This is a genomic window from Flavobacterium sp. KACC 22763 (assembly GCF_028736155.1).
In the GTDB taxonomy this organism is placed as follows: domain Bacteria; phylum Bacteroidota; class Bacteroidia; order Flavobacteriales; family Flavobacteriaceae; genus Flavobacterium.
The window spans coordinates 5,248,105-5,305,775 of sequence record NZ_CP117879.1 but is presented as its reverse complement, the minus strand read 5'-3'; the positions used below and the strand labels follow the sequence as shown (position 1 = coordinate 5,305,775).

Here is a 57,671-nt window from a genome sequence, read left to right as displayed (position 1 = left end):
ATTGAAAGATTATGCCTTGCTGCAAGGGTCGCATTATAATGTGGCTGTTCTTTAATAGGCTGTATGCCCAGCCCTCCACCAATATGAATAACTCGTCCCCAACCTAATGTTTTCATTTGTGGCACTATACGCTGAATCATTCTTACATATGAAACGACATTGTTGTTATAAATTTCAGACCAATCATCCGTTGTCGCCTCACCCCAAGATTTATGCGATGTTGCGCCGGCGTTATTAATTAAAATATCAATTTGACCATTTTTAAGCGCTGCAGAAGCAACTTCATCAGCTCCTTTATCGGTACTAAGATCTCCTAAAGCTATTTCTGCCTTTCCGCCATTGCTGATAATTTCCTGACACACAATATTGGCACGATCTTCATTCCTACCATGAACTATAACGGTCGCTCCTTCATTTGCCAGCATTTTAACTATTGATTCTCCAAGTCCCGAACTCGAACCCGTTACAAGCGCTCTTTTTCCTTTTAATTTTAAATCCATTTTATGTGTAAATTAGTTGTTGTTATTCTTATGCAAAGGCGACATTCCAAATTCTTTTTTATAGGCATAAGAGAAATGAGACATATTAGCAAAGCCGATTTCTAAGTAGATGTCGCTTGGACGCTGCTTGCAGTTTTCTATTAGATATTTTGCTTCAGAAAGCCGTTTTTTAGTCAGCCATCTGCTTGGAGTAATCTTAAACAATTTCGCAAAATCCCTTTTGAAACCTGACAAACTGCGTCCAGTAAGGAAAGCAAATTTTTCTAACGGAACATTGTATCTATAATGACCATTCATAAACCCTTCCAAATCCAATTTTCCAGGCTCTTTAAATTCAAACAGCATTTGCTTAATTTCAGGATCGATATCTGCAAGTATTAAAACCAGTTCCTTAATTTTAATCTGTAAAACTTCATTATCAATATCTTTTCTTTGTCCATATTCATGTAATAGAGCGACAGATTTTTTCAAGATGTTATTTGCCTTTATAATCTTCACCCCTTCACCATGAAACCTTTCTGATTTGAATCCAAATTCTTTTGAAATTTCTTTAAGAGTACTTTGGTCAAAATGAACCGCTATAGATTTAAATCCGCCAGATTCTGTGTGTTTAATTGATTTTGTTAATTGATTTCTTCTAAAGAAACGATAATCACCAGCAGTAAAAGTATATTTCTTATGTCCTATCCAGACATCGTGTCTGCCACTTATGATATAACTAAAGATGTGATCGGACACAAAAGCTTCGTTTTCAACATTCTCTCCCGAATAGAAATTTTGTATGAGCTTTGGCTCTGAAAGAATTTGATCTTTTTTTGATTTCATTTTCCCTTCATTTTTATCTGATACAAATTTCCCAAATATTTTAATCCGCAAGTTTGTTCAAACGTCCAAATTCATTTATTATCTCTAAAAAAACAGTTCTTAGTAAACTATTTAGCTTTCAAATGCATCCAGCTACTAAACAGAAAAGCTTCAGATTTCTCTGAAGCTTTTTTATAAATATACTTTTTCGAAATAAAACCCGTTATTTCTTTACAATAATTTAATGTCACGTTTTCTCAATAACCGATTTTATATTACTAAATGTTTTATTAAATTCGCAATTCCGTAATGAAATCATTTGTTTTCATTCTAAAATTGTGATTTTCACATAAATACCACAAAAAAGAAACTTTATAATTCTTAAAAACAAATTATATTATAACTACAATTCAACACAATGCTTAAAAAACACAACCCCAAATTTTTATTTTTTACCCTTTTAACATTATTTTTTTCTGTTACTTCATTCTCGCAAAAAAATATTTACGCTGGAATTGAAATTGGCCGAAGAGCAATCAAAGTTTCCGTTATTGATGTAAGCAACATTAGAAAAGCTGATTACAAAATCCTTTCTTTCTGGACTGAGAGAATTCCTTTTGCTGACCATATTGACTCAAAAGGTGAACTTACTCAAGAAGACATCACAAAAACTAGCTTGACGGTTACAAACCAATTGCAAAAAATTAAAGCTGAGAATAAAATTCTTGAAGAAAATATCTTTGTTGTAGCGGCTCCTGTTTTTGCATCTGCTCGCAACATCGATGTTCTAAAAAACAAAATTGCTATCTTAACTGGTAAACAGTTAGAAATATTAGAAGTTAACGAAGAAGCAAAAACACTTGTGAAAGGTGCAATACCGCCTGTAGATTTTGCTACTGCTTTTCTTCTTGACATTGGTGCTCAAACTACAAAGGGAGGTTATATCGACGAACTTAAAGATGGTAAATTAGAGTTTGTTCCTTTAGAACTTAGTTTTGGAACAATGACGCTTACGGATGCTGTTGAAAAAACAGTGGTAAATAAAAGTCAGGTAAATGATATGTCTACTTATCAGGAAAAGTCTTTTGATTATAATGTAATTCTACGTAAAAAAACTAAAGAGTTATTTGATGCTAATCCTCCTTTAGCAAAAAAGAATAAACTATACTTATCTGGTGGTGCTGTTTGGGCATTTTCGACTCTTTTTTATGATGAAAATGCTAATAAAGAACATTATGTAGCTTTAACTCTTCAAGATGTTATCGATTATGATGCGATTCTTAAAAATAACTTTGGCAAGTTTACCAACCTTGCAAAAACAAACAAAGAAGTTGCTAGAGTCTTAAGCACTTACGATCAAAAATATTTAATTTCGGCAAATAATATTCTTGTAACTTGTCTTGAAAGTATTCCAGATTTGGCAACAAAGAAAGTTTACTTTGTAAAAGAAGGACAGGTAATCTGGTTAATCTCCTACATCGCAGATCGTTCGAAAAAAATAAATACTAATTTCTAGAAGTATTTTAAAAATCATATGAAGCCTCAGAGAAATCTGGGGCTTTTTTATTTCACCTCAGCATAAGATTCTTTAATCTGCATTTCATTAATTATATCCAAAAGCTCCATTTCATCGGTTGGAAATAAATGAAGTGCTTGTTCTAAAACCAATCCAACTTTCAATTTTATACCATTTTCAACAATCCAAGCATCAGAAATACACTCTAAATAATTGGTTATCTAATACGATAACAATTCTTAATATTCCGCTAGGAATATCTCGTCGGTAGAAAAAAAAATAATGTTGCATTACAATGTGTCCCGTAGGGACACCTGATTTGCGAAACATTTAACCAATCAAACGTTCCTACGGAACGTGTATTCGGGATTCAAATTTCATTTCTACCGACGAGACATTCCTACGGAATGAACATAATTTAATGTCGCTCCTCTGGAGCTTTTTGATCATGGGATTTAGATTTTCTACAAATATTTTGCTCCGCTGGAGCATACAAATCAGATTCTATTCCTATGAAATATTTAAAACATAATATTAAACACCAAAAATGCGTAAACCCAAAAGGACTTACGCATTTTTTTTGATGAAACATTATAAAAAACGCCGTTTATCTTCTTCTTCCGCCGCCTCCGCCGAAGCCTCCGCCTCCACTAAAGCCACCTCCACCACGAGAACCGCCTCCCATTTGCCCAGCGCTTGGTCTTGATGAAGAACTTCCTCCTCTATTAAAATTAGAGTTTGAAGAACTTCCTCTATTAAGATTTGAAGTCCCCGCACTTGGCGACGAACTCTGACGGGTTCTTCCAGATGCACTAGTATTTCCTGCACGATTGGAATTTCCTGCTGATGGTCGTGTGCTTGCTGAAGGACGCGAATTACCTCGATTGGTATTGTATCTGTTATTGGTAGAATTGTCTCGTACGGTATTAGATCTTGATCTATTATTATTGTAATTATTAAAATTGTTTCTATTATTAATATATACATTGTTTCCGCCATGATAATGCCCTCCATGATAACCATGATGATGGTAATAATGGTTGTGGCGATAAATTCCGACCGCCATTACGGTAAAAGCGGCGAAATAAGGCGGATAAAATCCGTAATAATAAGGTGGATAATACGGCACATAAGCTGGTGAATATACATATTGTACAATTGGCACCGTTTCTACCACAACTGCTGTTACAGCTGGCGAACTTTGTACAGGATCGTCTCCTGCATAGGCAGGATTTGCTGTTTTTGCTGGTGAGGATTTGCTTACTGGTTCAATGACATAATCTTTTCCGTACAGCAGTTCATCGCCGACAATCTGCATTTTTACCTTTCCGTTTTTATCTTTATCGACCAAAATAACAGCAACGTCTTGGTTTTCTTTCTTGTTTACAGCAACTTGAAGAATAAAAGTAAACGAATTTCCATTTTTCTTTGTGACTACTTTTATAAAGTCTACTTTTTTATCCAAATCCAAATCCAGATTATTGATTCCTGTTTTCTCCAGATTCAGATTTTTTTCAAATTCCTCAATGGTTTTTGATTTCTGAAACAGAGACATTACAGCATACAAATCAAGATTATCGCCAGGAAGCCCAAGTTCTGGTCCATCGTTATCAGATTGGCAAAAAATCAACTGGGTTGACAAGATTAATGCAACTGTCAAATATTTTGTAAATTTCTTTATCATAGTAAGAGTATAAAATATTAATAAGTAGAGTAGAAAATCTTTTTATATTTTCTACTCTATACCCAGAAATTGTCTAATGCATTTTGGTTTTATCCAATTCTCCAATAAAAGGAATAGAGTTCTGAATTTCAGATCGTATGGTTACTTGCAAATACTGCTCAAGCTGTACAAACTTTGCGGCATTGATTCCGCCAATGGCTTTTACCAGTTTAGAATGCGTTTTGGCAAGGAGTTTTTCAGATTCTTGATTGTATTTTAGATTTGCCGATGTTAATTCTGTCGCTTTAGCATCGCTCAGTGTGGCATAATTCTTTGCATAATCTTCAAGAATTTGAATCTTCTGCTGACTCAAAGCTTTGCGTTCCGATTCGTAATTATCATAAATCGGTTGAAATGCTGTAGCCTGCACATCTGTTAATCCTAAATATTCTTTAACTACATCTGCCTTAGATTTTCCATAAAGATCTTGGATTAACTTTATCTCATCTACAGAACTTTGAGCAGTGGCATTCAATCCAAAAGCCAATAACAGTACAAATAGTATCTTTTTCATAATCTTTATTTATAAATTACTCTACCAATCCATCAGAAGCACTCATGTCTCTTACACATACATATTTGCCATCTCTTTTTTCAAAAAAGCTCATATAGTTTCCTGTATTAATTGGTGTTTTGGTAGAATCTGTTACTTTATAATATCCTACTTCCACAACCATATTTCCATCATGAGAAACAAAAACTTCTTTGGTTTCAAATGATATCGTATTGGTGTTATCAGTTAAATCAGATTTCAAAAATTCATATCTCGCTTCTTTACCAATAATCGGTGGTCTGTTCTGATAAAAAGTTATCGCATCGTCTGCATAATACCCTATCTCTTTTAGCTGACCAGCATTGTATGTTGCGGCATATTCATTTTCTTTTGCTTGAATTTGCTTCTTAACTTCCTTTAAGTCAATTACAGTATTTTCGTCCTTTTTTGTATTGCAGGAAATCAATAAAGCACAGAATCCTGCAAGAACCCCTCTTGTAATTATTTTACTTTTCATATATATTTAATTTTCAAGTTGATATTACATTATTCCCTTTTACTAGCAGGCCAAAAAGTAGCTGTTGACTTTAGCAAAGATTTTATCAGCATCAATAATAGTATTAGGATCATAAATTTAGATTTGCTTAAACAACAAGATTAATACTCTTCGAATATCTTTTGGAGTTCTGCTAAACTTCTCTGTTTCAGCAATGCCACTGACAATAAGATTCTAGATTTTTGCGGATTCAAAGCGTATGAAGCAATAAGTCCAAGTTCATCATCATTGCATTCTACATTACGGCTTACAAGTCCAGTTGCAACGCGCGTGCTTCGAACTACGATAATTCCTTTTTTGCTCGCCCTTGCACAAGCGTCTAGAGAAGCTTTGTTCATGTTTCCGTTTCCTACTCCAGCAATTACAATTCCTTTGGCGCCGCGTTCTATTGAAGCATCAATTAAATCTGGTTTCATATCTGCATCGGCATAAATAATATCTACGCGAGGAAAAGTGCTAACGCCTTTCACATCAAATTCTGAGTTTTTTCCAAATTTTTGACTTGGATAATTAAAGAAATCGTTTGTTCCGTAAGAAGTAATACCAATAAGTCCACGAAGCGGAGACATAAAAGTTTGAACGGCCGTGGTACTTACTTTTGTTAAAGATTGAGCCGAATGAATCCAGTCATTCATTACCAAAAGCACTCCGCGTCCTTTTGCTTTAGGATCACCAGCTACTGCAATAGCATTATAAAGATTTAAAGGTCCGTCTGCACTAATTGCTGTTGATGGACGCATTGATCCTACAAGCACTACTGGTTTATCTGTTTTTGTAGTGAGATTTAAAAAAAAGGCCGTTTCTTCCATCGTATCAGTTCCGTGCGTAATTACAAAACCGTCTACATCATTACTATTGGCTAATTCATTAATTCGATTGGCTACTTTCAGCATAATTTCAAATGACATATCCTGAGATCCAACATTCGCAATTTGCTCGCCTTTTATATCGGCCACTTTTAAAGCATCTGGAATTGCATTTACCATTGCATCAATGGTAACCTGACCCGAAGTATATCCTGATTGTACTCCTGTTTTAGCAGAACCTGCAATTGTTCCTCCTGTTGCCAAGATTAAAACCTTAGGCTTAGCCTGTCCGAACATGCTGATGTTTAATGACAGTATCAGCAGTAAAATTATTTTTTTGCAAAAGTTGATATTTAATTTCATGTTTTTTCTGTTTAAAGTTGAGGTTATTTTTGGCCTGTTAAAGTTGCTGGATCAAGCAGTTTTTTAATTTGATCTTCTGTCAGCAATTTCTTTTCGCGTATAAGTTCCAGAATACCTTTATTGGTTGCCAATGCTTCTTTGGCTAGTTCAGTTGTTTTTTCGTAACCCAAAACAGGATTCAGAGCAGTTACAACACCAACACTTCGATCCATATAATGCGCCAAAACGTCTTTGTTTACCGTAATGCCATCGATACAATTTTTTCTAAACAATGGCATTGCTTTAAAAAACAGCCCTTGAGATTCCATCATGGCAATGGCTTGAACAGGCTCAAAAGCATTTAACTGCAATAAACCAGATTGCGCGGCAATTGTTACCGTGAGATCATTCCCCATTACTTTAAAACACAATTGGTTCATAAGTTCTGGCATAACCGGATTTACTTTTCCTGGCATAATTGAAGATCCCGGCTGAAGTGCAGGCAAATTGATCTCGAAAAAACCTGTACGTGGCCCAGAAGCTAAAATGATCAAATCGCTACTTATTTTTGCCAGCGCAACCGCCATACTTTTAAGCGTAGAAGAATACATTACAAATCCTTGCTGGCTTGTTGTAGCCGCAATAAGATCTTTGCTCATTACAATTGGTTTTCCTGTAATTTTTGCCAAATGTGCAGCTACTTTTTCTGCATAACCAGGAGAAGCTGTAATTCCTGTCCCGATCGCAGTAGCTCCCATATTTTGTTCGCATAGATAAACTTCAGATTTTTTCAAAGCACTAATCTCTGCATCAAGCTGGTTACCGAAAGCATGAAATTCCTGACCTACCGTCATTGGTACAGCATCCTGTCCTTCGGTTCTTCCCATTTTTAAAACATCTTTAAATTCATCACCTTTTTTATGGAAAGCTTTAGCCAAAAGATCTGCTTCTTTAAGCAGTTTGTCATTATGAAGCAGTAATGCCACTTTTATAGCTGTTGGATACACATCGTTGGTTGATTGCCCCATATTAAGATCATCGTGAGGTTCAATGTATTGATATTCTCCTTTTTTATGTCCGCTCAGTTCCAGTGCAATATTGGCCAAAACTTCATTCACATTCATATTTGCAGAAGTACCAGCACCTCCTTGGTACAAATCAACCAAAAATTGATCATGATATTTACCATCAATTACTGCCTGACAAGCTTTTTCTATGGCAGCCAGCCTATCTTTTTTAAGTCGGCCGACATCAGCATTGGCACGTGCCGCAGCTAGTTTAACCATTGCAAAAGCTTTTACATAGTCAGGATAAGATTGCGTAGTCAAGCTACTTATCTGAAAATTTTCTAACGCACGTGCGGTCTGCACACCGTAATAAGCATTTGCCGGGATTTGTTTTTCTCCTAGAAGATCTTTTTCTGTTCGGGTCTGAGCATTAAGACTGCCTAATGACAGTCCGAACAATAGCAGGTATTGTACAGTTTTACACATATTTTCTTTTTTTATTAATTAAAAAACTAAAGGCTTTTACTGATTTCTTTTATAAAATGATTGCGAAAAATTATATCTAAAAGAAAACTGTATTTTATTTATTGAAGTACTCCAACCGTCATTGAAATTTTCGCGGTTACCCCACTGAAATTCCACACCTACCATACAATTTTTCACGGGAGTGTATAAAAGATTTCCCAACACGTACTGTCCCTTTTTAAAAGCTTCATCAGTTTGTCCGTCTGAGTTATCGATGTCAATCATAGAATATCCAATTGCAGTACTAAATTTATCACTCCAGTTATGATCTAAGAAAGCAACAACACCAACTAGCGGAAGCGCAACACCTTTTACAGGAGTTACAGGATTACCAAAATTGTTTTCGATACCTATATCAACGGGAGCATCATTCATGTAGTTTTGAATTCCTTCTCCATATACAACCTGCCCTCTAAAAACATCATTTTTACTAAAATTGATATTAGTACTTAAATTAAGTCCCCAACCCACTGCATCTCCAGACAAGTTATATTGGTCATTATTCTGATCTTTCCATTCAATTTTTCGAACTATACCAGCTAACTCGACATAACCCCATTTGGTAGCATGATGGTACTCAGCCGTAAGATCTGGCAACGGAAATCTTGCCTTTACTCCTTGCAGTTCCACACGATTTGCATAATCTCCCTGATCGGCACTTGCTCCAGGTCTTTCTAATGCAATGGTTAAACGGGTATCGCCTTGAATTGGCATATAGCGAATTTGAATATTTCTAAAAAACACCATTCCGGTTGGTCCCCAATATTCTAGAGAATTTGGGAATACGCCAATATCCATAAAAGGGCTCCAGGTTTGTCCAGCTCCAAATTTTCCTAATTCAGCATAAGCATGGCGCAGACGAAAAGTAGTTTGTCCTGCATCGACACCTGTACCGAACAATTCGAATTCAAAATGAGTTTTTAATTCGCCAATTCCTGTATCAAAATAATTTTTAAACCCTAATCTAGTTTGGCGAACAGAAGCGTAGTAACTGCCATCTGGTCCATATTCGTTTTTAAAAGCGGGCAGTTTTGTCGGTCTCACCACATCGTACCAATCTGATTGTATCTGATTAAAATTATAACCAATATCGGTCATAATAAATCCGTAGATTTCCATGCTTTTATTCCCTTCATCTTGAGCCTGAACAAAAGTGGAAATGAGGAAACAAATTATGAGGACACTATGCCTCATAGCTGTCATTTGCAAAAACCTTTTTTTCATAATGATTATAGTTTGTTTGTTATGGGATACAACTTTTAATCTGATTTTTGCAGTCCTGGTTTTAAAATAAAAGTCATTTTATTTTAAAAAAATCGATTTTTCTCAGTACGAATTTTTATTCACCTTAAAAACTTTTATCTGATCCTAAAAGCTTCTAATAATGGGAATGCAAAAATTTCAACACCTAATTATTACAGTCTTTTTTTTGTTAAAAAAAGAGAACAAACACAGTTTTTAACTGATTATCAAACAAATATAACTAATACAACAGCACAAATAGGGTTATTAACCGTTACATTTAACGGTTAAAAATATCAGATTAATAATACTAACATGTTAAAAATTTTAATAAATTTATATCTTCATAAGTATTTGGTCTTTAACATTTTATACGCCCCAGTGACTTTTTTTTGACATTAATAATTTTCAAATAATTTATTATGGAGTCTACAAAAAAAATCCCCTCGGATAAAATCTATAATGAACTGGAGAATGTTTTAAAGTTTTATTCTTTTAAAAACTCAACACTGTTAAGTAACTTTCTGCGCTATATTGTGACAGAAACTATAGATGAAAGACAGCAGTTTATCAAAGAATATTCTATAGCTGTAAATGCTTTAAGCAGACCTTCTCATTTTAATCCTCATGATGACGCCATGGTTCGAATTCATGCAGGACGCTTAAGAAAATTGCTTCATGAGTATTATTCTACAGACGGAAAAGACAATCCGCTAATTATTCATGTCCCAAAAGGCGGTTATGTTCCAGAATTTGTTCATAATAATAAACCGAGACCTACTGATCTCCCTATCAGTACCACTAAAACCAATCCTGTGATTACGGTTTTTCCTTTTAAAACAATTGCCCACCGTCCAGATCTAGAAGCCTTTTCGCAAATTCTTTCTGAAGAAATCAGTGCAGAACTTTCACGTTTTCAGGATATCTCTGTAATCGGCCATTTCTCTTCTGATAGTATTGCAAAAATTAATGAAAATGTTCTAGAAGCTGCCAATCTTCTCGGAGCAGACTTTATTATCACAGGACATATTCAAATTATCAGCAACAAACTGCAGATCAGAGTCAATTTGATAGACTCATCCTCAGGAAAGTTTATATTGACCAAATTGTTTACACCTGCCACTCTAGATGATGGCATTAGAATTCAAAATGAAATTGTGAGAGATATTGTTTCTACTATGGGCGGATATTATGGTGTTATTTTTAATGAAATAGTAAAAACTGCCCCTTCTAAAATTTCAAATAACACTGGTATTTTAAGAGCAATCTGCAGTTATCACGAATATCAGCGTTCCTATTCTATCGAAAATTTTGCTAAAGCGCTCTCCAATTTAACTGAAGCTGTAGAATTAGACCCTAACCATGCAATTGCTTGGGCAATGCTGGGCGAAATGCATTTAGCTTCTATTGCCTTGGGATTAGACAATTCCAAAAAAACGGTAGAAAAAAGCAGTCATTGTATTACAAAAGCTCTAAATATTGATCCTAATTGCCAGCAGGCTTGGTATGCACTGGCCATTATAAACTGCTTTAAAAAAGATCAGGACAATTGTCTATCAGCAACAGAACAATGTTTGAAAATAAATCCTAATTCGTCTGGTATTACTTCAGGAATAGGCTGTGTGTTGATTTTTGCAGGTTATTTTGAAAAAGGTTTTAATTTATTAGAAAATGCAATCCGTATTAACCTTTCACATCCATGGTGGATTAATGTTGGATATTGTTATTACTACATCCACAAAAAAGAATACCAAAAGTCTTTATATTGGGCTGAAAAAATGGATTTTGGCGAAACCATTTGGGATCCGTTGCTAAAAGCTGTTTCTTTATCTCTCTTAAGTGAAGATGCAAAAGCGAAAATCTATTTAAATAACCTTCTGGAACTACAGCCTCAGACAGCAACAGAAATAAAAGAAATGCTTTCTAGTTTTATGTTTTCTGACGAAATTGTTTTTAGAATTATAAACAGCTTAAAAAGAATTGGACTAAAAAATGACTTTTAATCTATAATAGATTTAATAAAAAACTACGCAAAACCTTATAAATAAAAGTTTTGCGTAGTTTTTTATCTAAAAATGCAATTTAGTAGATTGTTTGATATAACTCATTACAAACGAACTCTGTACTTTACTAATATTAGGAATATCCGAAAGCTTTCTGATAAAATCGTTAAACGATTCGGGATCTTTCACCACAACCTTTAGAACATAATCGAAGATTCCTCCAGTTACATATCCTTCAACAACCTCATCGAGTGCCGCAACTTGTCTCGAAAATTCTTCAACCAATTCTAAACGCTGACTGTTTAGAGAAACATTTATAATTACTGTAAAATTTAACCCTACCTTTTTCGGGTCAATTATCGCCACATAATCTTTAATGTAACCTTCGTTTTCCAGTTTTTTTATTCTATCATAAACCGAAGTTCTCGACATGTTGAGTCTTTCCGTCAAATCTGTAATATCAAATCTTGCATTCTCCTGAAGGATTCGAAGTAACTCTATTTCTTGTTTGCTTAATTCTTGCATCGGATTTTTTCCAGTTAAAGTATAAAAAATAATTCAATTTCGGACAAAACACATAAATAAATACATATTACAACATTAAATACATATTTAAATCTAAAACATCGACCTTTATTCTTCATTTTATACTTTTGAATGTACAAAACATATTTCAACAATAAAAAATGAACAAATATATTATCATTGTAGCTTTGGGCGCATTAAGTTTCGGAATGCTTTCTTCTTTTGCTAAAATCGCATACGGAGAAGGTTATTCTCCTGCCGAAATCACTTTGACACAAGCACTTGCAGGAACCATAATTTTATGGTCAATCGTAATTTTCAGGAAGCTCAAAAATGGCACTAAACTGGTGTTAAACTGGAAATTACTTTTGGCGGGAACCACAATGGGGTCTTCTGCCTATACCTATTATTTATCTGTAGCCTATATTCCCGCTTCTTTGGCGATTGTTTTATTAATGCAGATTACGTGGCTTAGCATTTTGGTTGATTGGATATTTTTTAAGAAAAAGCCCAATTCAGTTGAGGTTGGTTCTGCACTTTTTATCATTTTAGGAACTGTTCTTGCAGGGAATCTTTTAGATCTAAACAATGCTGCTATTTCTTTTACAGGAATCGCTTTGAGCTTATTATCGGCAATCCTTTATACTTTATATATTGTTTTCACAAGCAAAATTGGCAAAGAAACGCCAATGTTTGAAAAAAGTGCTTTAATGACCAGTGGTTCTGCCATGATTATATTTTTAATCAACTGCGAAGCGATTACCACTAGCACGCATTTAGATTTTGGGTTGTTGCAATGGGGAACATTCTTAGCCATTTTCGGAACTGTGATTCCGCCAATCTGTTTTACAGTCGGAATGCCTAAAATTGGTGCGAGTTTGAGTTCAGTCTTATTAACGCTAGAATTGCCTGCTGCCGTTTTTTGTGCACATATTATATTGGGCGAAAAAGTCACCTTTCTGCAAATTGTCGGCATTGCAATAATGCTTGGCTCAATTGTTTATCTTAATGTTTCGAAAGCTAAAAAAGAAAAAGTAATCCAAAACGAAACCGCGATATGTTAATCAATATAAACGGAAATAATCTCTACGCAGAACATTTTTATGGTTTTGAAAATCGCCCTACAATTGTATTTCTTCACGATTCTTTAGGTTGTGTAGAACTTTGGAGAGATTTTCCAAAACAGATTGCTGAGGTTTCTCAATGTAATATTTTAATTTATGATAGATTAGGATATGGGAAATCTGACCCAATGCCGACTTATGTTCGTCCTTTAAATTATCTAGAATTAGAAGCTGACATTTTAAATACTATTCTAGAAAAGCTAAAAATTGAAAATGCTATTTTATTTGGGCACAGCGATGGAGGTTCGATTGCATTGATTGCTGCAAGTAAATATCCGCAACGCATTAAAATGGTTATTTGTGAAGCGGCACATATTTTTGCTGAAGAAATTACGCTTAATGGTATTCGTGAGGCTGTCATTGCGTATCAAAACACAAACTTGCCTGAAAGACTTCAGAAATATCACGGAAACAAAACGGAAACTATTTTTAAAGCTTGGACTGAAACATGGCTCAGCGCCGATTTTAGAAATTGGAACATTGAAAACCTTCTCCATGAAATCAAATCTCCGTTACTATTTATTCAAGGCGAAAAAGATGAATACGGAACTTTAGATCAAGTCAGAAAAACGATAAATGCGGTATCTGGAAAAACTGAAAAATATATCATACCAAACGTTGGACATACTCCACACAAGGAAGCTCCAAAAACTGTTTTAGATAAAATCGCTGCATTTATGGCAGAGAACTACTAAGCCACTTTCTTTGCAACGCGTTTTTTCTTTTCTAATAATTTAAGATGATTTTCAGCACATAGAATTTTCTCTGTTGTGCCATTTTTGTGTATCTCGATAAGATAATGAAAATCACTTTCTTTTGAAGTCGATTTTATTATAAGCCCCTTTTTAAAAACCATTTTTCTTTCGATAATAGTTCCCTTGTAAGATATCCCACTCAATGCTGTGTAGGAAACATCTTGTCCTTTTACAAATTTCATTGTTTTAGCCGTTTGTTCCTAATATTTGCTAATACTTCTAAATTTGAAAAACCAATGTTAAGGGGGGAAATCAGTTTTTCTCTTTCGGCGAATGTATAAAGTTTCAGCAATCTACAAACCCGTATTTATACCTGTTTTTTGAATTTTAAATATAGTTATTTTTTTAATGTAAAAATAACCTTCCAAAAAAAAATTAATACAATTTAGAACAGCTTATTTGGCTAATTTTCTAACATGAATTCTTGGTATTGAAAGAATGGCTTTTCGCTCTAAAAAACTAAAATTCAGCAGTGTTAATATCAAATCAAGAAAAAATACCAAACACATGCCAAAACGATATTGGAGAAACCTGACGAAGAAAATCCCTAATCTTAAAAACAAAAGATAAGTTTATTTACTTTTCCTCAGCGCATCCAGCAATTCAACCATATCCACCACAGCATAAGTTGAGCAATAATCTGATACGGCATAAGGCAGAATCAAACTGTTATTATGAATAATCGCGCCGCAAGAATATACTACATTTGGTACATAGCCTTCTCGTTCATCTTCTGAAGGCGAAAGCAAAGGTTCAGTCAATCTTCCAATTTCCTTAGACGGATCATCTAAATCAAATAATGAAGCACCAATACAGTAACGTCTCATTGTACCAACTCCATGCGTAATAACAAGCCAGCCTTCTTCTGTCCATAGCGGAGAACCGCAATTTCCTATCTGGGTCAATTCCCAAGTAAATTTAGGCTTTTGCAAAAGAATTGGCGTATTCCATTGTGTTACACGATCAGAATACATAATATAATTATTAACGCCGTCAATTCTAGCCAGCATGGCATATTTACCTTTTATTTTTCGAGGAAATAAAGCCAGGTTTTTATTCTGCGCTCCTTCTCCATGAAGTGGCATAACTCTAAAACTATAAAAATCTTCGGTTGAGATTAATTTTGGCAAAATTGTGTGTCCATTATAAGCCGTATAAGTTGCCATAACGCGATCTGAACCGTTATCATCAACAAAACGCACAAAACGTGCATCTTCTATTCCTCGGCTTTCAGAATCAGAAATAGGAAAAATGACGCGTTCTGTTATATCTGAATCATGTTTGAACTGCAAATCGTAAAAAGAATTTGCCAGCCACAATATTTCTTCCAGCGCAACTTTTCTCTCTTCTCTAATTAAAGGATCTTTTAAAGCTTCAATAAGCGTGTTTTTCAGCACAGCAAATTCAAATTCCTCAGGAAGATCCTGCATAATCTGAGCGATATATTTATCAGTTGTGTGCATCTCATACAACTTAGTTAAAAACCGCTCTTTATTAAATAATGTTTTATGTTCGATTTCTGCCTGATCAATATGATTTCCTATCTTCATAATGTGCAGATTATTGTCGCGATCTAAAATGGCTCTTCTAAAAACAATCGACGAAATATGGCCTTCGCCCGTTGCACGAAAAGAAATAATAACACGTTTTTCTCCCATTTCCAGCCCCGTCTGATCAAAATCTTCAACAATTGAAGGGTTAAAAATCGCCGCCGATTCTATGGCATATTCCATTGTACAATAAGATCCAATAAGCATTTTTCGGTCTAGAGACATGGCCTCATAATCGATCTCCATTCCTTCAATTATAGGACGAATTCTTTCGCAGTGTCTAAAAAATACAGCCGAGATATTTCGATGTCTTCTGGCAAATTCGCGAAGTGTCTGCTCCAAAGTCTGCAGTACTTGTTTCTCATCCAGCATCATTATCCGAAGCACCATTTGCTGGGTCCTTTCCTGCCCATTCATAAAATATCGGGCAACAACTCTTTTAGAATCTGGCAACAACTTTACATTTTTTCGTACAACGGATACTCGCATAACTGGAAATTTTATGATAACATCATTAAAGGAATCATTTATTACACAACAAGTTAGTGAATTTTGTTAAAGAAAAAAACTTAATTTTTTATTAAACTTTGAATTGGTATATAATTGAAGGTTTTATTCGTACCCATTTCATCAAAACTTTTTTCATAATTTCGTCTTTAAACCAGCAGTTTAAAACCATGAAGAATAAAGTTAAACTTTTGAGAGAAGAAAAAAACATGACTCAAAATGAACTTGCCGAAAAATCGGGTCTTTCATTACGGACTATTCAGAGAATTGAAGCTGGAAGCATTCTTAAAGGTTTTACCTTAAAAACAATTGCCGAAGCTCTAGAAACCAATCCCGAAAATCTTACATTCAAAAAGGAAAGCGTCCAAATCGAAAGAGCCAAACTGATTAATCTTTCTGTTTTATCTGGGCTTATCATTCCGTTTGGGAGCGTTATTTTCCCTTTAGTTTTAACTTATAAAACCCAAGATCCGATAAATAAAGAAATAGGCAAACAAATTGTAAGTCTTCAAATTGTTCTAAGTCTTATTCTTTCGGTTTTAATGATTGCAAGTCCGTTTGTTCAAAAATCATTTACTTTAAAATTCCCTCTTTTTATTATTCCATTAATTGCAATTTTTAGCTTAAAACTCATAATCGTTATTCTAAACGGAATCAGTTTAAACCAAAATCAAAACCTAGCTATAAAACTGAAAAACAACTTCTTATAACACAAGTCATAAAAATGGCGTAAAACTGTCGTACTGTTTTTAAACGAAAATCGGAAACGAAACCCGAATCTTGCAGAAAAAACAGACCATGAAATTATTTAAGAAAATTGCATTCGTATTTTTAGCTATTATCGTTTTATTCTTGATCGGAGGATATTTTTATTTTCAAAAGAAATTCACCCCACCAGAAAACTATTTAAATGTTTCAGGAGTTGCAGAAAATATTCCAGCAAAATGGATTTCGAGCAACGGCAACTCCCATTCTGCTCTACTTTTACCTGTTAATATAAAAGGAATCGATCGGACATTCTATATGCAGTTTGATTCGGGTTCGCCTATTACCATTTTCTACAAAAAATCAGTAGAATCTATCGCAGCAAAATTTCAAAATCAGCTGAAAATTGATAATGAAAACGCCACGATTTCTACTGCTTTTACAATTGGAAATATGAATATAACTTCAGATAATTTTGAAGTTTTGAATTATGGTGAAAAAATTAATTTTGATGATTTAAAAGCCGCGAACATAATCGGTACAATTGGAACCGATTTATTAGAAAAACGTGTTACTATTTTAGATTTCATGAACAATCAATGTTCATTCATCGAAAAAATCAAAGAAAATGATTTCACCGATTTTGAATTCAAAAAACGTAAAATACTCATTCCTTCCGTTATCGAAAATGAAAAACTAAAACTGCTATACGATTCTGGAACTAGCGGTTATGAACTCATTACAACAAAAGAAATCTGGCTGCAATACCGCAATAAAAACAGTAAGATAAAAACCGAAAAAGGAAATTCGTGGGGAAATACTTTGAGTGTGTATTCCGCTTCCGCGAAAAAGAAAATACAATTTGGAAAAATAACATTGAACCTTTCTGAAGTTACTTATATCGAAGGCACTTCAGATCTTCAAAAATTCTTGATGAAACGTTCTGGAATGCAGGGAATGATTGGCAACAAACTTTTCCTAAACCATAAACTGATTCTGGATTGCAAAAACGAAAAATTCAAATTGGAATAAAAAGTAAAATTCTATAATATTAAGTGTTTTTAAGAATTGATTTCAATGATGTTTTTGACGCTCTCAATAAAAGTTTCGGTGTCTTTAATTTCTTGTTTTATCAATTGATAATGGTCAGATAAATTGTGCTGTTCCATCATATCTTTTTTCAAATATTTAATGATCGAATCTAGACTTCGTGTGTCTTTTTGATCTTGTCTTTTTAATTCGCGCTGTTTGCTTTCCAGATATTTTAAAGTCTCTGCCAACATCTGAACGTTTAATTTTCCCAACCTTTTATTTTTAATAGTGATAAAAATAATAGCTGGAAATGCGAAAATTCAATATGCTCCAAAAACCAATATCATTTGAATTTAACTCCATTCCCAGCCATTATTATTGGTACTTACGAATAAATCGATTACTTGGATTTCAGAAAATTCATATTTTTTCTATAATATTTCAGCTTAAAAACCAAACGATTGTTTTACAGTGTTTTACATAAAAAACATAAAAAATGAAGCCAAATTATTCAGTAAAAATCACAACTTTCAGATTCTCAAAACATTACCTAAAATCATCTAAAATTGTGAATATCTATTTGAAGATTTAACTATTATTTCTGCTGTAAAATTTATCTTTGGCATCCTTAAAATTTAAAAAGAGATGAGCGCAACTTGGTACGAATGCAAAGTAAAATATAGAAAGACAGATGAAACTGGAGGACAAAAAGTTTTAACCGAGCCTTATTTGGTCGATGCTTTGTCTTACACAGAAGCTGAAAAAAGAATGACTGAGGAAATGGCCGCTTATACTAGTGAAGAATTTAAAATCACGGCGATCAAAGTGGCAAATTATGCCGAAATTCATCCTTTTGAAAATGCGGACAGATGGTTTAAATCTAAAATCACTTTAATCGCTTATGATGAAGAAAGCGGTAAAGAAAGAAAAACAAGCATGTATATGCTAGTTCAGGCAAATGATGTTCGCGAAGCTTATGACAATACACTTCACATAATGAAAAATACAATGGGCGAATATTCTATTCCGGCTATTACAGAAACACCAATTATGGATGTTTTCCCTTATTTCAGCGGTGAAGAAGGCGAAACAGAAATGCTGGAAAGATTTAATGCACTGAAAGCTTCTAAACCAGAAAAGCCAGAAGCAGAAATTATCGACCACATGGAATTTGAAACTGTCGAGGAATAATACCTTTCGATCAAAGATATTTTCTGAAAATTTGAAAATAAAAAAAGCAAAATAGATTTCTATTTTGCTTTTTTTATTTTTAAGCTATTTCAATAAAGCATTTTTGCCAATGGCGTCACTGCCGAAGCTGATTTAGGCAATAAAGAAGTAAGTGCATCAAATTGTGTCGGACTGATATTCTTTTTCATTTTGGATATAAAAGACTCTCTAGTCGTGGTCATTTTAGAAGTATAACCTGCCTTGTCGGTAGCCATTGTAGGCAAAATATTCTTCTTTTTGTTTAGAGTTTCATTTACCAATGAATTTACCACCGGTTTTTGAGCATCTGTTAATTTTAATTTTGGAGATAGCACACCCATAACCTGATTCGCTAAACTAGCAACATCAAAACCGGGCACTGCCGCTGTCGACGCCTTACTCGCCGCTTTTGTGACATCTCCTATACTTTGTGCATTTGTAAATGAAATTGTCCCTAAAAAGACAACTAAAATCAATAATTTCTTTTTCATGGTATTTTCTTTTAAAGTTATTTGCTTGATAATAAAGGTAATAAAAATGTTCATCCAACTAACATTTCAATAACATAATTATCTAAAAACCCGCACTTTACATTATTACGATAACCCCATTTGGAGTAATTTATTTTTATTCAACACATAGAAACATAGATTCTACGTGTCGAAAAGAGTTTAAAAAAGAAACTGGTTTCTAACACATAGTCAACTATGTTTGTTTAAAACAAGTGAAACGCCTTTTTTAAACATTCTAAATCTATGTTTCTATGTGTTTAATTAATTGCGCCCAACTGGTATTTTATGAAATCTTCTAAACATTCAAAAATCAAAATAAGTCCTATCTTAGCTACAGAATTACGTGTTGATTTGAAACCACTTACAGCACAAAACCAAACAAGCCTAAGAAACCAAAATCTACATGAACAAAAGAACACTTATTTTAATTGGGTTTATCATTTTAAAATTTGCACTTCAATGTATTTTAGTGAGTCCAGAATACGATTTGCAACGCGATGAATATCTGCATCTGGATCAAGCGCATCATTTGGCTTGGGGCTATTTGTCTGTTCCGCCAGTTACTTCTTGGTTTTCGTATATTATTTATCTACTCGGAAATTCAGTTTTCTGGATCAAATTCTTCCCTGCCCTATTTGGCGCTTTGACGCTTTTGGTGGTCTGGAAAACTATAGAACTTTTAAAAGGTAATCTTTATGCTTTAATTCTCGGCGCTTTGTGTGTTTTGCTTTCTTGTCTTCTTCGTCTCAACACACTATATCAGCCCAATTCTTTTGATGTTTTATGTTGGACTGCATTTTATTATTTTCTGATACAATACATTACTTCAGAAAACACAAAATGGATTTATTTCGCTGGAATAACTTTCGCTTTTGGTTTCCTGAACAAATACAATATCGTGTTTTTGTTCCTCGGATTAGTTCCTGCTATTTTACTTTCTAAACAACGAAAAATACTGGCAAAAAAAGAGTTTTATTTTGCCTTGATTTTAGGGTTAATACTAATTCTTCCGAATCTTTACTGGCAATACAGCAATCATTTTCCGATTGTACACCACATGAAAGAATTGGCCGAAACGCAATTGGTTAATGTAGATCGAGCTAATTTTCTTAAAGAACAGATTCTCTTTTTTATCGGCGGATTATTGGTGATTTTAGCTGGACTTTATTCGGTATTATTTTACAAACCCTTCAAAAACTATCAGTTGTTTTTTGCAACATTTGTTTTCACGCTTTTGATTTTTATTTACTTCAAAGCCAAAGCTTATTACGCTATCGGACTCTATCCTATTTATATTGCTTTTGGAGCTGTTTTTTTATCGGAAATTTTAAACAACGGATGGAAACGTTTTCTAAAGCCTGTCTTTATCTTACTTCCGTTATTGTTTTTTATTCCGATGTACAACATTGCTTTTCCAAATAAAAGTCCTGAATATATGGTAGCACATTCAGAGAAATACAAAAAAATGGGAATGTTGCGTTGGGAAGACGGAAAAGACCATCATTTGCCTCAAGATTTTGCTGATATGCTGGGCTGGAAAGAATTGGCCAGAAAAACAGATTCTCTCTACGCTTTATTGCCCAACCAAAAAGAAACTATTGTGCTTTGCGATAATTACGGACAAGCTGGCGCCATCAATTTTTATTCTAAAAAAGGAATAAAAGCGGTTTCTTTCAACGCTGATTATCTCAATTGGTTTGATCTCAGCATTCCGTACAAAAACCTGATTCGCGTTAAGGAATTTGACGAAAACAATGAGGAGCTTAAAGAAACAAGTCCGTATTTTGAAACGGCAGTTATTGGCGGTCAAATAACCAATCAATATGCGAGAGAATACGGAACTACAATTTTTGTTTTTACGAATGCTAAAATCAACATCAATAAAAGATTAGAACAGGAAATCAACGAAGAAAAAAGCGATATTATAAATGATTAATTTCAAAGACATATCGTATTTAAAAACCGGAAATCTTAAACAGCAAACCGCCTTTCATATTTTGACCAAACATCAAATTTTGGAAAATCTTGCAGAGTTTGATCCTATCCTGGTTGGCACAATTCCGATAAGTATTGATATTGAAAATAGCGATTTGGATATTGTCTGTTATTGGCAAAACAAATCTGTTTTTATTGAAAGAATTAAGCATTTGTTCGAAAAAGAAAACCTCTTTTCTATTCGAGAAATTGTAATTGACAATCAAGAATCTATTGTGGCAAACTTCTTTATTGAGGCTTTCGAAATAGAAATCTTCGGACAAAATATCCCAACAGAACTTCAAAATGGCTATAGACATATGGTTATTGAAGACCAAATTTTACGCTCTAAAGACGAAAACTTTAGATTAGAGATCATAAAACTAAAAGAAAGAGGTATGAAAACCGAACCTGCATTTGGCTTGCTATTAGGCTTAAACGGAAACGTTTACCAAGAATTACTGGATTATAAAATCTAAGAAAAATCGTCTTTTAGAAAAATTATAAAAAATAAAGTACTAAAATTATTTGCATAACCGTATTTAGTGTGTATCTTTGCACCCGAAACATCGCGGGATAGAGCAGTAGGCAGCTCGTCGGGCTCATAACCCGAAGGTCACAGGTTCGAGTCCTGTTCCCGCTACTAAAGAAAAAAAGCTTCAGAAAAATCTGGAGCTTTTTTGTTTTCTAGACTTTTACTGAAACTTTTATATTTGTTGTTTTGAATTATTCCACAGAATGTAAATTAAACCCAACGTATTCAGCTCCTACCTTTTTTACTTTATAATTTCTCATTTCTATTCCAAGTCCGTGATCTCCTTCAAATGTAGAATTGAAACAGATTCCAAAATAACCTTCATCTATTTTTCCTGCCATATGAATTGCTTTTGGTTTTATCATTAAATCGATAATTTGAGCATCATTATTCATTGGATTAGGATATTTTATGTCGTCTTCAAATTCATTCAAATAATCGTTCCATAAAAATATATAATAATCAAAAATACCTTTTTGGATGTCTTCTATAAATGATTCTTGATTTCTAAGAATATATTCAATTGTTGATTTATGGGTTTCTGAAACCTCTTCATTATCAATTATTAATTGACAATCATCACAATTAAAAATTCTAATTGGCAATCTGCACACTAATTGGTCATCGCTAATTCCGAAGTTTGGATATGTATAATTCTCCCAAATATATTGACTTGGATATTCTCTTCTATGCCATTCATCAAACGTTTCTTGTGCGCCCATTTATAGTTTTTAAAGTTTGGTCTAAATTGTTTTCTAAATTTGAAATATATCAGACTACTATTTTTTTTCCAGTTCTGTTTCGGTATGCATTACACACCCCCACTTATTATTTTCTTTAATCCAAGTAGATGTACAAACACACTTTATAGGCATTTTTGGATTTTGATCTACTATCTCAAAATCGAGACGATATCCTATTACGGCAGTATTTTCGGCAATTAGGTTTTCTTTTACATCATAGATGTTCAGCACTTTTATTTTATTGGTCTGTCCAGAGTCAAACATATTTTTGAAATCAGCTTCGCTGATACTTTGAATACCGTTTTTTCCAGCAACTATGCAAGGAAAGAGTGTCAGATTTCTTACCGTTTCATAGTTATTGTTTTCAACTCCGTGCCAGTATTTTTTTTCCAATTCTATAATTTGTCCTTCCATATTATCTTGTTGTTAATTAGACATTTCACAAATTTCACATTAATATTGAAATAAAGCCGCTCTTTTAACATAGATTTAATTCAAGCTACTTACTTACAAATCTGGTTTTGGCCCTTTTGAAATAATAGATCTCATCACCCCAGGAAACCATCTTTGCAACCATACGGCTAGTTTTCCATGACCTGTAAAAATGTAATTTCTCTTTCTTTTTAAAATGGCGCTTACCATCACTTTTGCAGCTTTATCAGTAGGCCACATTAAATTTGATGGTCGTGGATCTGACTGTTCGGGATGCCAAATTCCGTCATTATCAATTCGCGCAATTTCAGAAACCACAAATCCGGGATGCATTGTAGTGCAGCTCACGCCCGTTGCCATTAATTCAACCTGCAAAGTCTGACCAATAGAATTTACAGCAGCTTTTGAAGCACCGTACGCGCCTACATTAGGATTAGGAAGATAAGCGCCGACGCTTCCAACCAAACCAATTCGTCCTTTGTTTTTCTTTAAATGTGGCAGTGCATACTTTACTGTTAAAGCTAATCCAGTGACATTACCTTGCAATTGTCTATTCCAATCCTTAGCTGTAAGGTTTTCGATACTCCCGAAAACGCCAAAACCAGCATTGGCTACAACCACATCCAAACGCCCCCACTCTTTAATGATTTGTTGCACTGCGTTTTCAATAGAAGTTTCTTCCATTATGTCACACGGAATTACCAATGCCTCTCCGCCTGAATGTCTAATTGTATCCGCAACTTCATCCAACAGTTCTTTACGTCTTGCAGAAAGAACAACTTTATATCCCAATTTGCTCCATTCAAAAGCCATTGATTTTCCAATGCCAGATGAAGCGCCAGTTATCCATATTACTTCTTCTTTTGCTTTTGTCATATTTACAGCATTCATTTCAAACATCTAATTTATTCATTATAAACTAGATAAACAAAATAAAAACTTTTTACAATCACATATTTGCGAGCAGTAAGTTTACCTTATTTATTTCTCTAAATTCGATATATTTACAATAAAAAATCCTAAATCAATGCGCATCATCTATCAAAGTCCAAAAATAATTATTCGTGAATTTTTACCTCAGGAAAAGCAAACATTCTTAGATCTTTTTAAAGATGAGCAGGTTACACAATATCTTCCTGAAACTTCCCCTGAACGATATATCGAAATGTTTAACGAATTGCTGGAGAATTACGAAAAGAAAAATCTCAGCAGATGGGCAATATTTAATGCTATAGACAATGATTTTATAGGAATGTGTGTTGCGCGTGTTTTTGTACACAATACAAACCAAATAGAAATCGGATATGTACTAAGCCAAAATTACTGGGGAAAAGGTATCGCTACAGAAGTATGTAAAGCCCTCACACAGTATAGTTTTGCAAATACAGATACCAAAGAAGTTGTAGCTATAACAGATCTTGACAACACTGGATCACAAAATGTACTGCAAAAAGTTGGATTTGAACGATTAAGCAATTTGATAAGAAACCAAGAAGAGCTGGCTCATTTTAAGATAGAAAGAGTGTAATTCACTTTATAATTTCATGTCAAATATTTTTTGTTCTTTGGTTTGGTTGAAACCAATTTTAAAATAAAAAATGTGAGTTTCTTTGCGTACTGCATTGCACCTCACCCTTATTTTATTGCTATTTTTGGAGTGCGCCCATTCTATTACTTTTTCAACCAAAATTTTACCGATTCCATTTCTTCGGTAATTCTCATCTACTACCAAACCTCCAATTTCTACAAAAGAATCAGACTCAACTCTAAGCGAATAAAAACCATGAATCCAACCAATAACATTTTCATTATCGATGCATACATAAATACAATTGTCGTTATTGCTTAAAATTTCTGAAAGCCGATTATGCGTTTTCTCAATTGTTGTTTCATAACCTAATTGATTAGATAGCTTGCTTATAAATTCAACATCATTTAATTCTGCTTGCCTTAAAAAAAAAAATCCATACTTCTATATTTATCATAATCGCTAAAGTCTTGGCGTCATGATGATTTATAACGAAATTAAGTCCATTCTTCGGATTTGCAAAATAATCTCATGTACAATTGATAGATAATCTTTTAAAAACAATATACCAATTCAACTGTTGGCGCGAGCGCTCGTGCATAACTTTGACTCACGAGCGAGACGCTCGCGCCAGCAAGAGGAAAAGCAAGTCACAATGAAATTAAATATTTATATTATAAAACTTTACACTATTTAGAATCATTATAAATAAATTAGTATTTTTGCTTAATAAACTAAAAAAAATCAATTATGGAAAAGTTAAGAATCGAATTAAGCAATATTCTCTCAAAATACAAAGCTAAATATGAACAAGAAAAAAAATCAAAGAATGGCTTTAAAATCCATCAAGATATGATTAACATTTACTCTAAATTGAAAGAGGAGCTTGTTGATGAGGTAGTATCTAAATCCAATGAATACATAGATGAAATTCAAAAAGAGGATAGAATATTACTAAGCAAGGAAACTATTCTAAAATTTAATATTATATAAGATATACAACAAGGCTTCAATCTTCATTTGAAGCCTTTTCTATCTCAAAAACATTTCCATAAATCTCATCTAACAATTCCATTTCATCACTAGGAAGCAGCTGTAAAGCCATTTCAAGTAAAAGCATTATATCAATTTCTTTACTATCAGATTTATTATTTAACGCATTAATGCTTGCTTTCAACAAAGAAGAAATGATAATATTTAATTCATTATAAGAAGCAATTTTTAACATTACATTAAATGAATTATTATTCTTTGAATCTAAATTTAATTTCGTAAAATATTTCATTTTACTTACTGATATTAAAAAATTTACCGCTGGTTCGTTTCGCTCTAATTTCATGTTCTAATAATTTACATATATATTCATTATTTACTCGTGTAATATTTTTACTACGTGCAAATATAATAAAAAAAACAGTTGAATATGACTGGATTTATTTATTCCTGTTTTTTTGACTACTAAACAATAATTTTCAAATTCAAACAATATGAAAAATGAGAAAAACAGAAGTTCCAGAATCCGTAAAGATTGTTGGTAATAACATAAATGATATTATTAAAGAAAAGAAACTAAAAGTTAGACATGTAGCTCACGACTCCGATTTAGATATTGAAGCTTTAAGAAGATATATGTTAGGCAAACAAATTATGGGTATCGATAAAGTTATTCGAATTTCTAAAGCTCTAGGTGTTGAAATTTCCGAACTATTTCAGAAAACATAATTACTCTAAGCCTCAATTAAAACATAAATCAAGAGAAAAAACCATAAAAATATTCTTTCAAAAACAAAATTATTCAATATTTCGAAAAAATATTTTCTACTTAAAAAACAAACAATTTCTCAGCATACAATCAAAACAACAAATTACTAATCAAACAAATACAAATACATTAACTCGATTAAAACTAGAAAAACCATCATCTGAAATAATTTTCAATCAAAAAAAATCAAAAAGTTTTTTCAAAAAAGCTTTGTACATCTCAAAAATAGTTGCATTTTTGCACCCGCAATAGCAAAGCAGGTCCGTTCGTCTATCGGTTAGGACGCCAGGTTTTCATCCTGGTAAGGGGGGTTCGATTCCCCCACGGACTACTTACTAAGACAAAAGCTTCAGAGAAATCTGGAGCTTTTTTTGTTTATATTTACTCCGTTAAATGTTTTAGAAAAGACAATCAAAAAATCAACCCAAATCTTAAAATGAAACACAAATTAATAGCCCTTTTATTTGTATTCGCCTTTGCAAATATGTCTGGACAAGCGCCCGCCAGCAAAACTAATTACACGAACAGCAATTTACCTGCAGAAGAAGCTGTTACTAATAAATCTCTAAAACCGCTTAAAAAGATCTCTCTAGACGACACCTCAATTTTAATTTATGATTACGATGGTTCGCTTTTTTCATGGGATCTAGAAGTCGAAAGTATTGTTTGGACGATAAAAGCTTCAGATGCTCATTCTGAAATGTGCGCCAATAAAATTACTATTCATGACGGAGTTGTATATATTCCCTTTATTAACGGAGAAATTTATGCAGTAGATAATGGTACGGGAACTATTTTCTGGAAATCTAGAATAGGAAATATTACAGACCAGATTGTTCTAAAAGACCAGACTCCTGTTATAGCAAACGGAAAGCTTTTTATAACTGCTCAAAATCAAAATCAGAGCAGTAATTTATATGCTTTGGATCTAAAAGATGGAAGCTTGGCTTGGAACTACAAGTTCGACACCCCAAACAATGATATTGAGCCACTTTATTTCGATAATAAGATATTTACCCAGAGCGGAACAAATGTGTATTGTTTTGAAGCTAATACAGGAAAATTGCTTTACCAAAAAAGCTTTGACGAAACCATGACTGGAAAACCTGTTACCGATGGCGAAAGTGTTTTTATTGCAGGCGATAAAAATTGGCTTTACGCTTTAAAACCAAATAGCCTAGATGTTTTATGGCAATTTAAAATAGAAGAAAATCAAAACAATGTGAAGGAACGTATAGTATGTCATGACAAAAAACTATATTTTGCAGCACAAGGTCCAGAGGCTTCATCTATTTATGCTGTTGATTCTAAAACAGGAACTCAGCTTTGGAAAACTGATTTTACAGGAGATAATGTAGAATATATAGTAAAAGAAGTTGATAATCTTTGGGGATATACTCGCAAAAAGAAACTCTTTGAATTGGACTTATCAAACGGAGAAATAGCTTTTGAAGAAAAACTAACTACATTACCTATTTCAAATATTGAATTTCCTGCTGACGACAACTTGCTTTACTATTATTGTGACGCCGGTTTAATACAGTTTGATTTAAAGGAAAAAGACGAAAATGTATATTATATGCGCACCTCAATTAAAGATGATCCTTATAGCGCTTATTTGAAGATTATTCGATAATAGCTCTCGTTTTTAGAAATAAAAAAAAGACCATTTTTTTAAATGGTCTTTTTTTATCCTCTTTTGAGAAAAATTTATGCTCTAAACAAAGCATATTTATTGTAGTTGTACAAAACTTTATCATAAGGAACATAAAGCGAAACAATTTTCTCTGATGATTCATTGAATGTAATTCCGTTATGTTTTCTAAACAAGTAAATTTCTCTCAGGCAATTAGAAAGACTTTGATGAATCTCGCTTGTAAAAGTCGGTAGTTTTTTGTCGCCCACCAAAAGATCAATCTGGTAGTTTGAACTGCTTTTCGACAAATTGTTTCCAATAATTCTAATTGTAAAAGTTGTTGGTTTTCCGTACTGTTCACCTTGATATTGTAGTGTCATGATTTCTTCTTATTAAGTAATTAGTAATACCGCTGATTAATCGGTTTTTGGTTCTCCGGATACTTTTATTAAAGTTATAAAAATTTAGACAAACATAAAAAATTCAATTCTAAATTAAATGTTATATTTTTAAAAGACGAAACCTCTAGAAACCATAAAACCGTAACATAGTTACGGTTTTGGCAATTAACTAAATATATTTAATCAACTTGTTTAACGAGTGTAAAATTCATTCATAAGCATCGATTAATTTTGGGTAATTATTGTAATTTATTTTCTTGGTTTATTTCTAATAAAAACGGATTTCCGTTTTCGTCCATCATGGTCATATTTAAAGCATCTAATAATGCTGTCTTTTTTGAAACTTCGCCTGTAAATTTATTATACGAAAGATTCAATTCTTGCAACTTGCTCAACTTTTCAATTTCTTGCGGAATTGCGCCTGAAAATTCATTGTCAAATAAACTAAAATTTTGCAATACATTCCAATTAATAATTTCATTTGTCAAATTTCCTGACAGCTTATTATTATTTAGCAGCAATACTTTTAGTCCTGAAATTCTATAAATTGAAAGAGGCAGTTTTCCGTTAATTTCGTTATTAAAAACAGCTAAAATTTCCAACTGATTCAGCTTTCCAATTTCTGACGGAAGCTCTCCAGAAATCTTATTCATAAAAAGCTCTAAATCTTTCAATTTTGTCAATTGACAAATAGAGGACGGAATTGTGCCTGATAATTTATTATCAGCAACATTAAGCAATTCCAATTCCTTCAAATTAAAGATTAACGAAGACAAACTTCCTTCAATTTTATTCTTCTCCAGATTTAGCGATTCTAAATTTATAAGATCGTAAAAAGCTTCTGGCAATTCTCCCTGCAGATTATTATCTGCCAGATTCAGCGCAACGACTTTTCCGTTTTCGGCTTTAACACCATACCAGGTAGAAACAGATAGACTTAAGTCCCATTTGTTTTTCCATTGCAAACCATTTGTTGCATGATACAGCTTTATAAGCGCTTCTTTTTCTTTATCCGAAACGGTATCCGCTAAAACACTTAGTGAAAAAGCAAATATTAAAGAAAAGGTAATTAAAGTTTTCATAACAGATTTGGGATTTGTTATTAGCGTAAAATTATACAATTCATAGCTATAATACACTAAATATCGTTAAACTGTTGATAAAAATTTAACTCGTAAGATTCCCATTACTTTTTACTATTTTTAAAAACCTGCATTTTTTTTGATTACATTTGATCAACTAATTCTAAAAACCTCACATTATGCAAATTAACTTCGTTGCATTATTCATTGCAGCCATTGTCACACTGGTAACCGGTTTTATCTGGTACAGCCCAAAAGTATTCGGAACTATCTGGATGAAAGAAAATAATCTTACTCAAGAAGAGCTAAGAAAAGGAAATATGCTTAAAATTTTTGGATTAACGTACGTTTTTTCTTTAATGATTACCATGACTTTAATGTCTCTAACCATTCATCAGTCTGGCGCAATCGGAATGGTTGGCGGACCACCATTGATGGACAGCGCAAAACCTTCATTTGCAGCTTTTATGGCAGATTACGGAATGGCCTATAGAACTTTTAAACATGGTGCGCTTCATGGTTTCATGTCAGGGTTATTTTTTGCTTTTCCATTAATTGGAATCAATGGTTTGTTTGAAAGAAAATCTTGGAAATATATTTTTATTCACAGTGGTTATTGGATTCTTACCTTAACTCTTATGGGTGGAATCATTTGTGGATTTGCTTAATATCATTTATAAAAAACCCGTTTGAAGAATAATCTCAAACGGGTTTTCTTAATAATAACTTAAAGCAGTTTAGTTATTATAAATATTATCTAATTTTGAAGAAATTAGCTCACTCTTTTGAATACAACTTATTCTTTCCAGATTTACAAAAGCGCATCATTACTGCCTGTAGAATGGAACTCGCTTGCAGCAAATAACATTTTTTTGACACGCGAATATCTCGAAGTGCTGGAAAACTCTTGTCCAGTAAATATGACTTGCCATTTTATCGGATTTTTTGATGAAGAAAAACTAATCGGAATTGTGTTAACGCAATTCTTATTTGCAGAAAAACTAGAGTCTTTTGGAGAACGTGACAAATGCTTAAAAACTTCTGTGCGTAATTTTGCTTTAAAGAATTTTGCTTCGCATGTTTTATTCGTTGGAAACAATATGCTTACCGGACAAAATGCCTTTATTTTTGACAAAAGCATCAAAGAATCAAAAGCAATAAAAACACTACATAAAGCAATTAATCAGCTTAAAAAAGATTTAAAAGAAAACGGAAAAAAAGTCCACATAACGAGCATAAAAGATTTTACCGCAAAAGAAATAGAACCCCTTCAGGCTGAATTTAAAAACAATTATACCTTTTCGACGCAGCCCAATATGATTTTCAACATCAAAGAAAGCTGGAAAACCGAACAGGATTACATCGATGCCTTATCAAAGAAATATCGCGATCAATACAAACGCGCACGAAAAAAATCGGAAGGAATTGTAAAACAACAGATGTCTCTTTCTGATATCAAACAATATGAAGACGTTATTTATGACCTTTATTTTCATGTTGCCAAAAATGCGCCTTTCAACACTTTTTTCTTAGCTCGCAACCACTTTAGCTTTTTTAAAGAAATAATGGGAGACAACTTTCTTCTCTACGGTTATTTCTTGAATGAAAAACTAATCGGCTTCAATACTTTAATCAAAAATGGCAAAGTAATGGACACATACTTTTTGGGTTACGATGAAAGCATTCAGCGCGATAAAATGCTGTATTTAAATATGCTCTACGACATGATTGCATATTCTATCAAGAAAGGTTTCCGTGAAATCGTCTTTGCCAGAACCGCTCTCGAAATCAAAAGTTCTGTTGGTGCAAAACCTGTAAAAATGTACGGTTTAATTACGCACAGCAACGCTTTGATTAATCATAACATTTCGAGATTTTTCAATTATTTGGAACCCAAAACAGAATGGCAGGAGAGAAATCCGTTTAAATAAAATCACGGCACCGCAATTTTCATTTGTTTATGCAGAATATCAATTTCCAGTGAAGTCTGTGCTCCGCAATATTCTCCGTCAATCTGAAAATTAACGGGATAATCTGTTTTTATCGCTGCTTTGTTCGTTGAAATTATTACAATATCATCTGAATCAATCGGCATATTTCCGGTAATTATTTTTCCGATTAGAAGCAGGTCAAGACTTTTTAAAATAACCAGCTCAAACTTTCCATCATTCATAGCACCATTTGGGTTGATGATGACTCCCGTTCCGTATTTTTGAGAATTGGCAATTACAATCATTCTAGCAACATGCTTTACGGTTTTGTTATTCGCCGAAATTGTTGCCACAAAAGGTTCTTCAGATTCTTTCAGCGTAGTAAAAGCCTGCAGTGCGTAACCCCAAAATCCACGAACATCACTTTGCTCATAGTTTTTAACCAGATTTGCGTTCAAGCCAAGATCGCTCAGATGAATACTTTTTTTGCCGTTAATGCAAATCATATCCATTTCGATATAATGGTGCAGAAAAGCTATTTTAAGGTTCTCCTCTATTTCAGCAGGAAGATTCAAATCTACCGAAAGCCCGTTTGCAGAACCCGCAGGCAAAATTCCAATTATCACATCCTGTTCTTCCACAGCTTCAGCCACCATTTTTATCGTTCCGTCGCCTCCAGCAACAATAATTCGTTCTGGAACAGATTCATTATATAAAGATTGTATTGTTCTTAAATCATTTTTTCCAGTTGTTTCATACACTTTCAAATCAAAATGATTGGCTGCTGCAAACTCTTCGACAGCATCTATCAAATCTGATTTATCCAAGTCTCCAGAAATAGGATTTACAACAAATAGAATATTCTTTTTCAAAATTTTACTTTTAAAACCAATTAAATTGAGTAAATTACAGTTACATAAATATACGTAATTAATGAAACCAATTCTACAATTATATCGTGGTTATGCAAATGAACAAGAGCTAATTGTAATGGGGCATGTTTTAAAAAGGGAAAACAAATACAATTTTGAAAAAAGGAAATTAAAAAATGCCACTTCTATTCTCCGACTGTTCAGAATAAAAACTATTAAAAATTTTGATATTTACCTTCACTACAACAACGAAGTAATTCACACCAAAACGCTTGATGACGGTTTCTTTAACTTCTGTATTCCGCTAGAAAAAGAGACTCATTTCGGATGGATGTCTTATGAAGTAAGCATAAAATATCGTAACGAAACCACGACCTGCAAAGGCAGTTTTATAAGACCTCACAAAGGTAAACTTGGAATCATATCAGACATCGATGACACTTTTTTGATTTCGCACACCAATAATATCTTTCGAAAAATTTATATTTTATTATTCAAAAATGTTAATGACCGTAAAGTCTTTAAAGATGTTGTATCTCATTATCAAGCTTTAAGTTCTGCGGGAAGAGATAACCTAGAAGAAGTAAATGCTTTCTTTTATATCTCTAGCAGCGAATGGAATTTATACCGATTTATTGCCAAATTCACACGAATTAACAAACTGCCAAAAGCTGTTTTTCTGCTAAAAGACATCAAACGAGGCATTACCGATTTCTTTATGAGCGGAAGAGGAAATCATGATCATAAATATGAAAAAATTAAACATGTAGTAGAATTTTATCCCACGCTAAAATATGTTTTAATGGGCGACGATTCTCAACACGATCCAATGCTTTATGAAAGAATCTGTAAAATATTTCCCGTTACTGTGGTTGCTGTTTATATAAGACAGACTGGAAAATCTCCTAAAAAAGAAGTTCAAAAGATTCTAAAAAATCTAGAAAGTATAAATGTTTCGGTCTGTTATTTTAAAGAAAGCAGCAAAGCTATTGAGCATTCTCGATCTATTGGAATTATTAAGTAGTTTGTTTCAGGTTTCAGGTTTCAGGTTTCAAGTTTTGAACAGAATGAATATTTTACCGCAAAGCACGCCAAGTTTTTTTAAACTTTTGAGGTTTTATAAAACGCAAAGTTCGCAAAGCTTTATCAGTAGATAACTTTGCGAACTTTGTACATTGTAAATGCAAACTATAAAAACTTGGCGTGCTTTGCGTTAAAAATTACTCGTCAAGATAAAACTTGAAACTTGAAACTTGAAACAAAAAAACTATGCATTAAAACTATCAATTTCCTCTGAAACAACTTCCCAGTCAATTAACAATTGCTCTAAATCTTGTTTCTTTTTATTGTAAGCAGTAAAAAATGAAGCGTCTTCGATATGTTTATCATAATTGGTTTCTAACATTTTATCGTCGTGCTGGATTTGTTTTTCTAGCTGCTGAATCTGGCTTTCAATTTTACTTAATTTGTTCTGAAGCGCTTTTCCTTTCTTCTGATCTTCATAAGATACTTTTGCAACTTCTTTTTCTTTTGGAGCTTCTTTTTTCACAACATCCTTTTTCTCTACTTCGCGCATGTTTTCAAGATTGCGTTTCTCTAAGAAAAAGTTGATGTCTCCTAAATATTCTTTTATCTTTTGATCTTTAAATTCGTAAACGATATTCGACATTCCTTGAAGAAAATCCCTGTCGTGAGAAACCAATAATAAAGTTCCGCCGAATTTTTGAAGTGCGGCCTTTAAAACGTTTTTAGATTTAATATCCAAGTGGTTCGTCGGCTCATCCATCAGCAAAACGTTAATTGGCTGTAACAACAATTTACAAAGTGCCAAACGGTTACGTTCTCCTCCAGAAAGTACTTTTACTTTTTTCTCAACATCATCTCCGCGGAAAAGAAAAGAACCTAACATATCTCGAACTTTCATTCGGTTTGTATCAGTTGCGGCGTCTTCCATGGTCTGAAGCAAAGTAATCTCACCATCTAGATATTCAGCCTGATTTTGAGCAAAATATCCTAATTGTACATTATGTCCTAATTTGATATTTCCTTGGTATTCAAATTCATTTACCAAAGCTTTAATGAAAGTCGATTTTCCTTGTCCGTTTTGTCCAACAAAAGCAATTTTACTCCCTCTTTCAACCAGTAAACTAATATCTTTAAGAATTGTCTTGTCTCCGTAAGCTTTCGTTACATGTTCAGCTTCAATAACTACTTTTCCTGGTTCTTTAGAAACCGGAAACGAGATATTCATTACTGAGTTATCATCTTCGTCAACTTCAATTCTTTCTACTTTATCTAATTTTTTAATCAATGATTGCGCCATCGAAGCTTTTGAAGCTTTTGCACGGAATTTCTCAATTAATTTTTCTGTTTCTTCGATCTTCTTCTGCTGATTCTTTTGAGTTGCCAATTGCTTTTCGCGAATCTCATGACGAAGCTCTAAATACTGAGTATATGGTTTATTGAAATCGTATGCTTTACCTAACGAAATTTCGATTGTTCTATTCGTAACATTATCCAAGAACATTTTATCGTGCGACACGATTACTACAACTCCAGGATAATTGCGAAGGAAATTCTCTAACCAAATAATACTTTCAATATCTAAGTGGTTGGTTGGCTCATCCAGAAGCAATACATCATTCGATTGCAATAATAATTTAGCCAATTCTATACGCATTCTCCATCCTCCAGAAAATGTTTCAGTTTGGTTATTAAAAACCTCTCTTTTAAAACCTAAACCTAGAAGAATTTTCTCTGTGTCTCCCACATAGTTATATCCTCCAAGAAGATCAAAACGATGTGTGTAATCAGAAAGATCTTCTATAATCTTAGCATATTCTTCACTTTCATAATCGGTTCTCGTCACCAATTGATGATTGATTTCTTCTAGTTTTTTCTCAACAACTTTAATTTCTGTAAAAGCCTCATATGCTTCTTCCAAAACAGTTCTTCCTTGTTCAAAATCAATATCCTGACGCAAGAATCCCATTTTAATATCTTTCTCTTGAGAAATTACTCCAGAATCAGGTTTAAAATCGCCAGCTAGCATTTTTAGCATTGTAGATTTACCTGCTCCGTTTTTACCAACAAGACCTACGCGGTCGCCGGCACCTAAACGAAAAGTAACTTCTTCAAATAAATAGGTTCCTCCAAAAGAAACGGAAAGATTGTGTATATTAAGCATAATGTATTGCTGTAAATGTAAAGGCTAGAAAACCTTTTTTATTCATTAAATAAATAAACTGCAAAAGGCGAATGATCCTGTTACAATTTTGAAAGTGCAAAAGTATAACTTTTAATTGAAGTTTTTATACTGAAAAACAATAGCTTTTGTAAAATTCAAAAACTAAAAACGTTGTTTAATTCTGAACTTTTCTTCTTTAATGAGCCAAAAAATAATAGCATTGAGAAGATAGTCTTATATGCACTTTAGAAAAAAAGAAACATTGTCGTGGCAAACATTATACTCAAAATCAAATCAACATAAGCTGTAAGTTTTCATCCTAATTTAATAGCTTAAAGCCTGAAAATACCTTATATTTGCTTTAAATAATAACTCCCATTCACACTGGTATCCAAATACAAATGAGGTGAATTAAAGACTATAAAATTTACTTAAAATGTTTAAAAGAGGCTCCAAACTAAATAGCATAATAACAGGAAGTTGTCCAAAATGCCAAAAGGAAAGCATGTATGAAGACAAAAATCCGCTTCATTTAAGTAAAGTTCTCAAAATGAATGAGCATTGCAGCCATTGCGGATTCAAATACCAGATAGAACCTTCGTTTTTTTATGGTGCCATGTATGTTAGTTATGCTCTAAACGTAGCCGTAGGGGTTGCTGCTTTTATAGTTTCTTTTGTGTTTTTCAACACCACAATAGAGCAGTCATTTTTAGCAATTATTATAACACTAGTTCTTTTATTTCCATTCGTGTTGCGTCTTTCAAGAAACTTATACATTAATATGTTTGTTTCTTACGATCCTAAGGCTGGACAAAAGTAAGACCTTTCAAATATCTTTTATGGAATCGCTTAATGTCGGCTTCTTTATCTAGCGGAACATTATTCTCGATATGATCATATAATGCTTTCGCCATTGCCGGACCAAGCATAACACCTCTTGTACCTAATCCGTTTAGAATGTGCAGAGACTTATGCTGTTCATGCGTTCCAAGCAAAGGTCTTCTGTCTGCAACCGTTGGTCGAACTCCTGCAAAATGTTTTACAATTTCGAAGTCACAAGTTATAATTTCTTTAATACGTTCCAAAAGCTCTTGCTTACCTTCTTCTGTAGGTTCAGCAGTTTTATCATGCCAATTATAGGTTGCTCCAACCTTGAACAAATCGTCACCTAGGGGCAAAATAAAAACACTTGTATTTACAATCACATCTAGATTTAAATCTGGAGCTTTTATAATAAACAATTCTCCTTTTGTTCCATCCAATGGGAGATAGTTAAAAAATGGATTTTTATGCATTCCAAAGCCTTCGGCAAAAATGATATTACGAACCTGAATATCTCTATATTGAATTCCTGAGTCTAGAAATTTGATATCGCTAAAATCAAAAGATTCATTTCTCAATAAATCATTCTGAAACAAATATTGTCTATAGGTATCTAGCAGTAAAGCCGTATCAACATATCCTGTGTGCAAAACTTCTCCGTAATCAAATGGCGAGTCTATGCTGTTATATTTCTTTGAAATTAGTTTAGTTGACAAAAAAGGCGCAAGATTTATTTTATCTGAAGCAGCAAACCAATTGTTCTGTTCTTCAATGGAAAAAAACTTTCTTAAAACAGGCATTTTAAAATTAAACTTCTCTTTTAGTTTTTCTTCTACTTGATCGTAAAAGCCATTCATCAAAACAAGTTGTTCTTTTGCATTCCACACTTCACTAAAACGCTTTAAAATCACAGGATTGTACAAACCACCAGCAACTCTAGAGGAATTTTGAGATTCATCATCTAAAAGTAAAATTGTTTTGTTGTTGTTAAGGGCAACTTCGGCAAAAGAAATTCCAGCCAATCCAGATCCGACAATTAAATAATCAAGCATTGTGAAGTATATAAATAAAATAAAAAAACTCTTACTACAAAGGTAGCAAGAGTTTTTCTTATTATGAGTTTATGAACTTAGTAATTCCACATATCTTCTTCAAAATTACGAATCTTCTCTTTCACTCTCTCCGATTCTAATAACTGGCTCTGTGCATTATCTTTAATATAATCTTTGATTTCACGATCGCCATAAACATTTTCTTCTTTATAGATCACAGAATTAAAACGTCTCGAATTTAAGATCTGATCGAATGAAATTGGCAGAGCTGAATTTTTATCATTAAAAGCTTTTCCTTCATGCAACACTTCTCGTGCGTTAGGAAAGAAGACCCAGAATAGTTCTATATAATCCTTTTCATCACTATTCATCGTATAAACATCTGGTGTTACTGGACAAATTCCCAACAGACGGTATTTTAGATCACTTTGCCTTTTATCAAAATACCAAAAACCTTTAATCTTATATTGACTCACATCTGCAGCAGTAAGATCTTGTTTCAAAATATACTCTGCTGGAACTGTTCTTGTAGGTCCGACAGTTTGATCAACATAGTTAACTTTTTTATTCTTTCCTGTACCTGTAACCACCTTTTTCTTAACAACACGTGTTCTATAATCATCAGGATATTGATTAATAAGCTCTCGTCCTGCATCTGTAGTATCAACACGTGATAAAGCACCTTGAATATCTTTCAAAGACTTTTTTGTATTGAAATAACTATCAGTATAAACCTCAGTTATTCTTCCATCTCTAATACCCTTCGTTAAAATATCATAAAGTGAGCGCCTGTCTGGGCCGATATTAGCAGTATCTACGGGAAAATACAATGGAAAATTGATTTTTTCATTTAAATCTATAATTTCCCAAACCATTTTTCCCATCAAAACATCACGATCATCAACATAACCATATGCTAACGGTTTATCGTTATCCGATATCATTTGGGCTGGTGTCCTAACCCCAATCTGATCAGCAGTTTTGGCATTAAGCAAATTAGACTGAGCATTAGAAGACAAGCTTCCTAGAACAGTAACAATAGCAACTAATAAATTTCTTACTTTCATCATGATAATTTTTACAAGACATTAAACGAAATTTTATTACAAATATTGTTATTTTTCTTACACAAATTAAAAAATAATTAACGCTATCCAATTTCAGATAGTGTTTTTAATTTATAGTCATAAAAAAAACTCTTACTACAAAGGTAGTAAGAGTTTTTTAATTATTGTACTATGTATCAACTTAGTAGTTCCACATATCTTGTTCGAAGTTGCGAATTTTTTCCTTCACTCTTTCAGATTCCAACAACTGATTTTGAGCGTTGTCTTTCATGTAATCGCTAATTGCTCTGTCGCCATAAAGGTTCTCTTCTTTGTAAACAACAGCATTAAAGCGTCTAGAATTTAAAATCTGATCAAATGAGATTGGAAGAGCCGAATTGTTGTCATTGAAAGCTTTTGCTTCATGCAGTGCTTCTCTGGCATTTGGGAAGAATACCCAAAACAATTCGATATAATCCTTTTCGTCACTATTCATTGTATAAACGTCTGGAGTTACAGGACAAATTCCTAGTAAACGATATTTCAATTCACTTTGACGTTTATCAAAATACCAGTATCCTTTAATTTTATACTGACTAACATCTGCAGCAGTAAGATCTTGTTTCAAAATGTACTCAGCAGGAACCGTTCTTGTTGGCCCAACTGTTTCTTCTACGTAAGAAACCGATTTGTTTTTACCTTTACCAGAAACCACTTTTTTCTTCACAACACGTGATTTGTAGTCATCAGGGTATTGGTTAATCAACTCTCTACCTGCATCAGTTGTATCAATACGAGATAATGATCCTTCGATGTCCTTCATAGATTTTTTAGTGTTGAAATAACTATCTGTATACACCTCAGTTATTTTACCACTTTTAATAGCTTTAGTTAAAACGTCATAAAGAGAACGTCTGTTAGGACCAATATTAGCTGTATCTACCGGAAAATACATTGGAAAGTTGATTTTTTCATTTAAATCAATGATTTCCCATGTTGTTTTTCCCATCAAGATATCTCTATCATCTACGTAACCGTAAGCCAATGGCTTATCATTGTCAGATATTAATTGAGCAGGAGTTTTAAGTCCAATCTGATCAGGAGTTTTAGCGTTTAGCAAATTTGATTGCGCATTAGAAGCAAAACCTCCAGCGATAGAAACAATAGCTATTAAAAAATTTCTTACTTTCATCGTGGTATCGTTATAAGATATTGAATGTAGCTTACACTACTTTATTATTGTATTTCGTAAATTACAGGAGCAGTTCTTGGCAATAAATAGCTACCAGCTCCAACAAGTTTAGTTTTAATTTCAGAAATAGTAACTTGGTCTCCTTTACCTGCTCTTGAAAGTACTTGTTTACATTGTGCATTCATTTTGTTTCCTGAAACAACAACTGTAGGCTGTCCAGCAATTTTCATATTGAATCCAACAACATCTAAACCAACTTCAAAATCAAAATCAAGAAGTTTAGCTCCAATAGTAGCAATCTCTAAGTTAGATTTAGGACCTTTAACAACTCCCATCTCACCTCTAATTGTTCCTGTTGGACCAGGAATACCTTTAATTCTGAATGTTTTCTTATCAGTTACTTTATCACCATTTGGCAAAGTACCAGTTACAGAAATTGTAGTTTCAGTACCTTGACCTGGGCTCATGTTATATTTTCCTGGTTTTCCAGCAGAAGATAAACCTGGAGCACTTGCAACAATTTTGTTAGCATCAACACCTGCAAAAGACACAGAGATTGGGTTAACAACACCTCTATATACTACGTTCATTTTATCTGCAGAAATTGTAGCAGCGTTTGGTCTTGGAACCACAACGTATTTACCAGAGAATTTTAAAGGAATATTTTTTCCATCCTCTAAGAAAGTAAATTGTCCGTTGATATCTTGTTCTCCAACTCCACCAGCAGTTAAAGAGATAACAGCTTGTCCGTTTACAATTTGTCCAGGACCTTGGAAAGAAGTTGGTGTAGTGTTTTCGTCATAACGACCTAAAACAACTTTACCAGTAACTTTTTCTCCTTGGAAATAAGCATTTTTATCTAAAACAACAATTGCTTGGTAGTTGCTGTAAGAAGCAGCAGCAACTGCAGCTTTACCTAATGCACTGTTGTAAACGTCTGTTTCAGTCTTTTTAACATCGTTCTGCCAAGCTGAAAGTTTAGCTGCAGAAGCAATAGCTGGGAATCCTTTAAAGTGGTAAGCTAAATATTTTTCTTTAAGCCCCTCTTTGTTTTTAACATCAGAAACATCAAATTTCTTTTCAACCTCAGCGATAATTGCTGCGTATTTTTTGTCTGTTCCTAAAGCAGCTTTGATATCAGCTTTATATTTTTCGATTTTAGCGATAATTTCGTTACCTTTTTTAGTGTAACCGTCTCCTGTAAACCAGTCGTCGATATTATCACCTCTATCCATAGACTCATAAGGCATTTTTCCTGTTGCTTTATCAACTTCGAAACCTTTAACAGCCTGAGTTTTTAGAGTACCTATATAATCATAAAATTCTTTTGTAATTGTTTCAACTTTGTGAGCTGTTACTGCAGCAATTGCAAATTCTCCTTTTGCTTCAGCAGCTTTTTGATCCAAAGAAGTTAATAAACCTGCATTTGTCTCTGTCGATGTTTTATTTGCACCTTCAAATTTTTCATTCATCAAACCAAAAGCAGAAATAACTTCTTTTGATACGTTCATTGCTAACATTGCGATGAAAACCAGGTACATCAGGTTAATCATCTTCTGTCTAGGGGTTAATTTTCCTCCTGCCATTTTTCTTTAATTAGTTCTTATTAATAAATTTAATATTTAGTTAAAAACTAATTATCCTTTGTTACTCATTGCAGAAAGCATACCACCGTAAACGCTGTTTAAAGAAGCAATGTTTGCAGTCATAGATGCCATTTGTTCTTTTAATTTAGAAGCGTTTTCAGCAATTTCTTTGTTAGCCTCAGCGTTTCTAGAAGCACTTTCTAATTGTACTTTATATAAACTGTTTAATGATTCCATTTGAGCAGCAGCAACAGATAATTCTTCAGAATATTTCTTTTGTCCAGCGATTGAATCTACAGTTGGAGCAATTCCTTTAGCAGCAGATTCGAAGTTTTTGATGCTGTTTCCTAAACTTGACATTAATTCACCGTCAATTTTAGCTTCTTTTAATAATGTGTCTAATTTTTGAGATAATAATCCTTGAGCATCAGTTGGAGTTTCAGCTTTAGCTTTTTTCTCTCTAGCTTGTCCGTTAGCTAATTCTGGGTAAACTAGAGTCCAATCTAGTTCTTCTTCAACTGGTTCGAAAGCAGAAAGCGCGAAAATTAACGCCTCAGTAACTAATCCTACTGAAAGCATAACTGTACCTGTTAATGGTCCAATCTCAAAGTGAGTAATTTTGAATAACGCTCCAACGATTACCACTGCCGCTCCCATACCATAAGCGAAATTCATTGCTTTTTTACTTAATAATGCCATAATACTTTTTTTTTAGGTTTAAAATAGATTTGTTGGATATTGAATTAATTATAAATTACTTTTTTCTGTTTCCTGTAACTTGAGTACCCATGTAATCTTGTACAGTTCTGAATCCGATGTAGCTTCTTGCTGAGTCAGCATATTCGTGGTCACGAGTGCTTACCTGTAGGAAATAAGCAACGTCTTTCCAAGAACCTCCACGAACAACTTTTCTTTGGTTTTTACCATCGATAACGTTTGGATTCATTGTTGATACATATTCGTAAGCGTTTGGATTGTAAGCTGAATCTGTCCACTCAGAAACGTTTCCTGCCATGTTGTACAATCCGTAACCATTTACATCGTATGATTTAGCTTCAACTGTATAAAGTGCTTCATCAGCAGCATAATCTCCTCTACTTGGTTTGAAGTTAGCTAAGAAACAACCTCTATCACTCTTAGTATAAGGACCTCCCCATGGGTAAGTTGCAGACTCTAGACCACCTCTAGCAGCATACTCCCATTCTGCCTCAGTAGGCAATCTGAAAGCATTTACTAAGTCACGTCCTTTTTTCTTAGATTTAATGTAGCTGTTTTTGTTTAAAGTTCTCCAAGCACAGAATGCTTTAGCTTGTTTCCAAGTTACACCCACTACTGGATAATCTCCATAAGCCTTATGCCAGAAGTAATCATTGTGCATTGGCTCATTATATGAATAAGCGAAATCTTTAATCCAAACTGCAGTATCAGGATAAACATTTACCTGCTCAGTTTTTACGAAGTCACTTCTTTTTCCAACTTTTGCTTTTGCAGCAGCTTGAATATCCATCCAAGAATAACGGAACTTCAATTTATTTACATCAATTGTTCTTAAACCATTGTACGATTCTTCAATTGGCAAATACATAGAATCCATTACTTCAGCGTAATACTCATCTGGATAAGCTTTTGTATCTTTAATTAATTTTACTTTTCTGTTTAATTTTCTTCCAGCATATGGATCATCTTTTGTACCAACACTATAGTAGTTGTCGTACATATATTTGTCATAAGCTGTCATTTTTTCTGGATCAGAATCGTTAAAAGCATAATCAGCAATGCTTCCGCCTTTTTTACCTTTTCCATCAGTAGCTTTTTGCCCAGTTTCGTCTGCTAAGATTGCTAAACGAACTCTCATTGTAGAGTCTTTTACCCACTCCACAAATTGACGATACTCACTATTTGTAATCTCAGTTTCATCCATATAAAATGAACGAACAGTTACAGTTTTAGTTGGAGCATCTTCTACGTTAGCTAAATCAGCATCTGATTTACCCATAATAAAAGATCCACCCGGAACTAATGTCATTCCATAAGGCTTCTCGGGATGCCATTTCCCTCCTGTAACACCGACTAATTCACCTTTGTCACCAGACTTACCACAGCCGATTACTAGTGTTAACATTGCTGCAAATGCAATAAACTTCTTCATATAAATTTGGGATTATCTATTCATTATTAAAAGTCCGTAAACGTATTTATTATTTATCTAAAAAACAATACTACTTGCGAATTTATTTTACCGTTCAAAAATAATGTTAAATAAAATAAAAAAAAAATATTTTATCGATAAACTGTAGTAAAAAATCGATGTAAAACGTTAATTTTTATGTTATATAAATATTTTCTTACTAATTTATTTTAACCTTTTTAACGAGGTTTTAAAAACTTAAGAATTCACTTAAATTTTCGATCTATAAAGCGTTTTTTCTTTGCGCTTTCCACCATCTTTCTGGCAATTCTTGATTGCAAGCCGACAAATATTCTTCGTAAGAACAAGGTAATAACGTATTTCTTTTCAGTTTATTGCTGCCATTTGATTCGTATGGAATTTCGATCCACCAACGGTCAGTTTTATCACTTTTGTAAAATATCAATTCTTCATCATCTAGCGGCACAATATATTTTAAATAGTTGGCTCGACTTCCAAATGGATACTCTTTTGAGCGGTAATGATAACCTTCAATAAAATACCATACAATCTGAGCAATAATAGCTGATTCTGCCAATGTACTGTTATGATTAAATACGCCAAAAGAAGAAACTTTATCACTGATACCAGCATACCTAGCCAAAGCACAAATTTCTTTTCCATTGAATCCGTTTGGCTCAAAAGTAACCATGTTTGCTGAAGCAGAAGACTTTACAGAATTTAAATCTATACTAACCAAGTCTGCATCTCTAAAAACTGGCTCGGCCAATGTAATTTTATTTGAAATTTCACCCAAACGATAAGCATCAAAAAACAGCTTCTCAATCAGATCGATTTCTTCTTGCGAATTATAATAAGTTTGATATCCTATATTACAGTAGTTAAAAAGGTTGTTTGGCTCATCAATAATGATTTTTGTTAGATATGAATTAGCCGAAACTGACTCATTTTCTTTACCAAAATCGAATTTATTATCAACTGCAACCAAATTTACCATCTGTTCCAAATCATCGTAAGCACGATATAAAGCATAGGTCAAATCCTGAGAACCTCCTAGGACTATAGGTATGACTTTATTCTTGATTAATGCAGATGTAACTTTCTTTAATGCAAAATAAGTATCCTCTACAGAATCGCCTGCAAGTATATCTCCTAAATCTGCAATTGACGCATCCCAATTGCCTGGAAACATACTATAAAGCTTCTTACGCACAGCAGAGAGATTAACTTCGTTAATCATATTAATGTTTGTACGGTCTTCCAACACACCAATTATAGCAATGCTAATTTGTGCAATATCAGGAAACTGATCTTGGGTATGAAAAACAACTTTACTTCCAAGCTCTTGTGAAGACAGTCCTCCGACGAATCTTACAATTCCATCATTAACTGGTTCTAGAAAATCAAATTCCATTTATATACTTATTTCTTTTTAGCAGCTGTTTTTTTAGCTGGAGCTTTTTTAGCCGTTGTTGTTTTAGCTGCAGTTTTCTTTGCAGGCGCTTTTTTAGCAGGTGTCTTAGCCGCAATCATTTCTTGAACTTGTGCTAATGTTAATTTTGCTGCATCAACATCTTTACTTAATTCAATTTTGACTTTTCCTTTCAGAATTACAGAACGTCCCCAACGTGCTTTTTCTACTACAATTCCTTCTTCCTCCCAGTTATGAATAACCTTATCGATGTTTTTCTGAAGTTTTTCTTCAATCAATTCTTCAACATCTGCTTGAGAAAGATTATCAAAATTGTATTTCTTGCTTACGTTTACAAAAAGCCCGTTCCATTTAATGAATGGTCCAAAACGCCCCACTCCTTTTTGAACAGCTTCACCTTTATAAACTGCAATTGGCGCATCAGCAAGTGCTTTTTCGTCAATTAATTCCTGAGCTCTTTCTTTAGAAACATTTAAAGGATCTTCTCCTCTTGGTAATGATATAAAAACACTTCCGTGACGAACGTAAGGCCCATAACGTCCATTATTTACTTCTACCTCTTCTCCTTTATATTCACCTAAACTTTTTGGAAGCAAGAATAAATTCAAAGCTTCTTCAAGCGTTATGTTTCCTATATTTTGATCTGCCATTAAGCTGGCAAACTTTTTATCTTCATCATCTGCTTCTCCAATCTGTGCCATTGGCCCAAATTTTCCTAAACGAACAGAAACTTGTCTTCCGTCAGCATCTTTTCCTAAAATTCTTTCTCCGCTTTCACGCTCGGCGTTGGCCTCAACTTCTTTTACATTTGGATGGAATTTATTGTAGAAATCCTGCATCATTTTTGCCCAGTCAATATTTCCTTCGGCAATTTCGTCAAAATCCTGTTCCACTTTCGCAGTGAAATTATAATCTAGAATGTTTCCGAAATTCTTCACCAAGAAATCAGTAACAATCGTTCCGATATCTGTAGGAACCAATTTTCCTTTATCAGAACCTGTATTTTCTTTCAACACTTTTTCTCCTACTTTACTATTTTGCAAAGTAAGCTGTGTATAATTACGCTCTACACCTTCAAGAGTTCCTTTTTCAACATAATTTCTATTGATAATTGTAGAAATTGTTGGCGCATAAGTCGAAGGACGACCAATTCCAAGTTCCTCCAGTTTTTTAACCAACGATGCCTCCGTATAACGCGCAGGCGGTCTTGAATATCGTTCTGTGGCTGTAATATAGTTATTAGCCAGTTTTTCGTTTACTTTTAAAGCTGGAAGCATTCCTTCTTGCTCTTCTTCGTCATCATCATGACCTTCTAAGTACACTTTTAAGAAACCTTCAAAAAGCAATACTTCTCCTGAGGCTGTAAAAATCTCATCGTGATTATCTGCTTCGATCTTCACATTTGTTCTTTCAAGCTGTGCATCGCTCATTTGCGAAGCCAAAGTTCTTTTCCAGATCAAATCGTATAAACGAGCCTGATCACGATCAATATTTACAGTATGTCGAGACATATCAGTTGGACGAATTGCTTCGTGCGCTTCTTGTGCTCCTTTATTTTTATTAGCAAAAACTCTCGGCTTAGAGAATTCTTTTCCGTAAGATTTGATAATTTCTGCTTGTGCAGCATCCATTGCCTCTTTAGAAAGATTTACAGAATCGGTTCTCATATAAGTAATAAGTCCCGCCTCATATAAACGCTGTGCTAACTGCATGGTAATTCCAACTGGCAAATACAATTTTCTCGCTGCTTCCTGCTGAAGTGTCGAAGTTGTAAAAGGTGCTGTTGGAGATTTTTTGGTAGGTTTAGTTTCTAAATCGGCTACCTTATATTTAGAACCAATGTTTTGATTTAAGAAATCTTCGGCTTCTTTTTTAGTATTGAAGTTTTTTGGCAATTTTGCTTTGAAAGCTTTTCCAGCTTCGTTTACAAATTCCGCAACAATTGAATATGTTGCAACTGCATTGAAGCTTTGAATTTCACGTTCTCTCTCTACAATCAAACGTACAGAAACAGATTGTACACGACCAGCAGAAAGTCCGCCTTTGATTTTTCTCCATAAAACCGGAGATAGTTCATAACCTACTAAACGATCCAGAACACGACGTGCTTGTTGTGCGTTTACTAAATTATAATCAATTTCTCTAGGATTATCGATTGCTTTAAGGATCGCAGATTTTGTAATCTCATGAAAAACAATACGTTTAGTTTTTTTTCTATCAAGTTTCAGTTCTTCCGCCAAGTGCCATGAAATAGCCTCTCCCTCGCGGTCCTCATCGGATGCTAACCAAACCGTTTCGGCATTCTTAGAAAGTGATTTTAGTTTCGTTACCAAGGCTTTTTTATCCGGAGAAACTTCATATTTTGGTTTAAAACCATTTTCTACATCTACTCCTATTTCCTTTGATGGTAAGTCCGCTATGTGACCATAACTTGACTCCACCTGAAAATCACTTCCGAGAAATTTCTCGATCGTTTTCGCCTTTGCAGGTGACTCCACTATTACTAAATTCTTTGCCATTGCTCTATTTTTCTGCAACAAAAGTATTTATTTTTTTTAAATATTAACCTTACGAATGCATTTTTGAGGTATTTTGATATTATGAAACTTAAAATTGCAGATTTATCTGTAATAATCTCGATAATATATATAGGTATAACTTTTAGTGATTTTTAACCAAGAAATCCCTTTATTTTAGATAGCAGATTTTAGATTTTAGATTTTTTGCGACTGAATTTAAACTTACAACTAGCACATATCAATTAATAAACAACACATATTCTAAAATCTAAAATCTGCAATCTAAAATTTTTAAAACATTGTTAATTCTTTATCTGACATCTTGTCATATTCATTTCAATTACCCTATCTTTGCACTTTGAATTTTTACAATGGAAAAGATTATTGAAGAAAGCAAACAGGGCGAAAGTCTTGTTTTGGAAAATAAACCTGAGAATACTAAAAAACTTTTTATAGAAAGTTACGGCTGTGCGATGAATTTTTCGGACAGTGAAGTCGTAGCTTCCATTTTATCCGACGGAGGTTACAACACTACTTCTGTTCTAGAAGAAGCCGATTTGGTTTTGGTAAATACATGTTCTATTCGTGATAAAGCAGAACAGACTATTCGCAAGCGTTTAGAGAAATATAACGCAGTAAAACGCACGAATCCGAAAATGAAAGTGGGCGTTTTGGGCTGTATGGCAGAACGTTTGAAAAGTCAGTTTTTGGAAGAAGAAAAAATAGTTGATCTTGTTGTTGGTCCTGATGCTTATAAAGATCTTCCGAATTTATTGGCTGAAGTTGAAGAAGGCCGTGACGCCATTAATGTAATTTTATCAAAAGAAGAAACTTACGGAGATATTTCGCCTGTTCGTTTAATGAGCAACGGAATTACTGCTTTGGTTTCTATTACTCGCGGATGCGATAATATGTGTACGTTCTGTGTTGTGCCTTTTACACGCGGACGCGAAAGAAGCCGTGAACCACAAAGTATCATGAATGAAATTCAGGATTTATGGAATAACGGCTATAAAGAAGTTACACTTCTTGGACAAAACGTTGACAGCTACCTTTGGTACGGCGGCGGATTGAAAAAAGATTTTGTAAATGCTTCTGAAATGCAGAAAGCAACTGCAGTAGATTTCGATCAATTGCTTGAAATGGTTGCTGTTGGTTTCCCAAAAATGCGTATTCGATTTTCGACTTCAAATCCGCAGGATATGCATGAGAGTATTTTACATGTTATTGCAAAATATCCTAATATCTGCAAACATATTCACTTACCGGTTCAGTCTGGAAGTAACCGAATTTTAAAAGAAATGAATCGTTTGCACTCTCGTGAAGAATACATGGCTTTGATTGACAAAATTAGAGCTATTGTTCCAGATGCTTCGATTTCGCAAGATATGATTGCTGGTTTCCCTACAGAAACAGAAGAAGATCATCAAGATACAATGAGTTTGATGGAATATGTAAAATATAATTTTGGTTATATGTATTCATATTCTGAACGCCCTGGAACTTTGGCTGGAAGAAAAATGGAAGATGATGTTGAAGAAGAGACTAAAGCAAGAAGATTACAGGAAATTGTCGATTTACAGCAAAAACATGCTTGGTTTAGAAGCGAAGAGTTCGTTGGAAAAACAGTCGAAGTTTTAGTGGAGAAAGTTTCTAAGAAATCTGCAGCTGAATTCTCTGGAAGAAACTCACAAAGCATTACAGTTGTTTTCCCAAAAGAAAATTACAAAATTGGAGATTTCGTAAACGTAAAAATCACAAGCTGTACTTCAGGAACTTTAAAAGGTGAAGCAGTTGGTTTGAGTAGCATGAATTAAGTTTTTTTTTAGCCACGAATTTCACTAATTTACACGAATTTTCTTTCAAAAATCTCTATAGATTTGTTTTAAAAAACAAATATGGAATTGTACAGAAAAGAAGAATACTATAAAATTGTTGGGATTTGCATGGAAGTTCATAGAATATTAGGCGGTGGTCTTTTGGAAATTGTTTACAAGGATGCATTAGAGTATGAATTTAAAAAACATAATATTCCTTATGAACGTGAAAAAGAATACAATATTCAATACAAAGACATTGTTTTGGCACATAAATTCTATGCCGATTTTGTAGTTTATGACGAAATCATTTTAGAAGTAAAAGCATCAAAAGAAATAATTGATGAACATACCGCTCAAACAATAAATTATTTAAAATTAGCTGATAGCGATTTAGGAATTATCGTTAATTTTAATAAAAAGACATTACAACACAAAAGAGTTATTCATTGACCACTTTTCAAAAATTTGTGAAATTCGAGAAATTCGTGGCAAACAAAAAATACAAGCCAAAGTTTTAGGCGAAACCTAAAACAAACAAAAAACTTGAAACAAAAATCTATATGGAAACAGTTCAAGCAATAAAACAGCGATTTGAGATTATTGGTAATGATCCGAAATTAAATCGTGCCATTGAAAAAGCCATTCAGGTTGCTCCAACTGATATTTCGGTTATGGTAACTGGAGAAAGTGGTGTTGGTAAAGAAAATATTCCTAGAATTATACATTCGCTTTCGCACAGAAAGCATGGTAAATATATTGCCGTAAACTGCGGTGCAATTCCGGAAGGAACTATTGACAGTGAACTTTTTGGACACGAAAAAGGCGCTTTTACAGGTGCTACAAGCACACGTGAAGGTTATTTTGAAGTGGCAGATGGCGGAACAATCTTCCTAGATGAAGTTGGAGAATTACCACTAACAACTCAAGTAAGATTACTTCGTGTTTTGGAAAACGGTGAATTTATAAAAGTAGGTTCTTCTCAGGTTCAAAAAACCAATGTGAGAATCGTTGCGGCAACCAACGTGAATTTATTTAATGCTATTGAAAAAGGTAAATTCCGTGAAGATTTGTACTATCGTTTAAGTACAGTAGAAATTACTTTACCTCCTTTACGCGAAAGAAATGACGATATTCATTTATTGTTCAGAAAATTTGTGGCCGATTTTGCCCACAAATACAAAATGCCTCCTTTAAGACTGGATGATGATGCTGTTCAGCTTTTGCAAAAATTCAGATGGAGTGGAAATATTCGTCAGCTTCGAAATGTAGCAGAACAGATTTCTGTTTTAGAAACCAATCGCGATATTAGTCTTGCTACTTTACAATCTTATTTGCCAGCTGAAGGAAGCAATTTGCCTTCTGTTATCAACGACAGTAAAAAAGAAAGTGACTTTAGCACAGAAAGAGACATTTTGTATAAAGTGCTTTTTGATATGAGAAGCGATTTGAACGATTTGAAAAAACTGACTTTGGAGTTAATGAAAAACGGAACTTCTAAAGTACAGGATATTAATCCGAATCTGATTCAGAAAATTTACGGAAATCAGCAAAACGACAGCGAAATTGATTTTGAAGAAGAACCAAGAACCGCTGTTATGACAACGCCTACTGTTCGAGAAGACAATTATCAGATGCAAGACGATAATTATTTGTTTGCCGAAACCATCGAAGAGGAAGAAATTTTACGTTTGGAACAAAAAGAAATCGAAATGATCAAAAAATCATTAGAAAAAAACAAAGGAAAACGTAAAGCTGCTGCAGATGAACTAGGTATTTCTGAAAGAACTTTATACCGTAAAATCAAGCAATTCGACTTATAAAAATAATTAAATTACAATTTCGAAATTCCAAATCCCAATTACCTATATTTGGCGCAATTGGAATTTGGAATTTAAAAATTGGGATTTCCTCTTAAATATTATGAAAAAAATATATTCTCTTTTCGCATTATTAAGCCTTTTTATGCTGAGTGGCTGTTCTGTTTATAACTTTACAGGAACTGGAAAAATCGATGCTAAAACCTTTCAAGTTAACTTCTTCCAGAATAATGCCGATTTAATTGAACCTGGAATCGACAGAACTTTCACTTTGGCTTTGCAGGATTTGATCATGAATCAAACTAATTTAAACTTAGTTAGCAATGGCGGTGATTTGGTTTATGAAGGAGAAATTACAGATTACAGAATCACGCCAATGACTGCAACAGCAGATCAGCAGGCTGCTCAAAACCGTTTATCGATTCGTGTTAATGTTCGTTTTATGAATAAAAAGAAAGAAACAGATGATTTTGAGAAATCTTTTGAATTCTATTACGACTTCCCAGGAAGAGACCTACCAACAGGATCTGTTTTAAGTGAAGCAATCAGAGTTATTTTTGAAAGAATCACGCAGGACATCTTTAATGAGTCATTAGCAAAATGGTAGTTTTGCTGTTTGTTGAATCGTTTAATCGTACAACCGTTTAATCGATAAAACAAACAAAAACGATTAAACAATTAACCGATTAAACCAAAAATAAAGAATGAACGTCAGCGATTATACCTACTTAATGAACAAACCCGATGCTATTACAGAAAAGCAAGCGGATGCATTAGGCAGTGTTTTGAATGAATTTCCGTATTTTCAAAGTGCACGCGCATTACGATTAAAAGGACTTTACAATCAAAACAGTTTTAAGTATAATTATGCTTTAAAGGTGACAGCTGCACATACAGCAGATCGTTCTGTTTTATTTGATTTCATTACGTCTGAAGCTTTCACTTCTATTCAGAATGATTTCTACGAGCAAAAATTAAGAGATCTTCTTGAAATAACAGTTTTTGACAGTGAAATCATTTCACCTGAACAGATTCAGAAAGCTATTGAAATAAAAACAGATCTCGAAGAACAGCCTGTTTCGGAAACGATTAAAGAAGCACCTATTTCTTCAATTGAAACTCCTTCGGTTACAAAAATCGAAGAACCAATAAAAACACAGGAACCATTAAAAGCAGAAGAACCTGTAATTATTGAAGAACCTAAAAAAGTTCCTGAAATTGACCCTTCTATTTTTCTGGCCATAAAAGAAGCGCATTCTGTTACTTTTGAGAAACCAGTAATAATAGAAGAGCCTAAAAAACTTCCAGAAATAGATCCGTCTATTTTCCTTGCTATCAAAGAAGCTCATTCGATTACTTTTGAAAAACCAGTAATCGAAACAGAAAATAAAATTGATTCTACAGATTCCATTTCAAATATTGAAAAAGAAGAGGAAACTGAAATTTTAGCAGAAGAAACCGAAGAAGAAACAATAATAACAGAAGAACCTAAAATTGACCGTATAGAAAACTCTATTTTAAGTTCTATTAAAGTTGCTGAAACTCCTTCTGTAACTGAACCTGAATCTATAATTGCAGTTGAAGAGCATAAATTTGATCGTATTGAAAATTCGATTTTAAACTCGATTAAAGAATCAGAAGCTGCAACTATTGAACAATCTGCAAAAGCGGAAGAAATAAAAACGGAGCTTATTGTAGAACAGCCTATTTTAAATTCGGTTGAAGAAGACGAAGATGATAGCGTTATCGAAGAAATGATCATTCCGGAATTTAAAATGAATTCTGTTGAAAGATCTATTCTTTCTTCAATTAAAGAAGCTGAAACAAAAGCGCCTGAAGAGCCAAAAGAAGAGATTCTAGAAGTTCTGCAATCTGAAGATAAAGAAGAAGAGGAAATTCAAGAAGAAAACGAAGAGCCAATTGAAGAAATAATCGAAGAAGAAGAGCCTAATGAACCTGCAAAAACGGCTGCGGAGCATTTAGAAATTGGAAAACCTTTGGATTTTTCTCTTAGCGAAAAACATTCGTTCCAAGAATGGCTTCAACTATCTCGAACAGAGCCTATTGACCGCTCAAACGAACTTTCTCCAGAAGAACAAGCTAAAATTGAAGCTGCTAAAGAAGAAGAGAGACAAAAGAAGGCTGAAATTATCGATAAATTTATCGAAACCAATCCGAAAATCTCTCCAATTAAACCTGGAACAAGTGCTCCAGTAGTTCAAATTGAGCCCCCTGTAGAGGACAATTCGTATCTAATGACCGAGACTCTGGCCAGAGTATATCTGGAACAAAAGAAATATACAAAAGCAATTCAAGCTTATGAAATATTAATTTTGAAATATCCAGAAAAAATTACTTTCTTTGCAGACCGCATATCGGATATAAAGATTTTACAACAAAATAACAATAACAATAATTAAGTAATGAGCACATTTTCAATTTTTTTAGTTTTAATCACAATAGTTTGTTTTCTATTGATCGTAGTTATCATGGTACAAAACCCTAAAGGAGGCGGATTATCGTCTACTATCAGCGGAACTCAAATGTTAGGTGGAGTACAAAAAACAACTGACTTTTTAGATAAAAGTACTTGGACTTTAGCTACTGTTTTAATTGTGCTAATTTTACTTTCTAGCTTAAGCTTCTCTGGATCTTTAAGCGATACAGAATCTAAAATTATTGACAAAACTGAAGCTCCAGCAAATGCACCTGCAGCTCCAGCGCAAGGAACTACACCAGCTCCTGCAACTCCAGCACCAGCTAAATAATAGAAGCTCTATATAAAATCTAATGCCAGCCTGTCAAAGCTGGCATTTTTTTTAAGAAATAATGTCAGTTTTTCTAGCATGGCACAGTTTCTGAAAGTTTATAGAACAGAAAAAAATCGTATAACTTATAATAATATAAAATCATGGCTTTAAACATTAAACCGCTTTCAGACCGCGTACTTATTGAGCCTGTTGCAGCTGAAACTAAAACTGCCTCAGGTATTTTTATTCCAGATACTGCCAAAGAGAAACCACAAAAAGGAACTGTAGTTGCAGTAGGAAACGGAACTAAAGATCACACTATGACTGTAAAAGTTGGTGATACTGTTCTTTACGGAAAATATGCTGGTACTGAATTAAAATTAGAAGGTACTGATTATTTGATTATGCGTGAGGACGATATCCTTGCAATTATCTAAAAAAATATTGTATTAAGTACGAAGTATTAAGAACTTCATTTAACTTGAAACAAAATCAAACTTTAAACAAAAATTAAAATGGCAAAAGATATAAAATTTGATATTGAAGCACGTGACGGTTTAAAACGTGGTGTTGATGCATTAGCAAATGCTGTAAAAGTAACTCTTGGACCAAAAGGTCGTAACGTAATTATCGGAAAATCATTTGGTGGACCAACTGTTACTAAAGATGGTGTTTCTGTTGCAAAAGAAATCGAATTGAAAGACGCACTAGAAAATATGGGTGCGCAAATGGTAAAAGAAGTAGCTTCTAAAACTAATGACTTAGCTGGAGACGGAACTACAACTGCTACAGTTTTAGCTCAAGCGATCGTAAAAGAAGGTTTAAAAAACGTTGCTGCAGGTGCAAATCCAATGGACTTGAAACGCGGTATCGACAAAGCTGTTGAAACTATCGTAGCTGACTTAGCAAAACAAGCTAAAGTAGTTGGTAGCGATTCAGATAAAATTCAGCAAATTGCTTCTATCTCTGCTAACAATGACGAAGTGATTGGCGAATTAATCGCTACAGCTTTCGCTAAAGTTGGAAAAGAAGGTGTTATTACTGTTGAAGAAGCAAAAGGAACTGATACTTTCGTTGACGTTGTTGAAGGAATGCAGTTTGACAGAGGATACCTTTCTCCTTACTTCGTAACAAACCCAGAGAAAATGGAAGTTGAATTAGACTCTCCATACATCTTATTATACGACAAAAAAGTATCTTCTTTAAAAGAATTACTTCCAGTTTTAGAGCCAGTTGCTCAATCAGGAAAACCATTATTGATTATTGCTGAAGATGTTGACGGTGAAGCTCTTTCTACATTAGTAGTAAACAAATTAAGAGGTGCTCTTAAAATTGCTGCTGTAAAAGCTCCAGGTTTTGGAGACAGAAGAAAAGCAATGTTAGAAGATATCGCAATCTTAACTGGAGGTACTGTAATTTCTGAAGAAAGAGGATACACTCTTGAAAATACAACTATCGAAATGTTAGGAAACGCAAAAAGAGTTTCTATCGATAAAGACAATACAACTATCGTAAGCGGTGCTGGTGAAGCTGATATCATTAAAAACAGAGTAAACCAAATTAAAGGTCAGATGGAAACTACTACATCTGATTACGATAAAGAAAAATTGCAAGAGCGTTTAGCTAAATTAGCTGGTGGTGTTGCTGTTCTTTACGTTGGTGCTGCTTCTGAAGTTGAAATGAAAGAGAAAAAAGACAGAGTTGATGACGCTTTACACGCAACTCGTGCTGCTGTAGAAGAAGGAATCGTTGCTGGTGGTGGTGTGGCTTTATTGAGAGCTAAACTTGCTTTAGCTGACTTAAAAGCTGACAATGCTGACGAGGCTACTGGAATTCAAATCGTTTCTCGCGCTGTTGAAGCTCCATTAAGAACTATCGTTGAAAACGCTGGTCTTGAAGGTTCTGTTGTTGTAGCTAAAGTTTCTGAAGGAAAAGGAGATTTCGGATACAACGCAAAAACTGACGAATATGTAGACATGCTTACTGCTGGAATTATCGATCCTAAAAAAGTAACCCGTGTAGCTCTTGAAAACGCTGCATCTGTTTCTGGAATGATCTTAACTACAGAATGTGCATTAATTGATATTAAAGAAGAAAATGCCGGAGGCGGAATGCCAATGGGAGGCGGAATGCCAGGAATGATGTAATCGTTCTCTTCTTAAAACTTAAAAGCGCTGGATTTTATCTGGCGCTTTTTTTTGTTTGCCACTAATTGCACTAATTTCCACTAATGCTTTGTCTAAAAGAAGTTGCCACAGATTACACAGATTAAAAGGATTTCTTTATTGCATACACTAAAAATTTTTCACGCAGATTTTACAGATTTAAGCAAATTAATTTAATTTTTATAATCTATGATCTGCATAAAATAAAAATCCTTTTAATCTGTGTAATCTGTAGCTAAAAAGAAAAACAATTCGTGGAAATTCGTGCAATTAGTGGCAACCCTTTTTTTATTTAACATTCTCTTTTTCTTTAAAAAAATCTGTTATCAATACCTTTGCAACTTCACAATAATATTAAAAATGAAAAAGTACTTTACTTCACTCTTATCTTTAGTTTTTCTTTCGCTTTCATTCTTTTTACAAGCCCAAAATGCCAAAGACAATTATGTTGTTTTAGTTTCTATGGATGGCTTTCGCTGGGATTATGGCAAAATGTATAATCTCCCAAATCTAAAGCAGATTGAAAAAGAAGGCGTTCATGCAAAATCGATGAAACCTTCTTATCCAAGTAAGACTTTCCCAAATCATTATTCAATCGTAACTGGACTTTACCCAGATCATCACGGCATCATCAATAATGTTTTTTATGATGCTTCTTTGAATCAGTCTTTTTCTTTATCAAGTAATGCAAAAAATGATTCAAGATTTTATGGTGGAAATCCAATTTGGAACTTGGCTGAACAACAAGGTGTAAAAGCAGCTTCTTTCTTTTGGCCAGGTTCTGATATTGACAAAAGAAATCCGAGTTATTTCAAAAATTACGATGGTAAAGTTCCGTACGGAGCTAGAATCGATACGGTTATGAAATGGTTGCAGCTCCCAGAAAAACAGCGTCCGCATTTGGTAACTTTATATTTTGACGAACCAGATCATACGGGTCATAATTTTGGTCCGCTTTCGCCAAAAACTGAAAAAACAGTGATTAAAATGGATTCGATTATGGGCGAAATATCTAGAAGATTAGATCAATTGCCTATTGGAAAACAAATCAATTTGATCATCGTTTCAGACCACGGAATGGCTACTATCAGCAATGATAAAAAAGTAGCGGTGTTGGATTATATAAAACCAGAATGGTTAGGCTATAAAGACGTTATTAACCCAATTATGAGTTTGCAGGCAAAACCAGGCTATCAAGATTCGATTGCCAATACTTTGAAAAAAGTGCCACATATTAAATTCTGGAAATCGACTGAAGTTCCAAAAAGACTACATTATGGAACAAATCCAAGAGTACATGATTTTGTTATTGAAGCTAAAAAAGGATGGAGTTTAGTAAGCAAAGAAAGCACTCACATAAATGGCGGAACGCATGGTTATGACAATAACGAAAAAGATATGCATGCTATTTTTTACGCAAAAGGGCCTGCTTTTAAAGTCAATAAAAAAGTAAAAACGTTTCAGAACGTTTCGGTTTATCCTTTAATTGCTCATATTTTAGGTTTGCAAATTGGAGAAATTGATGGAAAATTGAGTGATATTGAGAGTGCGTTACGCAAAAATTAGATAATGTGTCAATTTGATAATTAGAAAATTAAAAAACTGAGTTGCCTCCAGCTTTAGCTGGAGGTTTTCCAAAATCATAAAGAAAGGCTTTAGCCAAACATTATAGTTCGGCTAAAGCCCTTTTTTTTAAACATCAATATTCCTCCAGCTAAAGCTGGAGGCAACTCAAAAAGCATTATGTCGCAAAAAAGTAAAAACAAACCCGATAGATTTTAAAAATCTGTCGGGTTTGTTGC

The 57,671-nt window shown here is 33.7% G+C and carries 56 protein-coding genes and 2 tRNA genes (1 of these 58 running past the window's edge); 28 read left to right on the top strand and 30 right to left on the bottom strand.

The window, feature by feature from the left end; translation table 11 throughout:
* Together PQ463_RS22425 and PQ463_RS22420 are read right to left on the bottom strand one after the other, a co-directional pair.
* Positions 1 to 500, bottom strand: the 5' portion of a protein-coding gene (locus PQ463_RS22425) for an SDR family NAD(P)-dependent oxidoreductase (RefSeq protein WP_274255567.1). Its footprint begins 298 nt before the window's first position; 500 of the gene's 798 nt are visible here — the first part of the coding sequence; it begins with the start codon at positions 498 to 500; its stop codon lies off the left edge, out of view.
* A gap of 12 nt (positions 501 to 512) precedes the next feature.
* Positions 513 to 1,325, bottom strand: a complete 813-nt coding sequence (locus tag PQ463_RS22420) for a helix-turn-helix domain-containing protein (RefSeq protein WP_274255566.1) — start codon at positions 1,323 to 1,325, stop codon at positions 513 to 515.
* A gap of 397 nt (positions 1,326 to 1,722) precedes the next feature.
* On the opposite strand from PQ463_RS22420, the gene PQ463_RS22415 reads away from it, so the two are divergent.
* Positions 1,723 to 2,820: a Ppx/GppA phosphatase family protein gene (locus PQ463_RS22415; protein WP_274255565.1), complete on the top strand. Its 1,098-nt coding sequence runs from the start codon at positions 1,723 to 1,725 to the stop codon at positions 2,818 to 2,820.
* A 607-nt stretch (positions 2,821 to 3,427) separates the two neighbouring features.
* On the opposite strand, the gene PQ463_RS22410 is transcribed toward PQ463_RS22415, so the two are convergent.
* From PQ463_RS22410 to PQ463_RS22385, 6 genes are all read right to left on the bottom strand, one after another.
* A complete protein-coding gene (locus tag PQ463_RS22410; RefSeq protein WP_274255564.1) occupies positions 3,428 to 4,504 on the bottom strand; it encodes a hypothetical protein in 1,077 nt (358 codons plus the stop codon).
* A gap of 73 nt (positions 4,505 to 4,577) precedes the next feature.
* Positions 4,578 to 5,057, bottom strand: a complete 480-nt coding sequence (locus PQ463_RS22405; RefSeq protein WP_274255563.1) for a hypothetical protein — start codon at positions 5,055 to 5,057, stop codon at positions 4,578 to 4,580.
* 16 nt (positions 5,058 to 5,073) lie between these two features.
* Entirely contained in the window at positions 5,074 to 5,553 is a 480-nt protein-coding gene (locus PQ463_RS22400; protein WP_111377342.1) for a YybH family protein, read from the bottom strand.
* A 140-nt stretch (positions 5,554 to 5,693) separates the two neighbouring features.
* Positions 5,694 to 6,761 carry a type II asparaginase gene (locus tag PQ463_RS22395; protein ID WP_111362846.1) on the bottom strand — a complete coding sequence of 356 codons (1,068 nt, stop codon included), beginning with the start codon at positions 6,759 to 6,761 and terminating at the stop codon, positions 5,694 to 5,696.
* A gap of 23 nt (positions 6,762 to 6,784) precedes the next feature.
* Complete coding sequence (locus PQ463_RS22390; RefSeq protein ID WP_274255562.1) at positions 6,785 to 8,233, bottom strand: aspartate ammonia-lyase; 1,449 nt, start codon at positions 8,231 to 8,233, stop codon at positions 6,785 to 6,787.
* 36 nt (positions 8,234 to 8,269) lie between these two features.
* Positions 8,270 to 9,496, bottom strand: a complete 1,227-nt coding sequence (locus PQ463_RS22385; protein ID WP_274255560.1) for a DcaP family trimeric outer membrane transporter — start codon at positions 9,494 to 9,496, stop codon at positions 8,270 to 8,272.
* Positions 9,497 to 9,936: 440 nt separating this feature from the next.
* Between PQ463_RS22385 and PQ463_RS22380 the strand changes: the two genes are divergently transcribed.
* Complete coding sequence (locus PQ463_RS22380; protein WP_274255559.1) at positions 9,937 to 11,517, top strand: tetratricopeptide repeat protein; 1,581 nt, start codon at positions 9,937 to 9,939, stop codon at positions 11,515 to 11,517.
* Positions 11,518 to 11,583: 66 nt separating this feature from the next.
* On the opposite strand, the gene PQ463_RS22375 is transcribed toward PQ463_RS22380, so the two are convergent.
* Complete coding sequence (locus PQ463_RS22375) at positions 11,584 to 12,042, bottom strand: Lrp/AsnC family transcriptional regulator (RefSeq protein WP_274255558.1); 459 nt, start codon at positions 12,040 to 12,042, stop codon at positions 11,584 to 11,586.
* A 161-nt stretch (positions 12,043 to 12,203) separates the two neighbouring features.
* Between PQ463_RS22375 and PQ463_RS22370 the strand changes: the two genes are divergently transcribed.
* Together PQ463_RS22370 and PQ463_RS22365 are read left to right on the top strand one after the other, a co-directional pair.
* Positions 12,204 to 13,106, top strand: coding sequence for an EamA family transporter (locus tag PQ463_RS22370; RefSeq protein WP_274255557.1), 903 nt, complete (start codon positions 12,204 to 12,206; stop codon positions 13,104 to 13,106).
* Entirely contained in the window at positions 13,100 to 13,861 is a 762-nt protein-coding gene (locus PQ463_RS22365) for an alpha/beta fold hydrolase (protein WP_274255556.1), read from the top strand. Before PQ463_RS22370 ends, PQ463_RS22365 begins: the two co-directional genes overlap by 7 nt.
* On the opposite strand, the gene PQ463_RS22360 is transcribed toward PQ463_RS22365, so the two are convergent.
* Both PQ463_RS22360 and PQ463_RS22355 read right to left on the bottom strand, forming a co-directional pair.
* Positions 13,858 to 14,103 carry a hypothetical protein gene (locus PQ463_RS22360; RefSeq protein WP_274255555.1) on the bottom strand — a complete coding sequence of 82 codons (246 nt, stop codon included), beginning with the start codon at positions 14,101 to 14,103 and terminating at the stop codon, positions 13,858 to 13,860. The genes PQ463_RS22365 and PQ463_RS22360 overlap by 4 nt on opposite strands.
* Positions 14,104 to 14,493: 390 nt before the next feature.
* The gene (locus tag PQ463_RS22355) at positions 14,494 to 15,960 is read right to left on the bottom strand and encodes a glycoside hydrolase family 130 protein (protein WP_111377334.1); all 1,467 of its coding nucleotides are present in this window, start codon (positions 15,958 to 15,960) and stop codon (positions 14,494 to 14,496) included.
* Between the two features lie 188 nt (positions 15,961 to 16,148).
* Between PQ463_RS22355 and PQ463_RS22350 the strand changes: the two genes are divergently transcribed.
* Together PQ463_RS22350 and PQ463_RS22345 are read left to right on the top strand one after the other, a co-directional pair.
* Positions 16,149 to 16,688 carry a helix-turn-helix domain-containing protein gene (locus PQ463_RS22350; RefSeq protein ID WP_274255554.1) on the top strand — a complete coding sequence of 180 codons (540 nt, stop codon included), beginning with the start codon at positions 16,149 to 16,151 and terminating at the stop codon, positions 16,686 to 16,688.
* A gap of 88 nt (positions 16,689 to 16,776) precedes the next feature.
* Complete coding sequence (locus PQ463_RS22345) at positions 16,777 to 17,715, top strand: hypothetical protein (RefSeq protein WP_274255553.1); 939 nt, start codon at positions 16,777 to 16,779, stop codon at positions 17,713 to 17,715.
* Positions 17,716 to 17,744: 29 nt separating this feature from the next.
* Here the strand turns inward: PQ463_RS22345 and PQ463_RS22340 are convergent, their stop codons facing one another.
* Positions 17,745 to 17,987, bottom strand: a complete 243-nt coding sequence (locus tag PQ463_RS22340) for a hypothetical protein (protein ID WP_274255552.1) — start codon at positions 17,985 to 17,987, stop codon at positions 17,745 to 17,747.
* A gap of 373 nt (positions 17,988 to 18,360) precedes the next feature.
* On the opposite strand from PQ463_RS22340, the gene PQ463_RS22335 reads away from it, so the two are divergent.
* Positions 18,361 to 18,906 (top strand): DUF4494 domain-containing protein, encoded by a 546-nt coding sequence (locus PQ463_RS22335; protein ID WP_111377332.1) that lies wholly within the window; start codon positions 18,361 to 18,363, stop codon positions 18,904 to 18,906.
* 89 nt (positions 18,907 to 18,995) lie between these two features.
* Here the strand turns inward: PQ463_RS22335 and PQ463_RS22330 are convergent, their stop codons facing one another.
* Complete coding sequence (locus PQ463_RS22330; protein ID WP_111422521.1) at positions 18,996 to 19,415, bottom strand: hypothetical protein; 420 nt, start codon at positions 19,413 to 19,415, stop codon at positions 18,996 to 18,998.
* 424 nt (positions 19,416 to 19,839) lie between these two features.
* Between PQ463_RS22330 and PQ463_RS22325 the strand changes: the two genes are divergently transcribed.
* The 3 genes from PQ463_RS22325 (at position 19,840) to PQ463_RS22315 (ending at position 22,053) form a co-directional block, all read left to right on the top strand.
* On the top strand, positions 19,840 to 21,372 hold the full coding sequence (locus PQ463_RS22325) for a glycosyltransferase family 39 protein (RefSeq protein WP_274255551.1): 1,533 nt from the start codon (positions 19,840 to 19,842) through the stop codon (positions 21,370 to 21,372).
* On the top strand, positions 21,365 to 21,889 hold the full coding sequence (locus PQ463_RS22320; protein ID WP_274255550.1) for a DUF4269 domain-containing protein: 525 nt from the start codon (positions 21,365 to 21,367) through the stop codon (positions 21,887 to 21,889). Before PQ463_RS22325 ends, PQ463_RS22320 begins: the two co-directional genes overlap by 8 nt.
* 91 nt (positions 21,890 to 21,980) lie before the next feature.
* Positions 21,981 to 22,053, top strand: a tRNA-Met gene (locus tag PQ463_RS22315).
* Positions 22,054 to 22,136: 83 nt separating this feature from the next.
* On the opposite strand, the gene PQ463_RS22310 is transcribed toward PQ463_RS22315, so the two are convergent.
* The 3 genes from PQ463_RS22310 to PQ463_RS22300 all read right to left on the bottom strand — a co-directional run bounded on the left by PQ463_RS22310 (position 22,137) and on the right by PQ463_RS22300 (position 24,011).
* Complete coding sequence (locus PQ463_RS22310; RefSeq protein WP_274255549.1) at positions 22,137 to 22,667, bottom strand: DUF6985 domain-containing protein; 531 nt, start codon at positions 22,665 to 22,667, stop codon at positions 22,137 to 22,139.
* 57 nt (positions 22,668 to 22,724) lie between these two features.
* Positions 22,725 to 23,102 carry a nuclear transport factor 2 family protein gene (locus PQ463_RS22305; protein WP_274255548.1) on the bottom strand — a complete coding sequence of 126 codons (378 nt, stop codon included), beginning with the start codon at positions 23,100 to 23,102 and terminating at the stop codon, positions 22,725 to 22,727.
* A 93-nt stretch (positions 23,103 to 23,195) separates the two neighbouring features.
* Positions 23,196 to 24,011, bottom strand: a complete 816-nt coding sequence (locus tag PQ463_RS22300) for an SDR family NAD(P)-dependent oxidoreductase (RefSeq protein WP_274255547.1) — start codon at positions 24,009 to 24,011, stop codon at positions 23,196 to 23,198.
* Between the two features lie 136 nt (positions 24,012 to 24,147).
* Between PQ463_RS22300 and PQ463_RS22295 the strand changes: the two genes are divergently transcribed.
* The gene (locus PQ463_RS22295; RefSeq protein ID WP_274255546.1) at positions 24,148 to 24,648 is read left to right on the top strand and encodes a GNAT family N-acetyltransferase; all 501 of its coding nucleotides are present in this window, start codon (positions 24,148 to 24,150) and stop codon (positions 24,646 to 24,648) included.
* 6 nt (positions 24,649 to 24,654) lie between these two features.
* On the opposite strand, the gene PQ463_RS23420 is transcribed toward PQ463_RS22295, so the two are convergent.
* Positions 24,655 to 24,972 carry a GNAT family N-acetyltransferase gene (locus tag PQ463_RS23420; protein WP_443135201.1) on the bottom strand — a complete coding sequence of 106 codons (318 nt, stop codon included), beginning with the start codon at positions 24,970 to 24,972 and terminating at the stop codon, positions 24,655 to 24,657.
* A 426-nt stretch (positions 24,973 to 25,398) separates the two neighbouring features.
* Between PQ463_RS23420 and PQ463_RS22290 the strand changes: the two genes are divergently transcribed.
* On the top strand, positions 25,399 to 25,641 hold the full coding sequence (locus PQ463_RS22290; RefSeq protein WP_274255545.1) for a hypothetical protein: 243 nt from the start codon (positions 25,399 to 25,401) through the stop codon (positions 25,639 to 25,641).
* A 16-nt stretch (positions 25,642 to 25,657) separates the two neighbouring features.
* On the opposite strand, the gene PQ463_RS22285 is transcribed toward PQ463_RS22290, so the two are convergent.
* Complete coding sequence (locus PQ463_RS22285) at positions 25,658 to 25,987, bottom strand: hypothetical protein (RefSeq protein WP_274255544.1); 330 nt, start codon at positions 25,985 to 25,987, stop codon at positions 25,658 to 25,660.
* A 155-nt stretch (positions 25,988 to 26,142) separates the two neighbouring features.
* On the opposite strand from PQ463_RS22285, the gene PQ463_RS22280 reads away from it, so the two are divergent.
* The 3 genes from PQ463_RS22280 to PQ463_RS22270 all read left to right on the top strand — a co-directional run bounded on the left by PQ463_RS22280 (position 26,143) and on the right by PQ463_RS22270 (position 28,046).
* Positions 26,143 to 26,370: a helix-turn-helix domain-containing protein gene (locus PQ463_RS22280; RefSeq protein WP_274255542.1), complete on the top strand. Its 228-nt coding sequence runs from the start codon at positions 26,143 to 26,145 to the stop codon at positions 26,368 to 26,370.
* A 299-nt stretch (positions 26,371 to 26,669) separates the two neighbouring features.
* Positions 26,670 to 26,741, top strand: a tRNA-Glu gene (locus PQ463_RS22275).
* A gap of 105 nt (positions 26,742 to 26,846) precedes the next feature.
* The gene (locus tag PQ463_RS22270; protein ID WP_274255541.1) at positions 26,847 to 28,046 is read left to right on the top strand and encodes an outer membrane protein assembly factor BamB; all 1,200 of its coding nucleotides are present in this window, start codon (positions 26,847 to 26,849) and stop codon (positions 28,044 to 28,046) included.
* A gap of 74 nt (positions 28,047 to 28,120) precedes the next feature.
* Here PQ463_RS22270 and PQ463_RS22265 read toward each other — a convergent pair whose 3' ends face one another.
* Both PQ463_RS22265 and PQ463_RS22260 read right to left on the bottom strand, forming a co-directional pair.
* Positions 28,121 to 28,426, bottom strand: a complete 306-nt coding sequence (locus PQ463_RS22265) for a hypothetical protein (RefSeq protein ID WP_111365111.1) — start codon at positions 28,424 to 28,426, stop codon at positions 28,121 to 28,123.
* Positions 28,427 to 28,686: 260 nt separating this feature from the next.
* Entirely contained in the window at positions 28,687 to 29,529 is an 843-nt protein-coding gene (locus tag PQ463_RS22260; RefSeq protein ID WP_274255538.1) for a leucine-rich repeat domain-containing protein, read from the bottom strand.
* Between the two features lie 179 nt (positions 29,530 to 29,708).
* On the opposite strand from PQ463_RS22260, the gene PQ463_RS22255 reads away from it, so the two are divergent.
* Both PQ463_RS22255 and PQ463_RS22250 read left to right on the top strand, forming a co-directional pair.
* Positions 29,709 to 30,197, top strand: a complete 489-nt coding sequence (locus tag PQ463_RS22255) for a DUF1761 domain-containing protein (protein ID WP_111377323.1) — start codon at positions 29,709 to 29,711, stop codon at positions 30,195 to 30,197.
* Between the two features lie 117 nt (positions 30,198 to 30,314).
* On the top strand, positions 30,315 to 31,460 hold the full coding sequence (locus PQ463_RS22250; RefSeq protein WP_274255537.1) for a GNAT family protein: 1,146 nt from the start codon (positions 30,315 to 30,317) through the stop codon (positions 31,458 to 31,460).
* 2 nt (positions 31,461 to 31,462) lie between these two features.
* Here PQ463_RS22250 and PQ463_RS22245 read toward each other — a convergent pair whose 3' ends face one another.
* A complete protein-coding gene (locus tag PQ463_RS22245) occupies positions 31,463 to 32,332 on the bottom strand; it encodes a diacylglycerol/lipid kinase family protein (RefSeq protein ID WP_274255536.1) in 870 nt (289 codons plus the stop codon).
* A gap of 61 nt (positions 32,333 to 32,393) precedes the next feature.
* Between PQ463_RS22245 and PQ463_RS22240 the strand changes: the two genes are divergently transcribed.
* Complete coding sequence (locus PQ463_RS22240) at positions 32,394 to 33,356, top strand: App1 family protein phosphatidate phosphatase (RefSeq protein ID WP_111377320.1); 963 nt, start codon at positions 32,394 to 32,396, stop codon at positions 33,354 to 33,356.
* A 243-nt stretch (positions 33,357 to 33,599) separates the two neighbouring features.
* Here the strand turns inward: PQ463_RS22240 and PQ463_RS22235 are convergent, their stop codons facing one another.
* Positions 33,600 to 35,519 carry an ABC-F family ATP-binding cassette domain-containing protein gene (locus PQ463_RS22235; RefSeq protein WP_274255535.1) on the bottom strand — a complete coding sequence of 640 codons (1,920 nt, stop codon included), beginning with the start codon at positions 35,517 to 35,519 and terminating at the stop codon, positions 33,600 to 33,602.
* A 436-nt stretch (positions 35,520 to 35,955) separates the two neighbouring features.
* Between PQ463_RS22235 and PQ463_RS22230 the strand changes: the two genes are divergently transcribed.
* Positions 35,956 to 36,339, top strand: coding sequence for a DUF983 domain-containing protein (locus tag PQ463_RS22230; RefSeq protein WP_274255534.1), 384 nt, complete (start codon positions 35,956 to 35,958; stop codon positions 36,337 to 36,339).
* Here PQ463_RS22230 and PQ463_RS22225 read toward each other — a convergent pair.
* The 8 genes from PQ463_RS22225 to topA form a co-directional block, all read right to left on the bottom strand.
* Positions 36,320 to 37,393 carry an NAD(P)/FAD-dependent oxidoreductase gene (locus PQ463_RS22225; protein WP_274255533.1) on the bottom strand — a complete coding sequence of 358 codons (1,074 nt, stop codon included), beginning with the start codon at positions 37,391 to 37,393 and terminating at the stop codon, positions 36,320 to 36,322. The genes PQ463_RS22230 and PQ463_RS22225 overlap by 20 nt on opposite strands.
* Before the next feature lie 77 nt (positions 37,394 to 37,470).
* Positions 37,471 to 38,460 (bottom strand): type IX secretion system ring subunit PorN/GldN, encoded by a 990-nt coding sequence (porN, locus tag PQ463_RS22220; protein ID WP_274257990.1) that lies wholly within the window; start codon positions 38,458 to 38,460, stop codon positions 37,471 to 37,473.
* A gap of 181 nt (positions 38,461 to 38,641) precedes the next feature.
* Positions 38,642 to 39,631, bottom strand: a complete 990-nt coding sequence (gene porN, locus PQ463_RS22215) for a type IX secretion system ring subunit PorN/GldN (RefSeq protein WP_160781090.1) — start codon at positions 39,629 to 39,631, stop codon at positions 38,642 to 38,644.
* Between the two features lie 44 nt (positions 39,632 to 39,675).
* Entirely contained in the window at positions 39,676 to 41,217 is a 1,542-nt protein-coding gene (gene porM / locus PQ463_RS22210) for a type IX secretion system motor protein PorM/GldM (protein ID WP_274255532.1), read from the bottom strand.
* Positions 41,218 to 41,268: 51 nt separating this feature from the next.
* The gene (gene porL / locus PQ463_RS22205) at positions 41,269 to 41,916 is read right to left on the bottom strand and encodes a type IX secretion system motor protein PorL/GldL (RefSeq protein WP_008467092.1); all 648 of its coding nucleotides are present in this window, start codon (positions 41,914 to 41,916) and stop codon (positions 41,269 to 41,271) included.
* Between the two features lie 55 nt (positions 41,917 to 41,971).
* Positions 41,972 to 43,366 carry a T9SS ring complex lipoprotein PorK/GldK gene (porK, locus tag PQ463_RS22200; protein ID WP_008467094.1) on the bottom strand — a complete coding sequence of 465 codons (1,395 nt, stop codon included), beginning with the start codon at positions 43,364 to 43,366 and terminating at the stop codon, positions 41,972 to 41,974.
* 262 nt (positions 43,367 to 43,628) lie between these two features.
* Positions 43,629 to 44,780 carry a formimidoylglutamase gene (locus PQ463_RS22195; protein ID WP_274255531.1) on the bottom strand — a complete coding sequence of 384 codons (1,152 nt, stop codon included), beginning with the start codon at positions 44,778 to 44,780 and terminating at the stop codon, positions 43,629 to 43,631.
* Positions 44,781 to 44,788: 8 nt separating this feature from the next.
* On the bottom strand, positions 44,789 to 47,317 hold the full coding sequence (topA, locus tag PQ463_RS22190; RefSeq protein WP_274255530.1) for a type I DNA topoisomerase: 2,529 nt from the start codon (positions 47,315 to 47,317) through the stop codon (positions 44,789 to 44,791).
* A gap of 371 nt (positions 47,318 to 47,688) precedes the next feature.
* Here topA and miaB point away from each other — a divergent pair, with 371 nt between their 5' ends.
* From miaB to PQ463_RS22145, 9 genes are all read left to right on the top strand, one after another.
* On the top strand, positions 47,689 to 49,134 hold the full coding sequence (miaB, locus tag PQ463_RS22185; protein WP_274255529.1) for a tRNA (N6-isopentenyl adenosine(37)-C2)-methylthiotransferase MiaB: 1,446 nt from the start codon (positions 47,689 to 47,691) through the stop codon (positions 49,132 to 49,134).
* A gap of 81 nt (positions 49,135 to 49,215) precedes the next feature.
* Positions 49,216 to 49,587, top strand: a complete 372-nt coding sequence (locus PQ463_RS22180) for a GxxExxY protein (RefSeq protein WP_274255528.1) — start codon at positions 49,216 to 49,218, stop codon at positions 49,585 to 49,587.
* Between the two features lie 110 nt (positions 49,588 to 49,697).
* Positions 49,698 to 50,957 carry a sigma-54 interaction domain-containing protein gene (locus PQ463_RS22175; protein WP_111377309.1) on the top strand — a complete coding sequence of 420 codons (1,260 nt, stop codon included), beginning with the start codon at positions 49,698 to 49,700 and terminating at the stop codon, positions 50,955 to 50,957.
* Between the two features lie 100 nt (positions 50,958 to 51,057).
* Positions 51,058 to 51,561, top strand: coding sequence for an LptE family protein (locus tag PQ463_RS22170; protein WP_177210782.1), 504 nt, complete (start codon positions 51,058 to 51,060; stop codon positions 51,559 to 51,561).
* Between the two features lie 97 nt (positions 51,562 to 51,658).
* Entirely contained in the window at positions 51,659 to 53,374 is a 1,716-nt protein-coding gene (locus PQ463_RS22165) for a tetratricopeptide repeat protein (protein ID WP_274255527.1), read from the top strand.
* Between the two features lie 3 nt (positions 53,375 to 53,377).
* Complete coding sequence (gene secG, locus PQ463_RS22160; RefSeq protein ID WP_111365084.1) at positions 53,378 to 53,722, top strand: preprotein translocase subunit SecG; 345 nt, start codon at positions 53,378 to 53,380, stop codon at positions 53,720 to 53,722.
* 143 nt (positions 53,723 to 53,865) lie between these two features.
* Positions 53,866 to 54,141: a co-chaperone GroES gene (locus PQ463_RS22155; RefSeq protein WP_008467105.1), complete on the top strand. Its 276-nt coding sequence runs from the start codon at positions 53,866 to 53,868 to the stop codon at positions 54,139 to 54,141.
* A 78-nt stretch (positions 54,142 to 54,219) separates the two neighbouring features.
* Positions 54,220 to 55,851, top strand: a complete 1,632-nt coding sequence (gene groL / locus PQ463_RS22150) for a chaperonin GroEL (RefSeq protein WP_111365082.1) — start codon at positions 54,220 to 54,222, stop codon at positions 55,849 to 55,851.
* A 378-nt stretch (positions 55,852 to 56,229) separates the two neighbouring features.
* A complete protein-coding gene (locus PQ463_RS22145) occupies positions 56,230 to 57,435 on the top strand; it encodes an alkaline phosphatase family protein (RefSeq protein WP_274255524.1) in 1,206 nt (401 codons plus the stop codon).
* The last annotated feature ends 236 nt before the right edge of the window (positions 57,436 to 57,671 follow it).

Excerpts from the sequence above, each read along its gene's own strand:
- PQ463_RS22325 (WP_274255551.1), top strand. The coding sequence starts at position 19,840 with ATGAACAAAAGAACACTTATTTTAATTGGGTTTATCATTTTAAAATTT.
- PQ463_RS22360 (WP_274255555.1), bottom strand. The coding sequence starts at position 14,103 with ATGAAATTTGTAAAAGGACAAGATGTTTCCTACACAGCATTGAGTGGG.
- porM (WP_274255532.1), bottom strand. The coding sequence starts at position 41,217 with ATGGCAGGAGGAAAATTAACCCCTAGACAGAAGATGATTAACCTGATG.
- PQ463_RS22400 (WP_111377342.1), bottom strand. The coding sequence starts at position 5,553 with ATGAAAAGTAAAATAATTACAAGAGGGGTTCTTGCAGGATTCTGTGCT.
- PQ463_RS22285 (WP_274255544.1), bottom strand. The coding sequence starts at position 25,987 with ATGAAATTAGAGCGAAACGAACCAGCGGTAAATTTTTTAATATCAGTA.
- PQ463_RS22420 (WP_274255566.1), bottom strand. The coding sequence starts at position 1,325 with ATGAAATCAAAAAAAGATCAAATTCTTTCAGAGCCAAAGCTCATACAA.
- PQ463_RS22260 (WP_274255538.1), bottom strand. The coding sequence starts at position 29,529 with ATGAAAACTTTAATTACCTTTTCTTTAATATTTGCTTTTTCACTAAGT.
- PQ463_RS22410 (WP_274255564.1), bottom strand. The coding sequence starts at position 4,504 with ATGATAAAGAAATTTACAAAATATTTGACAGTTGCATTAATCTTGTCA.
- PQ463_RS22385 (WP_274255560.1), bottom strand. The coding sequence starts at position 9,496 with ATGAAAAAAAGGTTTTTGCAAATGACAGCTATGAGGCATAGTGTCCTC.
- PQ463_RS22375 (WP_274255558.1), bottom strand. The coding sequence starts at position 12,042 with ATGCAAGAATTAAGCAAACAAGAAATAGAGTTACTTCGAATCCTTCAG.
- PQ463_RS22345 (WP_274255553.1), top strand. The coding sequence starts at position 16,777 with ATGAAATTATTTAAGAAAATTGCATTCGTATTTTTAGCTATTATCGTT.
- PQ463_RS22270 (WP_274255541.1), top strand. The coding sequence starts at position 26,847 with ATGAAACACAAATTAATAGCCCTTTTATTTGTATTCGCCTTTGCAAAT.
- porN (WP_160781090.1), bottom strand. The coding sequence starts at position 39,631 with ATGAAAGTAAGAAATTTTTTAATAGCTATTGTTTCTATCGCTGGAGGT.
- PQ463_RS22230 (WP_274255534.1), top strand. The coding sequence starts at position 35,956 with ATGTTTAAAAGAGGCTCCAAACTAAATAGCATAATAACAGGAAGTTGT.
- PQ463_RS22330 (WP_111422521.1), bottom strand. The coding sequence starts at position 19,415 with ATGAAAAAGAAATTATTGATTTTAGTTGTCTTTTTAGGGACAATTTCA.
- porK (WP_008467094.1), bottom strand. The coding sequence starts at position 43,366 with ATGAAGAAGTTTATTGCATTTGCAGCAATGTTAACACTAGTAATCGGC.
- PQ463_RS22170 (WP_177210782.1), top strand. The coding sequence starts at position 51,058 with ATGAAAAAAATATATTCTCTTTTCGCATTATTAAGCCTTTTTATGCTG.
- PQ463_RS22240 (WP_111377320.1), top strand. The coding sequence starts at position 32,394 with ATGAAACCAATTCTACAATTATATCGTGGTTATGCAAATGAACAAGAG.
- PQ463_RS22300 (WP_274255547.1), bottom strand. The coding sequence starts at position 24,011 with ATGAATGCTGTAAATATGACAAAAGCAAAAGAAGAAGTAATATGGATA.
- PQ463_RS22305 (WP_274255548.1), bottom strand. The coding sequence starts at position 23,102 with ATGGAAGGACAAATTATAGAATTGGAAAAAAAATACTGGCACGGAGTT.
- porN (WP_274257990.1), bottom strand. The coding sequence starts at position 38,460 with ATGAAAGTAAGAAATTTATTAGTTGCTATTGTTACTGTTCTAGGAAGC.
- porL (WP_008467092.1), bottom strand. The coding sequence starts at position 41,916 with ATGGCATTATTAAGTAAAAAAGCAATGAATTTCGCTTATGGTATGGGA.
- PQ463_RS22380 (WP_274255559.1), top strand. The coding sequence starts at position 9,937 with ATGGAGTCTACAAAAAAAATCCCCTCGGATAAAATCTATAATGAACTG.
- PQ463_RS22405 (WP_274255563.1), bottom strand. The coding sequence starts at position 5,057 with ATGAAAAAGATACTATTTGTACTGTTATTGGCTTTTGGATTGAATGCC.
- miaB (WP_274255529.1), top strand. The coding sequence starts at position 47,689 with ATGGAAAAGATTATTGAAGAAAGCAAACAGGGCGAAAGTCTTGTTTTG.
- PQ463_RS22355 (WP_111377334.1), bottom strand. The coding sequence starts at position 15,960 with ATGCGAGTATCCGTTGTACGAAAAAATGTAAAGTTGTTGCCAGATTCT.
- PQ463_RS22350 (WP_274255554.1), top strand. The coding sequence starts at position 16,149 with ATGAAGAATAAAGTTAAACTTTTGAGAGAAGAAAAAAACATGACTCAA.
- topA (WP_274255530.1), bottom strand. The coding sequence starts at position 47,317 with ATGGCAAAGAATTTAGTAATAGTGGAGTCACCTGCAAAGGCGAAAACG.
- PQ463_RS22395 (WP_111362846.1), bottom strand. The coding sequence starts at position 6,761 with ATGAAATTAAATATCAACTTTTGCAAAAAAATAATTTTACTGCTGATA.
- PQ463_RS22265 (WP_111365111.1), bottom strand. The coding sequence starts at position 28,426 with ATGACACTACAATATCAAGGTGAACAGTACGGAAAACCAACAACTTTT.
- PQ463_RS22310 (WP_274255549.1), bottom strand. The coding sequence starts at position 22,667 with ATGGGCGCACAAGAAACGTTTGATGAATGGCATAGAAGAGAATATCCA.
- groL (WP_111365082.1), top strand. The coding sequence starts at position 54,220 with ATGGCAAAAGATATAAAATTTGATATTGAAGCACGTGACGGTTTAAAA.
- PQ463_RS22335 (WP_111377332.1), top strand. The coding sequence starts at position 18,361 with ATGAGCGCAACTTGGTACGAATGCAAAGTAAAATATAGAAAGACAGAT.
- PQ463_RS22255 (WP_111377323.1), top strand. The coding sequence starts at position 29,709 with ATGCAAATTAACTTCGTTGCATTATTCATTGCAGCCATTGTCACACTG.
- PQ463_RS22175 (WP_111377309.1), top strand. The coding sequence starts at position 49,698 with ATGGAAACAGTTCAAGCAATAAAACAGCGATTTGAGATTATTGGTAAT.
- PQ463_RS22280 (WP_274255542.1), top strand. The coding sequence starts at position 26,143 with ATGAGAAAAACAGAAGTTCCAGAATCCGTAAAGATTGTTGGTAATAAC.
- PQ463_RS22365 (WP_274255556.1), top strand. The coding sequence starts at position 13,100 with ATGTTAATCAATATAAACGGAAATAATCTCTACGCAGAACATTTTTAT.
- secG (WP_111365084.1), top strand. The coding sequence starts at position 53,378 with ATGAGCACATTTTCAATTTTTTTAGTTTTAATCACAATAGTTTGTTTT.
- PQ463_RS22320 (WP_274255550.1), top strand. The coding sequence starts at position 21,365 with ATGATTAATTTCAAAGACATATCGTATTTAAAAACCGGAAATCTTAAA.
- PQ463_RS22370 (WP_274255557.1), top strand. The coding sequence starts at position 12,204 with ATGAACAAATATATTATCATTGTAGCTTTGGGCGCATTAAGTTTCGGA.
- PQ463_RS22180 (WP_274255528.1), top strand. The coding sequence starts at position 49,216 with ATGGAATTGTACAGAAAAGAAGAATACTATAAAATTGTTGGGATTTGC.
- PQ463_RS22235 (WP_274255535.1), bottom strand. The coding sequence starts at position 35,519 with ATGCTTAATATACACAATCTTTCCGTTTCTTTTGGAGGAACCTATTTA.
- PQ463_RS22415 (WP_274255565.1), top strand. The coding sequence starts at position 1,723 with ATGCTTAAAAAACACAACCCCAAATTTTTATTTTTTACCCTTTTAACA.
- PQ463_RS22295 (WP_274255546.1), top strand. The coding sequence starts at position 24,148 with ATGCGCATCATCTATCAAAGTCCAAAAATAATTATTCGTGAATTTTTA.
- PQ463_RS22390 (WP_274255562.1), bottom strand. The coding sequence starts at position 8,233 with ATGTGTAAAACTGTACAATACCTGCTATTGTTCGGACTGTCATTAGGC.
- PQ463_RS22165 (WP_274255527.1), top strand. The coding sequence starts at position 51,659 with ATGAACGTCAGCGATTATACCTACTTAATGAACAAACCCGATGCTATT.
- PQ463_RS22155 (WP_008467105.1), top strand. The coding sequence starts at position 53,866 with ATGGCTTTAAACATTAAACCGCTTTCAGACCGCGTACTTATTGAGCCT.
- PQ463_RS22145 (WP_274255524.1), top strand. The coding sequence starts at position 56,230 with ATGAAAAAGTACTTTACTTCACTCTTATCTTTAGTTTTTCTTTCGCTT.
- PQ463_RS22290 (WP_274255545.1), top strand. The coding sequence starts at position 25,399 with ATGGAAAAGTTAAGAATCGAATTAAGCAATATTCTCTCAAAATACAAA.
- PQ463_RS22225 (WP_274255533.1), bottom strand. The coding sequence starts at position 37,393 with ATGCTTGATTATTTAATTGTCGGATCTGGATTGGCTGGAATTTCTTTT.
- PQ463_RS22195 (WP_274255531.1), bottom strand. The coding sequence starts at position 44,780 with ATGGAATTTGATTTTCTAGAACCAGTTAATGATGGAATTGTAAGATTC.